Annotated in this window: 58 protein-coding genes and 2 pseudogenes (1 of these 60 only partly in view); 21 read left to right on the plus strand and 39 right to left on the minus strand. The window is 62.8% G+C overall.

Going from position 1 to position 55,578, the window contains the following annotated elements; translation table 11 throughout:
* The coding region (locus tag V6M87_RS23605) for a transposase (RefSeq protein ID WP_332879122.1) at positions 1-231 on the plus strand (231 nt) is incomplete at its 5' end.
* A gap of 290 nt (positions 232-521) precedes the next feature.
* Here V6M87_RS23605 and V6M87_RS23610 read toward each other — a convergent pair.
* On the minus strand, positions 522-1,001 hold the full coding sequence (locus V6M87_RS23610; RefSeq protein WP_332879123.1) for a hypothetical protein: 480 nt from the start codon (positions 999-1,001) through the stop codon (positions 522-524).
* 667 nt (positions 1,002-1,668) lie between these two features.
* Positions 1,669-1,902, minus strand: coding sequence for a DUF3563 family protein (locus tag V6M87_RS23615; RefSeq protein ID WP_332879124.1), 234 nt, complete (start codon positions 1,900-1,902; stop codon positions 1,669-1,671).
* 422 nt (positions 1,903-2,324) lie between these two features.
* Between V6M87_RS23615 and V6M87_RS23620 the strand changes: the two genes are divergently transcribed.
* Complete coding sequence (locus tag V6M87_RS23620) at positions 2,325-2,549, plus strand: hypothetical protein (RefSeq protein ID WP_332879125.1); 225 nt, start codon at positions 2,325-2,327, stop codon at positions 2,547-2,549.
* On the opposite strand, the gene V6M87_RS23625 is transcribed toward V6M87_RS23620, so the two are convergent.
* Complete coding sequence (locus V6M87_RS23625; protein ID WP_332879126.1) at positions 2,501-4,669, minus strand: prolyl oligopeptidase family serine peptidase; 2,169 nt, start codon at positions 4,667-4,669, stop codon at positions 2,501-2,503. The two genes, V6M87_RS23620 and V6M87_RS23625, sit on opposite strands and share 49 nt — an antisense overlap.
* A gap of 245 nt (positions 4,670-4,914) precedes the next feature.
* Between V6M87_RS23625 and V6M87_RS23630 the strand changes: the two genes are divergently transcribed.
* Both V6M87_RS23630 and V6M87_RS23635 read left to right on the plus strand, forming a co-directional pair.
* A complete protein-coding gene (locus V6M87_RS23630) occupies positions 4,915-5,721 on the plus strand; it encodes a DeoR/GlpR family DNA-binding transcription regulator (RefSeq protein ID WP_332879127.1) in 807 nt (268 codons plus the stop codon).
* Positions 5,722-5,725: 4 nt separating this feature from the next.
* Positions 5,726-6,862 (plus strand): MFS transporter, encoded by a 1,137-nt coding sequence (locus V6M87_RS23635; RefSeq protein WP_332879128.1) that lies wholly within the window; start codon positions 5,726-5,728, stop codon positions 6,860-6,862.
* A gap of 125 nt (positions 6,863-6,987) precedes the next feature.
* On the opposite strand, the gene V6M87_RS23640 is transcribed toward V6M87_RS23635, so the two are convergent.
* A complete protein-coding gene (locus V6M87_RS23640) occupies positions 6,988-7,407 on the minus strand; it encodes a DoxX family protein (protein ID WP_332879129.1) in 420 nt (139 codons plus the stop codon).
* A 314-nt stretch (positions 7,408-7,721) separates the two neighbouring features.
* Between V6M87_RS23640 and V6M87_RS23645 the strand changes: the two genes are divergently transcribed.
* The 8 genes from V6M87_RS23645 to V6M87_RS23680 all read left to right on the plus strand — a co-directional run bounded on the left by V6M87_RS23645 (position 7,722) and on the right by V6M87_RS23680 (position 13,420).
* A complete protein-coding gene (locus tag V6M87_RS23645) occupies positions 7,722-7,946 on the plus strand; it encodes an acyl carrier protein (protein ID WP_332879130.1) in 225 nt (74 codons plus the stop codon).
* 3 nt (positions 7,947-7,949) lie between these two features.
* On the plus strand, positions 7,950-8,987 hold the full coding sequence (locus V6M87_RS23650) for a ketoacyl-ACP synthase III (RefSeq protein WP_332879131.1): 1,038 nt from the start codon (positions 7,950-7,952) through the stop codon (positions 8,985-8,987).
* Positions 8,988-8,994: 7 nt separating this feature from the next.
* Positions 8,995-9,741: an SDR family NAD(P)-dependent oxidoreductase gene (locus V6M87_RS23655; RefSeq protein ID WP_332879132.1), complete on the plus strand. Its 747-nt coding sequence runs from the start codon at positions 8,995-8,997 to the stop codon at positions 9,739-9,741.
* Positions 9,738-10,514 (plus strand): SDR family NAD(P)-dependent oxidoreductase, encoded by a 777-nt coding sequence (locus tag V6M87_RS23660; RefSeq protein WP_332879133.1) that lies wholly within the window; start codon positions 9,738-9,740, stop codon positions 10,512-10,514. The genes V6M87_RS23655 and V6M87_RS23660 overlap by 4 nt, the downstream gene beginning before the upstream one ends.
* Positions 10,505-11,152, plus strand: a complete 648-nt coding sequence (locus V6M87_RS23665; RefSeq protein ID WP_332879134.1) for a PglD-related sugar-binding protein — start codon at positions 10,505-10,507, stop codon at positions 11,150-11,152. The genes V6M87_RS23660 and V6M87_RS23665 overlap by 10 nt, the downstream gene beginning before the upstream one ends.
* Entirely contained in the window at positions 11,152-12,300 is a 1,149-nt protein-coding gene (locus V6M87_RS23670) for an aromatic ring-hydroxylating oxygenase subunit alpha (protein ID WP_332879135.1), read from the plus strand. The genes V6M87_RS23665 and V6M87_RS23670 overlap by 1 nt, the downstream gene beginning before the upstream one ends.
* On the plus strand, positions 12,290-12,916 hold the full coding sequence (locus V6M87_RS23675; protein WP_332879136.1) for a hypothetical protein: 627 nt from the start codon (positions 12,290-12,292) through the stop codon (positions 12,914-12,916). The genes V6M87_RS23670 and V6M87_RS23675 overlap by 11 nt, the downstream gene beginning before the upstream one ends.
* A 132-nt stretch (positions 12,917-13,048) precedes the next feature.
* Positions 13,049-13,420 (plus strand): class I SAM-dependent methyltransferase, encoded by a 372-nt coding sequence (locus tag V6M87_RS23680; RefSeq protein WP_332879137.1) that lies wholly within the window; start codon positions 13,049-13,051, stop codon positions 13,418-13,420.
* Here the strand turns inward: V6M87_RS23680 and tnpC are convergent.
* On the minus strand, positions 13,404-14,816 hold the full coding sequence (tnpC, locus tag V6M87_RS23685) for an IS66 family transposase (protein WP_332879138.1): 1,413 nt from the start codon (positions 14,814-14,816) through the stop codon (positions 13,404-13,406). The two genes, V6M87_RS23680 and tnpC, sit on opposite strands and share 17 nt — an antisense overlap.
* A gap of 100 nt (positions 14,817-14,916) precedes the next feature.
* On the opposite strand from tnpC, the gene V6M87_RS23690 reads away from it, so the two are divergent.
* Positions 14,917-15,141, plus strand: coding sequence for a hypothetical protein (locus V6M87_RS23690; RefSeq protein WP_332879139.1), 225 nt, complete (start codon positions 14,917-14,919; stop codon positions 15,139-15,141).
* Positions 15,142-15,143: 2 nt separating this feature from the next.
* The gene (locus tag V6M87_RS23695) at positions 15,144-15,713 is read left to right on the plus strand and encodes a hypothetical protein (protein WP_332879140.1); all 570 of its coding nucleotides are present in this window, start codon (positions 15,144-15,146) and stop codon (positions 15,711-15,713) included.
* 13 nt (positions 15,714-15,726) lie between these two features.
* Here the strand turns inward: V6M87_RS23695 and V6M87_RS23700 are convergent, their stop codons facing one another.
* The 3 genes from V6M87_RS23700 to V6M87_RS23710 all read right to left on the minus strand — a co-directional run bounded on the left by V6M87_RS23700 (position 15,727) and on the right by V6M87_RS23710 (position 19,259).
* A complete protein-coding gene (locus tag V6M87_RS23700) occupies positions 15,727-17,061 on the minus strand; it encodes an IS4 family transposase (protein ID WP_332879141.1) in 1,335 nt (444 codons plus the stop codon).
* 436 nt (positions 17,062-17,497) lie between these two features.
* Positions 17,498-18,901 carry an FkbM family methyltransferase gene (locus V6M87_RS23705; RefSeq protein WP_332879142.1) on the minus strand — a complete coding sequence of 468 codons (1,404 nt, stop codon included), beginning with the start codon at positions 18,899-18,901 and terminating at the stop codon, positions 17,498-17,500.
* A 151-nt stretch (positions 18,902-19,052) separates the two neighbouring features.
* On the minus strand, positions 19,053-19,259 hold the full coding sequence (locus V6M87_RS23710; protein ID WP_332879143.1) for a hypothetical protein: 207 nt from the start codon (positions 19,257-19,259) through the stop codon (positions 19,053-19,055).
* On the opposite strand from V6M87_RS23710, the pseudogene V6M87_RS23715 reads away from it, so the two are divergent.
* Both V6M87_RS23715 and V6M87_RS23720 read left to right on the plus strand, forming a co-directional pair.
* Positions 19,251-19,633 (plus strand): annotated as a pseudogene (locus tag V6M87_RS23715) (IS4 family transposase); the annotation flags it as partial. The gene V6M87_RS23710 and the pseudogene V6M87_RS23715 overlap by 9 nt on opposite strands.
* A 44-nt stretch (positions 19,634-19,677) precedes the next feature.
* Positions 19,678-20,070 (plus strand): hypothetical protein, encoded by a 393-nt coding sequence (locus tag V6M87_RS23720; protein ID WP_332879144.1) that lies wholly within the window; start codon positions 19,678-19,680, stop codon positions 20,068-20,070.
* Between the two features lie 31 nt (positions 20,071-20,101).
* On the opposite strand, the gene V6M87_RS23725 is transcribed toward V6M87_RS23720, so the two are convergent.
* The 16 genes and pseudogenes from V6M87_RS23725 to fliF all read right to left on the minus strand — a co-directional run bounded on the left by V6M87_RS23725 (position 20,102) and on the right by fliF (position 35,011).
* Positions 20,102-21,232 (minus strand): DegT/DnrJ/EryC1/StrS family aminotransferase, encoded by a 1,131-nt coding sequence (locus tag V6M87_RS23725; RefSeq protein ID WP_332879194.1) that lies wholly within the window; start codon positions 21,230-21,232, stop codon positions 20,102-20,104.
* 138 nt (positions 21,233-21,370) lie between these two features.
* Positions 21,371-23,416, minus strand: a pseudogene (locus V6M87_RS23730) (O-linked N-acetylglucosamine transferase, SPINDLY family protein); the annotation flags it as partial.
* 176 nt (positions 23,417-23,592) lie between these two features.
* Complete coding sequence (locus tag V6M87_RS23735) at positions 23,593-24,018, minus strand: hypothetical protein (protein WP_332879145.1); 426 nt, start codon at positions 24,016-24,018, stop codon at positions 23,593-23,595.
* Between the two features lie 32 nt (positions 24,019-24,050).
* On the minus strand, positions 24,051-24,866 hold the full coding sequence (fliR, locus tag V6M87_RS23740; RefSeq protein ID WP_332879146.1) for a flagellar biosynthetic protein FliR: 816 nt from the start codon (positions 24,864-24,866) through the stop codon (positions 24,051-24,053).
* Positions 24,867-24,888: 22 nt separating this feature from the next.
* Entirely contained in the window at positions 24,889-25,158 is a 270-nt protein-coding gene (gene fliQ / locus V6M87_RS23745; protein ID WP_332879147.1) for a flagellar biosynthesis protein FliQ, read from the minus strand.
* A gap of 8 nt (positions 25,159-25,166) precedes the next feature.
* Positions 25,167-25,907, minus strand: coding sequence for a flagellar type III secretion system pore protein FliP (fliP, locus tag V6M87_RS23750; protein WP_332879148.1), 741 nt, complete (start codon positions 25,905-25,907; stop codon positions 25,167-25,169).
* Entirely contained in the window at positions 25,897-26,349 is a 453-nt protein-coding gene (fliO, locus tag V6M87_RS23755; protein ID WP_332879149.1) for a flagellar biosynthetic protein FliO, read from the minus strand. Before fliO ends, fliP begins: the two co-directional genes overlap by 11 nt.
* Positions 26,349-26,765: a flagellar motor switch protein FliN gene (gene fliN, locus V6M87_RS23760; protein ID WP_332879150.1), complete on the minus strand. Its 417-nt coding sequence runs from the start codon at positions 26,763-26,765 to the stop codon at positions 26,349-26,351. The genes fliO and fliN overlap by 1 nt, the downstream gene beginning before the upstream one ends.
* Before the next feature lie 46 nt (positions 26,766-26,811).
* The gene (fliM, locus tag V6M87_RS23765) at positions 26,812-27,792 is read right to left on the minus strand and encodes a flagellar motor switch protein FliM (protein ID WP_332879151.1); all 981 of its coding nucleotides are present in this window, start codon (positions 27,790-27,792) and stop codon (positions 26,812-26,814) included.
* A 17-nt stretch (positions 27,793-27,809) separates the two neighbouring features.
* Positions 27,810-28,313 (minus strand): flagellar basal body-associated protein FliL, encoded by a 504-nt coding sequence (fliL, locus tag V6M87_RS23770; protein WP_332879152.1) that lies wholly within the window; start codon positions 28,311-28,313, stop codon positions 27,810-27,812.
* Between the two features lie 95 nt (positions 28,314-28,408).
* A complete protein-coding gene (locus tag V6M87_RS23775) occupies positions 28,409-29,740 on the minus strand; it encodes a flagellar hook-length control protein FliK (protein ID WP_332879153.1) in 1,332 nt (443 codons plus the stop codon).
* Between the two features lie 10 nt (positions 29,741-29,750).
* Complete coding sequence (gene fliJ, locus V6M87_RS23780; protein ID WP_332879154.1) at positions 29,751-30,197, minus strand: flagellar export protein FliJ; 447 nt, start codon at positions 30,195-30,197, stop codon at positions 29,751-29,753.
* 34 nt (positions 30,198-30,231) lie between these two features.
* Positions 30,232-31,626: a flagellar protein export ATPase FliI gene (gene fliI / locus V6M87_RS23785; RefSeq protein WP_332879155.1), complete on the minus strand. Its 1,395-nt coding sequence runs from the start codon at positions 31,624-31,626 to the stop codon at positions 30,232-30,234.
* A 10-nt stretch (positions 31,627-31,636) separates the two neighbouring features.
* Positions 31,637-32,332: a flagellar assembly protein FliH gene (locus tag V6M87_RS23790; protein WP_332879156.1), complete on the minus strand. Its 696-nt coding sequence runs from the start codon at positions 32,330-32,332 to the stop codon at positions 31,637-31,639.
* Positions 32,325-33,323: a flagellar motor switch protein FliG gene (gene fliG / locus V6M87_RS23795; RefSeq protein WP_332879157.1), complete on the minus strand. Its 999-nt coding sequence runs from the start codon at positions 33,321-33,323 to the stop codon at positions 32,325-32,327. The genes V6M87_RS23790 and fliG overlap by 8 nt, the downstream gene beginning before the upstream one ends.
* On the minus strand, positions 33,320-35,011 hold the full coding sequence (gene fliF / locus V6M87_RS23800; protein WP_332879158.1) for a flagellar basal-body MS-ring/collar protein FliF: 1,692 nt from the start codon (positions 35,009-35,011) through the stop codon (positions 33,320-33,322). The genes fliG and fliF overlap by 4 nt, the downstream gene beginning before the upstream one ends.
* Positions 35,012-35,179: 168 nt before the next feature.
* Here fliF and fliE point away from each other — a divergent pair, with 168 nt between their 5' ends.
* A complete protein-coding gene (fliE, locus tag V6M87_RS23805) occupies positions 35,180-35,533 on the plus strand; it encodes a flagellar hook-basal body complex protein FliE (protein ID WP_332879159.1) in 354 nt (117 codons plus the stop codon).
* Between the two features lie 23 nt (positions 35,534-35,556).
* On the opposite strand, the gene V6M87_RS23810 is transcribed toward fliE, so the two are convergent.
* The 9 genes from V6M87_RS23810 to V6M87_RS23850 all read right to left on the minus strand — a co-directional run bounded on the left by V6M87_RS23810 (position 35,557) and on the right by V6M87_RS23850 (position 45,224).
* Entirely contained in the window at positions 35,557-36,315 is a 759-nt protein-coding gene (locus V6M87_RS23810) for a flagellar brake protein (RefSeq protein WP_332879160.1), read from the minus strand.
* A 5-nt stretch (positions 36,316-36,320) separates the two neighbouring features.
* A complete protein-coding gene (locus tag V6M87_RS23815) occupies positions 36,321-36,650 on the minus strand; it encodes an EscU/YscU/HrcU family type III secretion system export apparatus switch protein (RefSeq protein ID WP_332879161.1) in 330 nt (109 codons plus the stop codon).
* A complete protein-coding gene (fliK, locus tag V6M87_RS23820; RefSeq protein WP_332879162.1) occupies positions 36,643-37,848 on the minus strand; it encodes a flagellar hook-length control protein FliK in 1,206 nt (401 codons plus the stop codon). The genes V6M87_RS23815 and fliK overlap by 8 nt, the downstream gene beginning before the upstream one ends.
* 7 nt (positions 37,849-37,855) lie before the next feature.
* Entirely contained in the window at positions 37,856-38,188 is a 333-nt protein-coding gene (locus V6M87_RS23825) for a flagellar protein FliT (protein ID WP_332879163.1), read from the minus strand.
* 10 nt (positions 38,189-38,198) lie between these two features.
* Positions 38,199-38,645, minus strand: a complete 447-nt coding sequence (gene fliS / locus V6M87_RS23830) for a flagellar export chaperone FliS (protein ID WP_332879164.1) — start codon at positions 38,643-38,645, stop codon at positions 38,199-38,201.
* A gap of 41 nt (positions 38,646-38,686) precedes the next feature.
* Complete coding sequence (gene fliD / locus V6M87_RS23835) at positions 38,687-41,341, minus strand: flagellar filament capping protein FliD (protein ID WP_332879165.1); 2,655 nt, start codon at positions 41,339-41,341, stop codon at positions 38,687-38,689.
* Between the two features lie 225 nt (positions 41,342-41,566).
* Complete coding sequence (locus tag V6M87_RS23840) at positions 41,567-41,956, minus strand: flagellar protein FlaG (protein WP_332879166.1); 390 nt, start codon at positions 41,954-41,956, stop codon at positions 41,567-41,569.
* Between the two features lie 80 nt (positions 41,957-42,036).
* On the minus strand, positions 42,037-43,479 hold the full coding sequence (locus tag V6M87_RS23845) for a flagellin N-terminal helical domain-containing protein (protein WP_332879167.1): 1,443 nt from the start codon (positions 43,477-43,479) through the stop codon (positions 42,037-42,039).
* Positions 43,480-43,781: 302 nt separating this feature from the next.
* Entirely contained in the window at positions 43,782-45,224 is a 1,443-nt protein-coding gene (locus V6M87_RS23850) for a flagellin N-terminal helical domain-containing protein (protein ID WP_332879168.1), read from the minus strand.
* A 370-nt stretch (positions 45,225-45,594) separates the two neighbouring features.
* Between V6M87_RS23850 and V6M87_RS23855 the strand changes: the two genes are divergently transcribed.
* Together V6M87_RS23855 and V6M87_RS23860 are read left to right on the plus strand one after the other, a co-directional pair.
* Entirely contained in the window at positions 45,595-46,032 is a 438-nt protein-coding gene (locus tag V6M87_RS23855; protein ID WP_332879169.1) for a hypothetical protein, read from the plus strand.
* A gap of 106 nt (positions 46,033-46,138) precedes the next feature.
* On the plus strand, positions 46,139-47,731 hold the full coding sequence (locus tag V6M87_RS23860) for a methyl-accepting chemotaxis protein (RefSeq protein ID WP_332879170.1): 1,593 nt from the start codon (positions 46,139-46,141) through the stop codon (positions 47,729-47,731).
* 62 nt (positions 47,732-47,793) lie between these two features.
* On the opposite strand, the gene cydX is transcribed toward V6M87_RS23860, so the two are convergent.
* Genes cydX through cydD form a run of 5 tightly spaced genes read right to left on the minus strand, consistent with a single transcriptional unit; the run spans position 47,794 to position 54,094 of the window.
* On the minus strand, positions 47,794-47,916 hold the full coding sequence (gene cydX, locus V6M87_RS23865; RefSeq protein ID WP_332879171.1) for a cytochrome bd-I oxidase subunit CydX: 123 nt from the start codon (positions 47,914-47,916) through the stop codon (positions 47,794-47,796).
* A gap of 27 nt (positions 47,917-47,943) precedes the next feature.
* Positions 47,944-49,101, minus strand: coding sequence for a cytochrome d ubiquinol oxidase subunit II (gene cydB, locus V6M87_RS23870; protein ID WP_332879172.1), 1,158 nt, complete (start codon positions 49,099-49,101; stop codon positions 47,944-47,946).
* A gap of 4 nt (positions 49,102-49,105) precedes the next feature.
* Complete coding sequence (locus tag V6M87_RS23875) at positions 49,106-50,716, minus strand: cytochrome ubiquinol oxidase subunit I (protein ID WP_332879173.1); 1,611 nt, start codon at positions 50,714-50,716, stop codon at positions 49,106-49,108.
* Between the two features lie 37 nt (positions 50,717-50,753).
* The gene (locus V6M87_RS23880) at positions 50,754-52,442 is read right to left on the minus strand and encodes an amino acid ABC transporter ATP-binding/permease protein (RefSeq protein WP_332879174.1); all 1,689 of its coding nucleotides are present in this window, start codon (positions 52,440-52,442) and stop codon (positions 50,754-50,756) included.
* A complete protein-coding gene (gene cydD / locus V6M87_RS23885; protein ID WP_332879175.1) occupies positions 52,439-54,094 on the minus strand; it encodes a thiol reductant ABC exporter subunit CydD in 1,656 nt (551 codons plus the stop codon). Before cydD ends, V6M87_RS23880 begins: the two co-directional genes overlap by 4 nt.
* A gap of 248 nt (positions 54,095-54,342) precedes the next feature.
* Here cydD and V6M87_RS23890 point away from each other — a divergent pair, with 248 nt between their 5' ends.
* Positions 54,343-54,858 (plus strand): GbsR/MarR family transcriptional regulator, encoded by a 516-nt coding sequence (locus V6M87_RS23890; protein ID WP_332879195.1) that lies wholly within the window; start codon positions 54,343-54,345, stop codon positions 54,856-54,858.
* Positions 54,859-54,862: 4 nt separating this feature from the next.
* Entirely contained in the window at positions 54,863-55,306 is a 444-nt protein-coding gene (locus tag V6M87_RS23895; RefSeq protein WP_332879176.1) for a GNAT family N-acetyltransferase, read from the plus strand.
* An 89-nt stretch (positions 55,307-55,395) separates the two neighbouring features.
* Here V6M87_RS23895 and V6M87_RS23900 read toward each other — a convergent pair whose 3' ends face one another.
* Positions 55,396-55,578: the 3' portion of a hypothetical protein gene (locus tag V6M87_RS23900; protein ID WP_332879177.1), read on the minus strand. Its footprint extends 84 nt past the window's final position; only the last 183 of its 267 coding nucleotides appear in the window; its start codon lies off the right edge, out of view — the gene reads right to left on this strand; it ends in the stop codon at positions 55,396-55,398.

Genomic DNA, 55,578 nt, shown 5'->3' on the forward strand with positions numbered 1-55,578 from the left:
TTAGGGATCAGCAAGCGGGGCGACGCATATTTGCGCAGTCTACTGGTTCATGGCGCCCGTGCCGTTATCCGCACAGCGCAATCGAAAAGTGATCGATTAAGTACCTGGGTGATGCGTATCGCAACGACGCGCCATCCTAATATCGCTGCGGTGGCTTTGGCCAACAAAACAGCGCGTATCGCCTGGGCGATGATGAGCAGGGGGACTGATTATGAACCGTCGCTTGCCTAAGCCCAGTAGCAACAGCAACTTGTACGTGTAGGAACATCCGAACCACGATTGCATGACAAGCCGCATGATGGCCAACAGGTCGAACCGGCGCTGACAGAACCCGAGAATGTCTGAGGCCTTCAAGCCCGTCAAAGCGATAGGGAGTTAGCGCGCGAATAGCCCATCAGGGTCCAACACCTGGCACAGGTGTAGCAGCAAGAGACCGGATATACGTGAGCAGTACCTCACAGCCAGAATACGGATTGTTTGCAAACGAGGAGGAGTCCATATACAGACATTCATTCATTCATTCAATCTGGCTCACGCTTCCACTCTGTTTGGCTGGGACAAGAGATCCAACCCGCGCTTTCTTTTCCACCGTTGTCAAAAATCCCGCCACCGCCCACGCTACCGCTTCTGCGGCAAAACGTCCGGTTGCCTATCCGCTTGCGGTAAATGGTTGTCCCGTCAGAGGCGGTATAACTGTCCTGCTGAACGCCAGTTATAGGCTCGACATGGGCAGCATTCAATTCATGGCCGAAGCGAACCCACGGCGAACTTGAACCGGTTAGCACTCCGGATTCCCCTTTACTTACCTCTACTGAAATATGACGCGCTTGGCGTCTGGCGAGCTCAATATCGAAAGACGTGCTAGAAGGTGTACCGTTGCTGTTCGTGCCGGAGTCAGGCGTCTCGATCGACTTAACATTTGAAAATACTTCCAAGTCAGTTGCAGGCGCCTGCGTGTGCGAGGATTTAGTTGGTGTGTCTTTAGATAGATGGATACCCATCGAGTTCGGGGTAACAGGCAAAACTCGGGTAGGTTTTATAGCAGTTACATTCTTCCGCTGCTTTAGAATTAGAGGGTATGTGAACACTGGTAGAAGCAACAATTGCCCAGGTTGGCGCACTAGAGTCGATACGATCTCTGGCTGCGCACGCGGGTAGACATGCCGCTCGTGTATCCACAGCTGCACTGCAAGCAGGTGAAAACCTGCGGTAAGCCCTAAAGCAAGTTTGTTTCGCGGGAAGAATTGCCTTCGTCGAGGCTGCATACAATAAAACCTTTAATTGTTGCGCTATTCATAATTTCTTATCTAAACGTCTGCTTTTGGCCGAAAGCGGAAGTTCGTTGGGTCTACTGTAACTCAGCAAGAAGCGGTGGACGTCGCTACTTCACGCCCGGTAGTCGCAGTAATTTTCAAAACGTCGCGTCTATTTTGGAAAGTCACAACAGCGGTGCGGGTCGACGGACCGATTTGGAAGGATGAGCGCAATAAGCTCGCGCCAATAGAAAAGGCTGCACCAGCATCGATTGCTGGTGCAGCCTTTTTTCGCTTCACGCCGCGTCAAACCAAGCAGCGCCGCACGGACTGGCGGCCGCCGCGCTGGACCCGATTCGGGCAGGCGACTACTGATACCAGCTTCTACTACAGGACAACAACTCGGTAAAACCAATTAACGGGCGTGGCGGGTACGGTCCAGTTCGCGGATGCGGTATTCCAGATCATAACGGTCAGTAGCTTGGGCCAGGTAAGCTTCCTGGTGCTTGAGCTCACGCTCTTCGGTGCTTTGACCGATGTAGGTAGCCAGTTGAGCAGCTGCGGTGCGCAGGGCGGTGACCAGCTCTTGCGAAAAACGTGCAAAGTCAGCAACCGAAGAAACTTGATGGGCGGCGGAAGAATTAGACATGATCTTTCCTTTCAGTGAGTGGGCTAGCACCTAATGCGGTGCAACATGAGATCAAGTATATGCCTCGCCAGATATAATGATAATTTTATGTTTTGATAGCTGCCATTCACTAAACGTATGTTTCTGCCGTAATTTTATAATGCATTGATGAAACTATAATGATAAAAAGAAACATCTCGATGGTATTTTATTACGGAAATGTTTCTTAAGTGCTTGAAATCAAACAGATATTTCTATAGCGTATTGCGGTTAAACGCTGAGCAGCAATTCTGGGCGGTATAGAAAAATCTTGCCTACTTCCCGGAGTCGTCAATGAGTAAACTTTGCTCTTACCAGCTGCGTTCGTTGCAGTTGCACAACTGTATCGCAATTCCACCAATTTGTGAGTATTCCGCCAGGAAGGCAAGGCGGCTGAATGGCACATGATCCACCTTGGCTACCTGGCGCTTTCCGGCGACGGCCTGATGATCCTGGAAGCGAGCCTGGCTGCCCGCGAGCCCCCCTACGACCACACTTGCCCTGAATGGCGCATTGATGCCGACATCGATCGTGGAAGTGAGTCGTCGGCGATCGCAACCTCGTCGCGCGTGTGCGACCGCTACCTGGTGTATCCGGGCGCGCCGAACCGGTTGAGGAAAAACGTATAGATATCGGCACGCTCTTCCAGAGCCTGGTCGCGGGTGGAGCCGATGCCGTGGCCGGCGTTGCCGTCCGAGCGGATCAGGGCAAGGTGCTGATCGCCCCATTTCGCGCGCATCATCGCCACCAGTTTGGCCGACATCCAAGGATCGACCCGCTGGTCGTTCAGGCCGATGGTAAACAGGAAGTCCGGCCCGCCTCGGGCGCGATCCAGATACAGGGTGGCGTCCTGTGCTGCCAATGCCCGGAAACCGGCCTCGGTCGTCGGGTCGCCCATTTCGCCGAACTGGTTCGGGCCATTGTTCGCCTGGGCCAACCGGGTCGCATTGACGATGCCGACACGTGTGACCGCCGCGGCGAACAGCTCAGGCGCCTTCATCGCCGCCATTGGAACCAGCAGCCCGGACGCGCTGGCGCCGAACACACCAAGCTTCGCCGGCGATGCATAGCCCAGTTGCACCAGTCGCTTTCCGCAAGCGATGAGGTCTTCGTGGCTGTTCACCTTCTTTTCCTGCATGCCGGCCCGATGCCAGGCGTCGCCCAACTCGCCACCGCCGCGGATGTGGCAGTACGCATAGACGCCGCCACGCTCGTTCCATACCACCCAGCCCGTCGAATACTGCGGCGTGCCCGACACGCCATAGCTGCCGTAGGCATCGATGATGGTCGGCGCCGGGCCGCGCCGCGCGCCGCTGAACACGATCGTCAGCGGTACCCTGGTGCCGTCCGCGCTGCTTGCCCATTCCTCCACCACGGTGCGCGCCTTCGCGGCCGGCAGGGTTGCGCTCTGCAGGCCAAGGGCGCGCGCCTTGCCGCCTTCAACCCGGTACCAGGTCGAGTTTGCGGTATAGCCGTACATGGAAAAGGTAAGCGTCTTGCGGTCGGGATCGACGCTCACGTCGTCGATTGCCTGGCTGGCCGGCAGCGCAATGGCTTTCGGCGCACCTTTTCCGCCTGCTAAAAAGTACAGCTGGCTTGCCGCGCTGGGCAGGATCGTCTGGACATACAGTCCATCGACCGTGGCCCAGATGCCGGTGATGATCTTGCCTCCGGAAGCCATCACCAGGCGGCTGTTCGCAAGCGACAGTCCGCCCGACGGCCCTTTGCCCGTACTGAGCGCCAGCGCGCGGACTTCGCCGTTCTGGTCCGTCTTGCTGGTCTGGTAGTACAAGGTGTTCCCCATGATCTCGGCAGTGTTGACCCGCTCGTCGTAATCGGCCAGCTGGACATACGAGAGCTTCCCTGCCTGCAGATCGCTCAGCCGTGCCACGGCCATGGGGTACTCCGCGCGCGCATTGCCTGACACTGCCACCACCCATGGCGACCTGCGGTGCGAAATCAGGACCGGAAACGATGTCTCCGGCACGGCAAACCCCTGCGTCGGCACACCGCTTCCCAGCAATGGCAGATCGTCGCGCGCGCGCGTGCCGATTTTGTGCAACATCTCGCGCACGCCGCGCATGGTGTCGACGCCGGGTTTGGGTTCGCGCATCAGCCCGTAGAACATCGTGTCGTTGTCCAGCCAGGTCGGCGGCTCTTCGCTCCATACCGGTTGCAGTTCTTCACCGACCGGTTTACCGCTCGCAACGTCGAGCACGATGACCTTGCCGATTTCGCTGCCGCCTTCGGCCACCTGGATGGCAATGCGGGAGCCATCCGGCGATGGTGAATAGCTGCCAATCGCACGCGGCGCCTTGCCGTCGCTGCCGGCCATCGGGTCCAGCAGCACCCGCTCGCGCCCACCTTCGCGGACCATCAGGACCGGCATATTGCGGTCGCTGGTCAGCTTTTGGAAAAAGAGCTTTCCGCCGGCGATGCGGGTAGTGCGGAAGGCATCGTTGGCGCGGCTTGCGGCCTGCAGCGACTGCAACAGCTGCGTGCGGCCGGGCAAGGCTGCAAGTTCGCTCGTGGTATGCAGGCTGGAGTCCTTGATCCATGCTTCCAGGTCGGCGCGCCGGTCGGCCTTTTCCATCCAGCGATAGGGATCCTGGATGTCGATGCCAAAGACTTTTTCCGTCAGCGGCTCTGCCTTCGGGATAGCGGGAAAATTACTCAGGCCGGTATTGGCTGCCTGGCCGTGGACGGCGAGGGATAGGGTGGAAATGGCCGCCATGAACGCGATGCGCATGCTGACTCCCTGGATGGACTACGTGATTTTTGAACAACGAATAGTAGGACGCTCCTCGTATTGAAACAAGAAATTAAAATTTCGACTGTTGTTTCAGGTTTACGTTGGCCGCCGGATTCGTCTGGCGCGAGGGTCCATGCCGTTGAGTTTGGCGGTGGCAAACAGCGATCGCGTTTCAAGCATTAGTTCTTGTTTGTGCACGGTTTACCAGTATACTTTCTTGTTAGTGCACGTTATCATGCGGAATGAACAACGATCTCCCCTTGGCACGCCGCGACATCATTGCCCTCAGGCTCGAACAGGGGCAGGGCGCCGTGTCCACTGCGCTGGCGCTGGAATTTGGCGTCTCGGAAGACGCCATCCGGCGCGACCTGCGCGCGCTGGCTGCTGCGGGGCGTTGCCGGCGCGTGTATGGCGGCGCGTTGCCACTGTTGCCGGTGTCGCCTGCCTCGCAAGCTGTCACTGTGCGCATTGCGGAGGGCGCCGAACGCAAGCAGGCGCTGGGCAGTGCCGCCGCCGCGCTGGTGCAGAAAAATGCGCTGGTCTTCCTCGACAATGGCAGCAGCAACCTTGCCATCGTTGCCTGCCTGCCGCCCGACTTCGGCCTGACGGTCGCCACCAATTCGGTCCATATCGCTGCCGCCGTGCTGGCGCGCAGTGACGTGCGCTTGATCATGGTGGGTGGAACGGTCGATGCCGCTGTCGGCGGTTGCGTCGATGCCCAGGCGCTGGCGCAGGTGGCGCTGCTCAATATCGACCGCTGTTTTCTCGGCGCCTGTGCCGTGTCCGTCAGCGGCGGCATCGCTGCCTTCGATCCGTCCGACGCCACCTTCAAGCGCGCTTTGCTCGCTGCCAGCATCGACGTCGCCGTGCTGGTCACGAGTGACAAGCTGGAAACGCGCGCGCCGCACCGCGTGTGCGCCCTCGGCGACATCGGCCAGCTGGTGCTGGAGCACGATGCGCCCGCCGCCATCCGCGCCACACTGGAACAGGCCGGCGCCACGCTGCTGGTCGCGCCACAACTTTCTCATCCCGCCCCAACTCTGGAGTAGTCCATTGCATTCTGCAAATAGCCCCGCGACGCGTTTCGCCACGCGTTTATTGTTCCTCGTCGCCGGTTTCGGCTACGCTTGCTGGGCCCCGCTGGTGCCCCTCACCAAAATCAAATTCGGCATCGACGAGAACATCCTCGGCCTCTTGATCCTGTGCATCGGCGTCGGCTCGATCACGGCCATGGTTGCCACCGGCATGCTGGCGACGCGCTTCGGCAGCAAACCGATATTGCTCGGTAGTGGCATCGGTTTCGCCGTGATGCTGGCGCTGGTGCCCGTGGCCGGTTCCGTCCCCGTCCTCGGCATCATCCTGTTCGGCTTCGGCGCGACGCTCGGTGCGCTCGACGTGGCCATGAATCTGCAGGCGGTGCAGGTAGAAAAGGCTGCGCAGCGGCCCATGATGTCGGGCTTTCACGCGCTGTTCAGCATTGGCGGTTTCAGTGGCGCCGCGTTCATGACATTTTTGTTGTCGATGCAGGTGGCCGTGTTTACCGGCACGCTGATCTGCGCGGCGCTGATGGCGCTCGCCTTGTTCATCGCCGCGCCGCGCTTGATTGATGGCGGCGCCACGCCGGGCGGCCCGATGTTCGCGTTGCCGCGCGGCCTGGTGCTGTTGCTGGCAATCCTGGCCGCCGTCACCTTCCTGGTCGAAGGTGCCTTGCTCGACTGGAGCGCCTTGTTGATCACCCAGGCGCAGCTGGTGCCGGTCGCGCAGGGCGGCATTGGTTACATCATTTTTTCGGTGGCGATGACGGCGGGGCGCCTGAGCGGCGACTGGCTGTCCGGGTGGCTAGGCGACTTCCGCACGCTGCTGTGGGGCGGCCTGGTGGCGCTGCTCGGTTTCGTGATTCTGCTCACCGGTGCGCAAGCGGCGCTGGTGCTGTCCGGCTTCGCTTTCATCGGTTTGGGCTGCGCCAACATCGTGCCGGTGCTGTTCCGCCGCGCCGCCGCACAAGGCGCCATGCCGCCCGCGCTGGCGGTGGCGGCCGTCACGACCACCGGTTACGCGGGCATCCTGGCCGGGCCCGCCGTGATCGGCTTCGTCGCCAATGCCACCGGGCTGCATGCGGCGTTCTGGATGCTGGCCGGCTTGCTGGTGCTGGTACCATTGTGTGCCAGGTCAGTCACTGCCAAGGTTTGATACGTTTCGCAAATCGGTCAATCTGTCCAAACTTGCAAACAATGTGACGCACTTCTGGCAACGATCCTGCAGCTTGGGGCGCAGCGCCTGACCATCGTGGATATGGCGGGTTGTTCGGGCATGGCTTACCCTGCGCGTGGATGAAGGCGCCACGTGCTCCAGATGATCAGCCACAGCAGCGCCACCTGGATCGGCAACCTGAGCCACAGCGCCCAGATCGGCACCGGGAACAATTCCGGCTGCTGCAGCATGTAGACGTGGGCCGGCGTGACGGCCAGCGTCAGCAGGAACAGCCCGATTCCGGCCGCCTTGCGCGTGGCCGGCAGCACGATGCCGACTGCGCCGAGCAGCTCGAACACACCGCTGACCAGCACCGCCGCCACTGGCCAGGGAATGTAAGGCGGCACGATGAGCGCCTCGGTCGCGGTGGCGGTGAAATGCGCGATGCCGCCGATGAAAAACCAGAGGAACACGAAGGCCAGGCCGGCGCATTGGGCGGTGCTGACCTGGCGGGCGCGAAAAACGTGCGGCAAACTGCGCTTCATGTGCGTCCATCAGGAGACTGAGATTGGCCAAGCCTACACTGGAACGTTGCATGAGCACGCAACGGTAGCCGATTGCCGCATTGCCCCTGCAGCGATGGGCAGGTTTTTCGCCGCTTTCCGCGCTTCGAGGTCGCCAGCAATGCAGTTATTGCTTGGTAATCGCATCACTTGGGCGTAAAAGGATTTTTGCCCCCCCCGGAAGCATCCAATTTCCTTTATAGTTCTGCGAAAGTAAGAACATCAATCAGCTATCGTGTGGCGTGAGTAGCAGTCATCTATTCAGTTATCGAGCAATCATTTAGTTAGGCCTTTGCATGGACACCCTGCAGCAATTTATCGAGAAATTCAGTAATGCCGTCGACTTCCAGACCGAAGTCGCACTGAGCGGCGAGACCGACCTGAAAGCACTGGCGGAGTGGGATTCGCTGGCCGCACTGGGCGTGATCATCATGTTCGACATGGAGTACGACAAGGCCATCACCGGCAAGGATCTGGTGGCGTGCCAGACCGTAGCCGACGTCTACAAGCTGGTTGGCTGAGCCATGGCCCAGGCGACCCTGCGCAACGTACGCTACGCGGGCATGGCGACCTGCGTGCCCAAGCGGATCCTGTCTAACCTCGACGACTGCCCGCCGCAGTTGAAGTCGGCGCGCGAACGCGTGGTGCGCAATATCGGCATCGAGACGCGCCGCATCTGCTTTGAGTGGCAGTGCTTTTCCGACCTCGCCTTCGATGCCACCGAGCGCCTGCTCGAAGAGCTCAAGTGGGAGCGCGACGAGATCGACGCGCTGATCGTGATCACCCAGTCGCCCGACTACCCGATCCCGGCCACCGCGATCATCATGCAAGATAGGCTCAAGCTCAAGCAGACCACGATCGCCTTCGACATCAACCTCGGTTGCTCCGCGTATGCCTTTGGCCTGCACGTGCTCGGGTCGATGATTTCCGCCGGCGGCATCAAGAAGGGTTTGCTGCTGGTGGGCGACAAATCGGCGACCGTGCTGGAACCCTTGTTTTCCGACGCCGGCACCTGCACCGCGCTCGAATACGATCCGGCCGCGCCGCCGATGCACTTCGATCTGAACTCGGACGGCAGCGGCTACCGCGCCATCATGTTGCCGGTCGGTGGCGGACGCGAACCGGTCGGTCTGCAGCACATGGTGCCGGTCAAGGACGAAGACGGCATCTGGCGCAGCAAAGGCGCGCTGATCCTGGACGGGCCGGCCGTGCTGAGCTTCTCGACGCAGCGGGTGCCGCCCGCCGTACGCAATCTGCTCGACTACGCCGAATGCCCGATCGAGGCGATCGATTACTTCATCTTTCACCAGGCTAACCGGATGATCAACGAGACCATCCGCAAGAAGCTCGGTCTGGCGCCAGAGAAGGTGCCTACCACGCTGCACGACTTTGGCAACACCAGCGGCGCCTCGCTGCCCGTAACGATGACCGTGCGCATCCGCGACGCGCTCATGGCCGGGAAGAAGAAACTCCTGCTGTCGGGTTTTGGCATCGGCCTGTCGTGGGGCAGCTGCATCGTCGATATCGAAGGCGCGGTGTTTCCGGAGCTGATCGAATCGTGAACGCATCATGAGCAATTCGCCGTTCAGCCTGGAGGGACGGACGATCCTGGTCACCGGCGCCTCGTCCGGCATCGGCGCGGCCACGGCCCGCCTGTGTGCGAACATGGGCGCGCGCATCCTCGCCTGCGGGCGCGACAGCGAACGCCTGGCGCGGGTGGTCGACGACCTGGCCGGTGCGGGGCATGTGAGCGTCATCGGCGACCTGACCGACCCGGCCGCGCGTCAGGCGCTGGTCGACGCCGCACCAAGCCTTGACGGCTGCGTGTTCAGCGCCGGCGCCGCGCAGTTGGCGCCGATCCGCATGGTCAGCCAGCGCCACCTGGACCAGCTGTTCGCCGTGAACTACGACGCTCCCGTGCTGCTCACGCAAGCCTTGCTCGCCAAGCGCAAGATCGCCCCCAACGCCTCGCTGGTGTATGTGACGGCGGTGGCCGAACACGTCGCGCCGCACGCCACCGGCATCTATTCGGGCGCCAAGGCGGCGCTGACGGCGACCGTGCGTACCATCGCGGTGGAACACGCGAAGCAGGGCGTGCGCGCCAACTGCGTCTCGCCCGGCTACGTCGCCACGCCGATGCTCGAGGGCCTGCAAAACGTGATGAACACCGGCGACAAGGCGGCACTCGCGCCGCTGGGCATGATCGAGCCTGACGACGTGGCCGGAGCCATCGCCTGGCTGCTGGTCCCGGCCAGCCGCTGGGTCTCGCGCACCTCCCTGGTCATCGATGCAGGCCTGACCCTGCACGTGCGATGAACGGCCAAGACATGTTCCAGCATCCGTTCCACCTGCGCGGCAAGAGCGTCCTGGTCACCGGCGCGTCCAGCGGCATCGGCCGCGCGGTCGCTCTCGAGTGTGCCCGCGCAGGCGCGCGCGTGGTCATCACCGGCCGCGACCAGGCGCGTCTGGCGCAGACGCTGGCGCTGTTGGGCACAGCACCAGGGGCCGAACCGGGCCAGGCGTCAGGTCACGTCTGCTGCGCGGCCGACCTGACCGACCCGGCGCAGATGGCCGACCTGGTGGCAGCGTGTGGCGCGCTCGATGGCGTGGTGCACGCCGCCGGCGTGCATGGCGTGGCGCCGCTGCGCATGCTGCGCCAGAGCTTCATGCAAATGGTGCTGGACGCGAACTTCCTGGCGCCGCTGATGCTCACCCAGCTGCTGCTGGCCAAAAAGTCGCTGCGCAACGGCGCCTCGCTGGTGTTCATGTCGTCGATTGCCGCGCATACCGGCACCGTGGGCGTGGGCCCGTATTCGGCGTCCAAGGCCGCGCTCGAAGGCATGATCGGCCCGCTGGCGCTGGAAATCGCGCCGCGCGCCATGCGCGCCAATGCGATCGCGCCGGGTCTGGTCGACACGCCGCTGGTCAACGAAGACCGCGCCTGGCTCGACGAAAAAGCCAAAATGTATCCACTCGGACTGGGCACGCCCGAAGACGTTGCGTACACCGCCATCTACCTGCTGGCCGACATCAGCCGCAAGGTGACCGGCACGCGTCTGCACCTGGACGGAGGCATTCCATGGACATGAAGCCCGGCTTGAAGGAAGCCTTGATCATCAGCGCCGGCGGCTTTGGCCGCAGCGTCTACAACATGATGCTCAGCGACGTCGCCAACGGCGTCGACTGGCAGGTCGTCGGGTTTCTCGACAACCGCGTCGAGCTGGCGGCCGGCACGCCGCTGCCGGTGCTGGGCAACCCGCTGACCTGGCGCGCCAAGGGGCATGAAGAGTTTTTGTGCGCGCTGGGCGAGCCGGCCCAGCGCCGCCGCTTCGCCGCGCCGCTGCTGGCGCAGGGCGCCACCTTTATGACCCTGCGTACCGGCCTGCACAAGGCGATCGGGGTCCAGATGGGCGTCGGCTGCCTGTTCGAGCCCGAAGTGCGCATGGGCGTGGACACCCGCCTGGGCGACTTCGTGCTGGTCCAGTCGACCAGCGTGATCGGCTACGAGGTGAACATCGGTGACTACACCACGATCGGCACGTTTGTGTTCGTCGGTGGTGGCGCGCAGATCGGCAGCGACGTGATGATCCACCCGCATGCGACCATCCTGCCGCGCGTGAAGGTGGGCGATGGCGCCATCATTGGCGCCGGCGCAGTGGTTATGGCCGATGTGCCGCCGGGGGTGACCATGATCGGCAATCCGGCCAAGATCTTCAGGTTCAAATAATGCGCTCACGCATGCCGCCACAGGCGTACATCGATGAAGCGTGGTTCGAACGCGAACGCGCGTTGCTGTTCAAGCCGTTGTGGCAGTTCATCGGCCTGAAGGTCATGCTGGAGAAGCACAACGCCTTCATCACGCGCACGCTGTTCGGTATCCCGGTCGTGGTCCAGAATTTTCAGGGTGAATTGCGCGCCTTCGAGAACCTGTGCCCGCACCGCCAAAACCCGATCCAGGTCCAGCCGCATGGCGTGCGGCCGCTGTTTTGCGGCTACCACGGCTGGAGTTTTGATCGCGAGGGCGCCACCCGCATCCCGCACGAGGATGCGCTGTACCGCTTTGCGGCCGAAGAACGCGCCTGCATCCACCTGCGCCGCTTCGCGCTGGAGGTGGTCGGCAACCTGGTGTTCGTGTGCCTGGCCGAGACGCCGCTGCCGATCAAGCAGCAATTTGGCGCGGCCATGCTGGCCTCGCTGACGGCGTCGTCGCTGGCCTACGACAGCGAAGTGATCATGACCACCTACGAGGGCAAGTTCAACTGGAAGCTGGCCTACGAAAACCTGCGCGACGGCCATCATCCGCGCTACCTGCACGCGCGCTCGCTGTACCAGGCTGTCAAGTTCGAGGCCAGCATCAGCGAAGATGGCGTGGCCGGCCTGCACCGCCTGCAGCAGGACGGTATCCCGGACCGCAACCGCGCCCTCGGGCTGATGCGCAGCTTCAGCGGCGGCGGGCGCGATGCGCCGATGGAGTCGCCCCCGAACGAACCGTATCACGCCCACGTGAACCGCTACCGCGATCAGGACTGGTACTACAACTGGCTGGCGTTCCCGAACCTGCACATCGCCTCGGCCAATGGCGGCCATGCCTTCATCGTCGAGCACCATATCCCGGTATCGGCCGGCCGCACCGACCTGGTGGTGTACTACCTGACGGCGAAGAAGAAACAGCCATACGCGGCCTCCGCCGCCGTGCTGCATGCGCACATGATGGGCACCGATGTGGTGATGCGCGAAGATGTCGACGTGATGGAGCAGATCCAGCGCACGCTGCACGGCGGCGCGCGCTCGCCGCACCTGGGCGACTACGAATACATCAACGCCAGCCTGGAACTGTGGTACCTGGACCTGATGGAGGGGAAATTTGCCTTGTAAGTATGTGATCGGTTGCGGGGACGAGCTGGCGCGCGCGATGCTCGCCTGGCGCGAAGTAGCGCCCGCGCTCGCGCTGCAGATGCGCGAGATTGATCCGGACGCCGGTCAGGCCGCGATTGCCGCCGCCATCGATGGCATCGAGGCCATCGATGGCGCCAGCGCGTTCGTCGCCGTCGACGCGCGTTACCTGAATGGCTTGCGGCTGGACCTGATGGCCAGTCTGCGCCTGCGCGGCCTCGCCATGCCGGCCCTGGTCGAACCGGGCGCGCTGGTCGCCGCCGGTGCGCGCATCGAAGACAACTGCTGGATAGGGCTTGGCGCCATCATCCAGCAGGGCAGCCGGATCGGTTTCAATACCGTCGTTGGCGCCGGCGCCATCGTCGCCAGCGGCGTCACGGTGGGGCACTCGAGCTGGATTGACGAGGGCGTGGTGATTGGCCGCGGCGCGCGCATCGGCGCCCAGGTCACGCTCGGCCTGGGCGTGATCGTCGGTCATGGGCGCCAGATCGGCAAGCTGTGCATCATCGACAAGGCGGGCCGGATCGAGCTTGACGTTGCCGCCAAGACCTTCATTCATGCGACCCACGCCCATCCCATCGTCATCATCGGCGCATAATGGGCCGATGCGTTGACACCTCACGCAACCGAATTCAACCGGAGGGAACTCCGAGGAAATGAAAGACTATTCATTGAAAAGCGGCGAACGATATACGTCGCTCGATCTTAATCTCATAGGTGGCGATCATTTATGGCGATACCAGTACGTCGCAACCCGCATGGCAGGCCAGGAGCGCAGCTGTTCGGCGCAGACATCTTCTGCGGAGCAGGCCACGGTGCCATGCTGATGGCGCAACAGTTGAACGCGACTATTCTTGCCATCGACGGCTCGGCAGAGGCAATCGACACGGCGAATCAAAAGCTGAGTGCGCCCAACGTCATCTTTGTGGCCAAGCTTTTTCCGTTCGAATTGCCCGAGGCGACGTTTGATTTCATCGCGAGTCTCGAGTCGATGGAACATGTCAAAGATTTTGAAACGTTCTTCTGGACCTTGTCGAAGGCACTGAAAAAGGGCGGACGGTTGTTTATTTGTAACTATTCAGCCGCTACGCAGCTGGCCTGATCGGATCGCCAGCAAATGCGCGGCGCAGCACTTCCAGCATGCTGTGCCCTTGTTTGCGTAGGGTGTCGAGGCAGGAGCGGATGGTGCAGAAGTTGTCGGCGCCGGCGATGGTGCGGAAGCATCCCGATATTTTCTGTTTGACCTTGGGCATGCGCACGGCCCGTTCGGCGATGTTGTTCGTGAACGGGACGGTAGGGTCTGCAATGAAGCGCAAGATGGCGTCGGCGTGCAGTCGGAAGCGGCGCAGCAAGTTATGGGCGTCAGACTGCTTGCAGCGTCCCGGCTTTGCGCCGGGCTTGCTCTGGGGAGGGTTCAGTTCTTCGCCTTGGCGCACGATGCCGTGATAGACGGTGGCGAAGGCGGCGATGGCATCGGCATCGAATGGCTTGCCTTGCTGGCGCGCAGCCGCGCTCAGTCGTTGGGCATTGAGCAGCAGTTTCGTCATGTCGGTTGGCCAATCCTGGCCCGTCACCTCCTGCGCATAGACCAGTTCGCGAAGAAGATGGGCGTTGCACAAGGCATGCAGTCCATCGTTCAGTTTCCAGTACGGGGCCCAGCAATCATGCACCAGAACGCCGAGTCGGTTGGGAAGAATGCCATGTGCGGCGATCGCCTCGAGGCCTCGCTTGGCATGCATGCCATACCAAGTCAGTTCCGCCGTGGCTGCCACGTGCATCCAGTGAAGCTTGCCGTCCACGCGCAGGCCCGATTCGTCGGCACACAGCACCGGTGCGTGATGCAATTGCCGCGCGATCAGGTCGGCGGTGCCTTGCAGGGCCAGGCTCGCTTCGCCGACCCAGGCCAGCAGCGTTGCCGGCGACACCGACAAGCCCGTCATCTCGCGAATTAATTCGGCGGCGCGGGCATACGGCAGCATCTGGCCCTGGGTCAGGTGCACGCCAAGTGCGCGCACATTCGGGCCGTATTGCGCAAGCTCACTCACAGCAGCCGGGAAGACACTGTCGTGCCGTTGGCCACAGGTGCACAGCACGGTGTAGACGCGGAGTTCGACCGCTTCAAAATACATCGTCGGAACATCAAATTCCTGGCGGCGCTCGAGTACGTGCGCCTCTTCAAACGCCAACGCACTGTGGCAGCGGTTGCAATGCGATGGGGTTGGGTGATCCTGCGTGCTGGTAGGCTCGGCGACCCGCTTGAGGGTGCTGCCTTTATGGCCCGGTTGGCCGCCAACTGCCTTGTCAGGTTTGCCGCGCAACGAAGTAGTCTTTTGCTTTTTGCCCAGTCCATCCGACGACGGCGGCTTGCTCGAGTTCTCGCTGTTCATGCCCAACTTCGCCTCGACCGCGTCCAGGCGCGCGAACAAGGCGTCAATGAGACGACCCTTGTCGTCATGGGACAGGCCGGTGAGATTGAGACGGGGCGGTTTTGGTGGCATGCCCAAATCATGCGCGATAGCAGCACAGTTTACAACTGTTTATTGCGGCCTTCACTCAGGCTGAACAGTTACGTTTATTTCAGCACCGAACGAAAACGTCATGCCGTACCAGGGTTATATCTGGCACTACAAGCATTTCCGCCCTGATGAGGTGAGAGCACTCGCCGAACAATATGGCCTCAGTGAGATTGGCGCGTATTCGACCTCGTGTCAGGTGTATGAAGACGGGGCGGCACGACTGTATTATCCGTATCAGCTGGACAATAACCGCGCGCTCAGCCTTGACGCTGGTGATACGCTATTTTTCGAATTCGAGAAGAAATGACAATGAAAACCTTCACATCCGGATGGGCGTTCCAGAAACCAGATCAGAACTACTTCAAGAAATTTATCCGCCTTAATAATATAGCGATCGATGGCATCGTTTATCCGAAAAAGATTCTGGCGGATATTGAGGGCATTCCTGTGCTTGGTTTCGACGACGCGCACGATATCATTCAGCCAGACGACCTGGTGCTCGATGTTTCGACCAATCCTGACCTGCGCAAAGAGCTCGAGCCATTCTTCGCGGCCAAAGATATCGACTGCGTCAGCGTCCCGGACTACCTCGATCGTCTGCTCAGCGCCGATCAGCATGACGCGCTGTTGTTGCCGGTCGCAGGTATCAAGGCGAGCGACATTCGCAAGCTCAAGTCTGCACCGATTCCCGATCGATTTGACGCGCATTTCCTCGATGCAGAATCGTATGAAGTCGCAAGCAAACTCGATGGAATCTTCCGTCATTCGCAGTGGCAGCGGCTGGTTGAGTTCGATCGTGACGATCCGACCGGCAATGTGCTTTTCAATGTATTGCTTGATCTACACGCGCGCGGTTTGCTGAAGCACCTGAGTGCATAGGTTTATACACAAGTCACCCAGCTTCGTCGCGTAGCGCCTTGATGGTGAGCGCGGCGACGCGCACATCCTGAATGCCCTGCCAAATCGTTTTGACGCCCGGATCACCATCGCCTTTTCGTCCGAGGAAGCCGCCAACGCGGGCGATCAGGCGCACTACCTCGTTGAGTGTCGGAGGCCGCTCCGGGCGTTGCTCCTTCGTGAGCAGATAAGCGCCGCGGATTTCGTCGGGGTCGAAGAACAGGCTGGCATCGAGGTCCGGACAGATGCGCCCGAGGCGCATCAAATACGCGACCCGCCACGCCACGACCATGAACAACGCCAGCGCGCGTTCGAGATTGTCGATGTGGGACAGTTGCATCGCCTCGACCTTGCACGCGTTTTTCAACACATGGAAGAACATCTCGATTTCCCAACGCGCGCGGTACCAGTCGATCAACTCGATCACCTCGTCGGCGGTGGTGGCGGTCCGATTGGCGAGCAAGCGCCATTCGATCGGTTCGACGCCGGCGGGCGCGTCGATTTCACGCGCGATCAGGCAAGTGGCCGCGATCTTGACGCCGCGCCGCGCAGGCAGTTCCACGCGCTTGGCCCACAGTTGCTGGCGTACCTTTCGCCCCTTCTGCTTGTCGCGCGCGCCGATGGCGAAGCCGATTTCCCCCACGGGCGCTCCATCGAGCGTGTGCGCCCACAATTTCTCGCCGTCCGGCAGCGCGCAATTGGTCTTCGCGCGCACCAGCCAGTCGGCCGGCGTGCCGCAGTCCTGCGCGTAGGCCATCAACTCGATCATATCGGCCTCGCGGTCGGCCACGTACACCAGTCGCGTCGCGGGCATCTCGGCGGCCATCTCGGCGATTCGGCCGTATCCTTCGATCCAGCGCCCGCTTTCCTTGATCCCCGGCCGAATGCCGGCGGCGTTGACTTTCTCGCGCGCCCACATCCACGCGTCGATCACGCCCAACGGCAACCGTTCCGGTGTGACGGCGTAGGTTGGATGCACATACATGCCGCGCTGGACTTCATAGCTGAGCTGCCCGAGGCCGCCGATTTGCTGTCCGTTGAAATTGAGTTCGGTCGTGTCCTGCAGGCACAGGATGACCGGGTGTTCGCCCATGCGTTGCTGGGTTTGGGCCCAGTGCGGCGCCATGATGTCACGCCACTCGACGGCGTCGTTCTCGAGAAACCGGTACGTGGCGATCGTCTCGCCCCATCCATTGCAGGACTTCGGGATGCTGGCCGACGGCGTGTCGGAAAAACGCGCCATGATCTTCCTGGCGCGACCGTCGAGGCGGGCGTCCCCAAGGTCTATGTCAGCAAATTCCACGTCAGTCCAGTGCGTCGAGTCTGTCATTTTGCGCGAGCCAAAAGACGAGAGTAAACCTGAAAACTCAACAGTTTACAACCGCTCTCGCGAGTGCTTGAATGTAAACGGATTTATTGACCAAGATGTTATCAATAATGCAAGATCGGTTGCGGCGAGATGTGTATAAACTTTTGGGTCAGGCGGGGAACAGCTAGGGGCCAGCGCAAGCGCAGGCGAATCGCGCGGACCATTAGCGTTGGCCTTGATCTGGCGCGACTTTCGGTGCATGCAAGCGCATTACGGCGGGATTATCTGCTTGCGAAAGATGGCGGACGGTAGCATCGCCACGGACGAGTGTGCGCCATCCGACATTGGCGGATCGCTTGCCATACCCCATGTTGCTCGTACCCCAAACGAGCAACAAAAAAAGCCAGCGTCAAGCGCTGGCTATGTCACCACATGGAGCGCCCGCTGTGCTCCGCGTTCAATAACAATAAATATACGTGGCGTCAGGCATGAAGCGGTCATGCTGGCGGAAGCCTATTTTGTAATCCATGCCCATGTCGCGCACGTACTGCGGCAACACCAGGAAGTCTTCCGGCTTATGGTAGACCGCGACCGCCATGCGCGGGCGATTTTTTTCGATAGTCCGGCGCGCGCCCATCAGTCCTTGCAATTCACTGCCTTCGACCTCGTACTTGATGAAGGTGGCGTCTTGGTTGGTGGCTTCATCGATGGTCGTCACCGGGACGACCACGAGCTGGCTGTCATCGATCCGCGTCGGATCGACCGCTTTACGCAAGCCTGAATCAAGAATATGGCCGCCGAGGGGGGAGCTGCGGGCGGTCGCGTCCTCGTACGTGAAATTCGGACTGAATCTCAGCTCGGTGGTCGAACTCCACACGCCTTTTTCGATCAGGGTGATCGATTGGCCCAGCGGCTTGCCATATTCCTTTTCCAGTCCCGCCAGGCGCGCCCTGATTTGCCGATTGTTTTCCTGGGCCGGCTCGAAGGTGTAGATGTGGCGGAATTCGCCACGCACCGCGATTAGAAATTCCTTGAGCGAGTCGCCGTCGAAGGCGCCCGCGTCGACGAACACTTCCTGCTGGTTCAGCGGAAGGAAGGTCTTTTCGAACAAGTAGGTGTTGTAATCGAAGTGAGCGCCGCGTCCGACCGCATACTGTTCAAGGTACATCGGATTGAGGGTCAGCCGGTACAGCAGCATATTGAGATAGCCGATCTTCGAGTACTGGTCGGAGAACAGCTCTGTCACCGCCAGATGCGCGTCGATATTCTTGACGGTGATGTCGAAATAATCCCAGCCGTATCGGAAAAAGCATCCACCGACATCCTTGGCCTGATAGCCGGCGAGCTGCAACAGCAACAGGAACTGGATCGGCGTGATGAGTTTCATGTCGTGCTGGACGCACTGCATGATGAAGTGCCGGCTGCTGCGCATGGTGGCGGCCAGCAGTACTGAAACAATGTCGCGGTTGGCCTTGACCTGGTCGATCCACGCGCCGGTGCTGATGACGGGAATGCCGAATTGCGTCGCGCCCGGCTCCGCCAGATTGTCGTCGACGATGGCGATCACCTCGCCCAGGCTGGCGAGCGTGCGGATTTCGGCCCAGCACAAGGAGCCGCAGACAATGAAGCGACGGCGTCGGAAAAACTCGGCCGGGGCTTCACTGAGCCAAGATGGTAGCATCGAAAGAAGGTCGTTTTGAAGGGGCGCGACGAGATTGACGATCTTCTCCTTCAAATCATACGGGGAAGGGAAGAAGTCGGAAATCAGAAGGTCGCTCATTTCATTTTCCATTTTTTGGCCATTAGCCCGATAAACCGCAGGATGGACCACGACGCAATCGACGCCGGGTTGATGCGTCAACTACAATTTCCGGCTAATTTAAGATTTTGAGTTTTCCCGATAGTAAGGAGCGCGCACACGAATTAAGCGACACGCGCAATCTTATTCGCGTCAGCTATGGATAAAACTTTAAATTTAGATTTTAAAGCAAAAACGCATTGACTTTTAATGACTAGGTTTGCTTGGTTTTTGATGCACTTGCATTTTCGATGATACGCGAAGAAAACTGATCATGCAACGCCATCAAGCGTCCCGGGTGAAAATTTTTCAAGCGGGTAAAAGGATTCCTATGCACGTTTTGCAGCAGTGTGCCTATCGTAGTCGAAAACCGCTCATTGGATTTTAGCAGGGCGTTGAAAAAGGAGCGCAGTTCTTCCATGTGTTGAAAACGCACGCAAGGTCGAGGCGATGCAACTGTCCCACATCGACAATCTCGAACGCGCGCTGGCGTTGTTCATGGTCGTGGCGTGGCGGGTCGCGTATTTGATGCGCCTCGGGCGCATCTGTCCCGACCTCGATGCCAGCCTGTTCTTCGACCCCGACGAAATCCGCGGCGCTTATCTGCTCACGAAGGAGTAACGCCCGGAGCGGCCTCCGACACTCAACGAGGTAGTGCGCCTGATCGCCCGCGTTGGCGGCTTCCTCGGACGAAAAGGCGATGGTGATCCGGGCGTCAAACCGATCTGGCAGGGCATTCAGGATGTGCGCGTCGCCGCGCTCACCATCAAGGCGCTACGCGACGAAGCTGGGTGACTTGTGTATAAACCTATGACCTGAGTGTCATCGACACCCCACGCGTGTTTCTCGACGCAATCCTGAAGCTGAAGCTTTACGGTTCGAAAGTATCGTTCACTGTCAGTCTGAGCGATCAGGCTATCGCGCAATTGGGTGGGCGCGCTGAGTTTTATCGTCGCAGTCTTGCCGATTGCACCGTGCCCTTTGAAAGCGGCGACACAACAGGCGACGATCAATCGATCTTGTTGGCGGGATCGACGGCCGCCATCGTGGCGGCCAGTTCGCGCCGTCCGCTGCTGTCCGCAATTTGCTTCATGCCCGGCTCGATTATCGACTACGTCGCGTTCAAGAATACGCTTGGTGAACAGCAGTACAAAATCCTGCTGCGTCAGCCTGATACCGGGGCACATAATCTGCTCGCGGCGATCCTGACACCTGCGCTTTTTGGCGTTTAACAGCGCCGCGGCCTGTCGTTCCTGACCCCGGTCAGGTTCGATGGCGCGTGGCGCCGACTGCAATGAGGCTGACGATGCGTTCAACGTCGTACTGCGCCAGCGCGGGATAGATCGGCAGGCACAACACCTGGCGCGCAACCAGAGCGGCGTTCGGCAGCTTGTCAGGTGTGGCCGAGGGCAGGTCCCGGTACATCGGAAACTCGCTGATCAAGGGATAAAAATAGCGGCGCGCGTGGATGCCAGCCTCGCGCAATGTCTGATGCAGGCCATCGCGCCCCAGAGGATAATCGTCGCCGACCAGGATCGGGAAGTAACTGTCGTTGGCTTCATGTTCGCCTGCGGTCATCGGGGCGATGCCGGTCACGCCGTCCAACAGACGGCGATACAGCGCCGCGACTGCGCGCCGCTGTGCTAACGCCGCGTCGACGCTTTCAAGCTGCAGCAGGCCGAAGGCTGCGCTCACTTCGTTCATCTTGCCGTTCAGGCCGGCAGCGACCACCGTCACCTCATCGGCGATGCCGAAGTTTTTCAGGCGGTCGATGTGCTGCTTGGTGGCGGCGTCGCGGCAGACGATGGCGCCGCCCTCGATGGTGGAAAAGACCTTGGTCGCGTGAAAGCTCAGCACCGCCAGGTCGCCGTGGCGCAGGATGCTCTGGCCATCCTGGCGCACTCCGAAGGCATGGGCCGCATCGTAGATCACCTTCAGGCCGTGCTTGCGCGCGATCGCCTCGATGCGCTCCATCTGGCACGGGTTGCCGTAGCAATGGACCGGCATGATGGCCTGCGTGCGCGGCGTGATGGCTGCCTCGATCAGGTCCGGATCGAGGTTGAAGGAGACCGGGTCGATGTCGACGAATACAGGCGTTGCGCCATTCCAGGTAATTGCTTCGGCGCTGGCGACAAACGAATAGGGCGTGGTGATCACTTCGCCTTTGATGCCCTGTGCCTGCAGCGCCACCATCAGCGCCACGGTGCCGTTGGCGAACAGCGAGATGTGCTCGACGCCGAGGTGCGCGCACAGCGCCGCTTCCAGTTTCTGGTGGAACGCGCCGACATTGGTGAGGAACTTGCTGTCCCAGATTTTCCGGAGCGATTCCATGAAGTCGTCCAGTGCTGGCATGATCGGCTGAGTGACGTAGATGGGTGGAGGGACGGGAAGCATCAGCGGCACCGTCAAGCTGGCTGCAGAGCGGCCGTCGCACCAGCGCTGCCACATCATGCGCAAAGCGTTTTCGACGCCGTCGGCGACCAGGCTCATGATGTCCGAGTCGGGCAGGGCGATCCGCGCGCGCATGGCCGCGCGCAGTGCGGCCAGGTACGCGAGGTCGGATGCCAGGGCCACGCCCTTGTGTACGAAATCTGCGCTATCGACGGCGATGAACTGCTGCAGTTGCGTGTGCTCGAGGATGCAAACGGTCTGGCGTCCGGCCGCGCTCTCGCCGGCCACCGTCAATGTCGGCACGCCCATCCACACGGCGTGCAGCGTGGTGGTGCCGCCCGAATAGGGAAAGGTGTCGAGCGCGATGTCGATCTGCCCGTGCAGGGCCAGGTAGTCATGCATGCCGGTGCGCGGGTGCAGCGTGACGCGCGTGGCGGCAATGCCTTCTTCAAGCAGCCACGCCAGCAGCTGGTCGGCGCTGCCGTTGGCGGGGACGCCGGCCACCAGCAGACGCGCGCTTGGCAGCGCCCGCAGCAGGGCGCCCCAGGCCGCGACCACGGGCCGGCCGATCTTGCTGATCCGGTTGAAGCTGCCGAAGGTGATGTAGCCGTTCGCCAGCGCCGGCAGCGGGGCGACCGCCGGCGCGTCAAGCATCGGCTGGAACGGCGCCGACACCGGCAGGTACACCAGCTTCTCGGTGAACTGGTGGTCGAACTGCCCGGGTGGCAGGATGTAATGGTCGGTCAGGTAATAATCGACCCCCTGCAGGCCGGTGGTGCCCGGATAGCCGATCCAGGTGGCCTGGATCGGCGCCGGTTTCCGCGCCAGCAGCGGCAGCCGGTTGTGCGCCGTGTGGCCGGACAGGTCGATCAGGATATCGATGCCGTCGGCCCGGATGCAGGCCTCGAGTGCGTCGTCGCTCAGCGCCGCCACGTTGCGCCATTCGGCCATATAGCCGCGCAGACGCGCGCTGACATGGTCGAAGCGGACGTGGTTGTGGTACGCGTACAGCGACACCGCCGGGCGCCCGGCCAGCCGTGCGAGCACCGGCTCGATGAAGGACACCACCGCGTGCTCGCGCAAGTCGGCCGACAGGAAACCGATGCGCAGCGTCCGTTGCCAGTCACGGCTGTTGGTGTAGGGCGCGGGGGGCGACGTCAGCTTGCCCTCGAGCCGTTCGCCGTAGGCGCGGTGCGCCGCGAACAAGGCGGCGGCAGTGATGCCTTCCATCTGGCTCATGGCAAACAGCAGGTTGCTGTGGACGCTGTGGTTGTCCGGCTCGAGCGCCAGGACGCGGCGGTAGGCGTCGACTGCTTCGCTCATCCGGCCCTGGTTTTGCAGCACGGCGCCGAGCGTGTTCCAGGCCAGCGTCTTGTTCGGGTCGAGCGCGAGGGCGGCGCGGGCGCTGGCCTCGGCTTCGGCCAGGCGCGTGAGTGCGAACAGGGTCGCGGCCAGGTTGGTCAGCGCGGTCGCGTTGTCGGGGCGCAACGCAAGCGAACGGCGCAGCCAGGTTTCCGCCTCGTCCAGGCGCCATGCGTCTTTCAGCACGCTACCGAGGTTGTTCATGGTTTCGGCATTGTCCGGATCGCGCTCGGCCGCGCCCTGCATCGCCTCCAGCGCCTGGGGGAGCTGGCCGCGCCGGTGGTAGACCACGCCCAGCACTTTCCAGGGGTAGGCGTGGCCCGGGAAATCCTTGATCAGCGCGCGCGCCGCCAGCTCGGCCTGGTCATACCGGTCCTGGCGGATCAGCGCGGCGAGCTGCCCCAGCTCCTGCTCGGACGGGGCGCCGCGCGCCAGGCGCTCGAGGCGCTGCGCCAGCGCCTCGAGTCCGGCGCCGCGCACGCCGTGATTGCGGCCCAGCGCCAGCGTCGCGCGCGCGGCCTCGTGCTCACCGGCGTCGAGCAGGACCTCGATGTAGGCCAACCAGTACGCCTCTTCGGCGGGGGCGCCCTGCAGCGCAGCGACCAGGTGGGCCGCGGCGGCAGGCAGGTTGGGCACGCGCCACTCCAGCAGGCCAAGCTGGTAATGCGCCGCCGGATGGGCGCTGTGCATGTCGAGCACGGCGCGGCACAGCTCGGCCGCCTGGTCCAGCTCGCCGGCCGCGATATGCTGCACGACCAGCTGCATGGCCTCGGTGGCGACGCGGTCGATTTCTTCGTTCAGGGGCACAGCCGTGGTGGATTGCATGGTTCGATGTCAGTGGCGGGAATCGGGAACAGGTTGCGCGCCATCGGCGTCTGCACGGTGCGCTCCGGACGATGGAACTGCCGGCCTGACTGTTTCTCTGTGTTATCTGGCTACCTTAGTTCAAGGTGCGGTCATGGTCAAGGAAATGCGCTGTGCCCGCCGCGGCATGAGGTGGCTCATGGGAAGTCCAGGCCGCTGCCGTCATTGGCGAGTTGGCCCAGCGCTTCGACGCAGGCGCCCGATCCTTCTTGCTTTGCACGCACCTGGAAAGCGGCTCTGATATCGAAGCGCATGCCGTCCAGCTGCGCGCGCGACAACGTTGCGTCATCGAGCGCTGGCGTGCTCTCGGGCGCCTCGATGCGCGCCTCGCACGCGTCATGCGCGAGGCTGGCCTTGGCCGCATTGCGACTGCGCCACCTGGCGATGGCGTCGTTGGCGTCCTGCGTCAGTTCGGGGAAATGACGGGCACAGGTGTCGACCAGGTCCTGATTGATCGCGTTCGCATCGCATGTGTAAGCGGACGCATAGACCAGCGCATCGGCGGCGCTGGCGCTGGCCGGTACGAGAAGCAGAGCAGCAAACAGTTTGGCAGTGAGGGGCATGCGCAGCCTTCCAAAATAACAGTCGTGGCGGATCATGGTAGCGGGGCTGCGGTCGGCGGCGTGCGCGCCGCCCCCGCGCGCGGAATCGAGCGGCCCGCTTCGATGCCCTGGTTGAACAGGTTCACGATCGGCGTGCCAAGGTAGGGCATGATCAGGCTGATCGTCAGGAAGCCGACGCCCAGCGTGATCGGGAAGCCGATCCCGAACAGGTTCAGTTGCGGCGCCGCGCGCGTCAGAATGCCCAGCGCGACGTTGGTGATCAGCAGCGCCGCGATGATCGGCAGAGAAAGTTGCAAGCCCGCAGAAAAAATCCGCCCGCCCCATTTCACCATTTCCAGCGGCGCGCCCAGCGACATCGGCGTGGCCGAAATCGGCAAGGTCACGAAGCTTTCTGCCAGCGCCGAGATCAGTACCAGGTGCGCATTCACGGCCAGGAAGGCCATCGTGGCCACCAGCGCCAGCAGTTGGCCGACGGCGGACGAGCGGCCAGCCGAGTTCGGGTCAAAGAAGGTCGCGAAACCCAGGCCCATCGTCATGCTGGCCACCTCCCCGGCGAACTCGATGGCGGCAAACACGATGCGCATGGCAAAGCCCATGGCCACGCCGATCAGCAATTCCTGCACCAGGATCAGCAGGCCGCCGAGCGACATCGGGTCAATCGCGGGCAGGGCGGGGATGCCGGGGGCCATGATGGTGGCCAGCAGGAGGCCGAGCGCAACCTTGAACGAAATCGGCACGGCGTTGTTGCCGAACAGCGGGGAGGCCGTGATCAGGCCGAGGATGCGCGTGAGCGGCCACAGCAAGGCGGCCATCCAGGCATTCAGTTCGCCGCTGGTGAGGGTGATCATCTAAGGAAAAAACGCCGCGGCATCAGCCGATTATGCCCGGTATGCCATTGAAGACATTGCGCATGTAGTCGAGCATTACCGACAGCATCCACGGACCGGCCACGATCAGGGCGACAAAAATGCCAATCAGTTTTGGTATGAACGACAGGGTCGCTTCGTTGATCTGGGTGGCGGCCTGAAAAATGCTGACGATCAGGCCGATAATCAAGGCCACCAGCAGCATTGGCGCAGCCACCATCAGGGTGACTTCCATGGCTGTGCGGCCCATGGTCATGACGGATTCCGGTGTCATTCGCGCCCCTAGTTAAAACTCTGGGACAGCGAACCCAGCAGCAGTTGCCAGCCATCGACCAGCACGAACAGCATCAGTTTAAAAGGCAGCGCGATGGTGGCCGGCGACATCATCATCATCCCCATTGCCATCAGCACCGACGCCACCACCATGTCGATGATGAGGAAGGGGATGAAAATCGCGAAACCGATCTGGAACGCGGTTTTCAGTTCACTGGTGACAAACGCCGGAATCAGGATCCGCAGCGGGATGTCGTCCGGGCCTTGCAGCGCGGGCGAACGGGAAATTTTGACGAACAGCGCCAGGTCCGACTGGCGCGTCTGGCGCGTCATGAATGCTTTCAGCGGCGCGATGCCCTTGTCCATGGCTTCATCCATTTGAATCTTGTTTTCCTGCATGGGCAGATAGGCTTCGGTGTAGATCTTGTCGAAGGTCGGGCCCATGACGAACAGCGTCAGGAATAGCGCCAGGCCCACCATCACCTGGTTCGGCGGCGCGGTCTGGGTGCCGAGCGCCTGGCGCAGCAGGGAGAGCACGATGATGATGCGCGTAAAACTGGTCATCATCAGCAGCGCGGCCGGCAGGAAGGTGAGCGAGGTGAGCAGCAGCAGCGTCTGCACCGGCAGAGAATAGGCGGTGCCGCCGCCGGCTGCCGGGGCGCTATTGAAGGCGGGAATGCCAGGTGCGGCGGCAGCCAACAAAGGCAAGGCCAGCATGGCGGCCGCCAGGTAAACACGTTTATTTCGCATTGCGTTTTTCAATCGTCTGTTTCAGCCAGTCGCCAAAGCTGGTCGCCGGGCTCTGGTGTTCGGCAAGTGTGGCGTCATCAAGGCCGGCTGGTTGCGCCGGCATCGTCGCCAGCGCATTCACGCGACCGGGCGCAGCGCCGACCACGATCCATTGATTGCCCACTTCCACCACCATGATGCGCTCGCGTCCGCCCAGCGACAGCGCGCCGACCAGCTTGATCGGCACCGTGCCCATGTGCGAACGCGGGCCGAAGCGTTTCATGAACCACGCCAGCACCGCCAGCAAGGCCAGTACGGCGGTCAGCGCGAAGATGGTTTGCAGCAGGCCACCAACGGCAGGGGAGGCGGTGTTGACCACCACCGGCTGCACCGGCGCAGCCGATGCCACCGTTGCAAACAACAGCAGCAAAATACCGGACAAGCGCGTCACGCTGCCGGCCATTACTTGTTCAATTTCCGGATGCGTTCGGACGGCGTGATGATGTCCGTCAGGCGAATACCGAACTTGTCGTTCACCACCACCACTTCACCCTGGGCGATCAGGCAACCGTTGACCAGTACGTCCATCGGCTCGCCGGCCAGTCCGTCAAGCTCCACCACCGAACCCTGGGCCAGTTGCAGCAGGTTCTTGATGGCGATTTTGGTGCGGCCCAGTTCCACCGTCAGCTGAACCGGAATATCGAGGATGAAGTCGATATCGTTGGGCGTATCGTTGCGCGCACCCTTGGTCGAAAAATCCTTGAACACGGCGGCGCTGGCGGTCTGGGCGGCGAGGGCGTCGGCTTCGGCCTTGGCCTGCTCGGCAATGGCCGCGCCCCAGTCGTCGTCCATGCTCTGGTCATCCTGGTTATCGGACATCTTGCTCTCCTGGTTTACTGCTGTTCGGTACGAGGGTCATGGTCATTTAGTTTTTGGTATCGGAGTTGGCCAGCAGCTTTTCGACCTTCAGCGCGTACTGGCCGTTGAGCACGCCGTAAGTGCAATCCATCACGGGCACGCCATCGACCGTCGCCTGGATTACTTCCGGCACGCTGAGTGGAATCACGTCGCCCACTTTCATGTTCAAAATTTCGTCGAAGGAGGCGCGGCCGGTGCCCAGCACCGCGACCATCTCCACTTCGGCCACCTGGATCTGCTGCGTCATCAGGCGGATCCAGCGTTTGTCGACTTCCAGCGCTTCGCCCTGCAGGCTCGAGGTCAGGGTATCGCGGATCGGCTCGATCATCGAATACGGCATGCAGAAGTGAATCTGGCCGGACACGGAACCGAGTTCGATCGTAAACGTCGAGGCCACCACCACCTCGTTCGGGGTGGCGATGTTGGCGAACTGCGTGTTCATCTCGGAGCGGATGTATTCGAATTCGACCGGATACACCGGCTCCCACGACTTGGTGTAAGCCTCGAACACGATATCGAGAATGCGCAAAATGATGCGCTGCTCGGTCTGCGTGAAGTCGCGCCCCTCGACGCGGGTGTGGAAGCGCCCGTCGCCGCCGAACAGGTTATCGACCAGCAGGAACACCAGGCCCGGGTCGAACACCATCAGCGCGGTGCCGCGCAGCGGCTTCATGTGAATCAGGTTCAGGTTGGTCGGCACCACCAGGTTGCGGATGAATTCGCTGTATTTCGAGACGCGCACCGAGCCCACCGACACCTCGGCGCTGCGGCGAATAAAATTGAACAGTCCCACCCGCAGGTAGCGTGCGAAGCGCTCGTTGATGATCTCCAGCGTCGGCATACGCCCGCGCACGATCCGTTCCTGGGTCGCCAGGTTATAGGTGCGGACACCCGAAGACTCTTCCGGCGCGGCCGCGTCGTCCTGGTCGCCGTTGACCCCCTTGAGGAGGGCATCGACTTCTTCCTGGGAGAGAAAATTATCGGCCATGGTTTTTTATTGCGCGCTTACTGAATAATGAATGAGGTGAACAATACTTCGGTCACTTCTTGTTCGTCGCCCTTGTCGACGAACGGCTGCTTGGTCACTTCCACGATTTCCTTGGCCAGCTGCTGCTTGCCTTCGCTGGTGCTGATTTCCGATGCTTTTTTGCTCGACAGCAGCATCAACACGCGGCTGCGCGCCTTGGCCATGTTCACCTTGAACAATTCAGCCTGCTCGGCGCCGGCAACCTGCAAGGTCATCTCCACTTGCAGGTATTGGCCGGACTCGCCTTCCGGCTGCAAATTGACGGTGAACGACGCCAGTGGCACATATTCCGGCGGTGCCGACTTGGCTGCCTTGGATTTCTTTGGTGCGCTGGCCGCCGCGTGGTCGTCGCCCTTGCCTTTCAGCATGAACCAGGCACCGCCGCCGCCGGCGGCGGCGAGCACGACAACCGCGATGATGATGATCATCATCTTGCTCTTGGCTTTCGGTGGCGCTTCGTCTGTTTTTGGTGCTGCCTTCATGTGGAATCCGCTTTCTGCTTGCTCTGTGCTGCTAGTTAATTGGTCTCCGTCATTATGTCACCACCGGGAAAGTGTGACGGACGGATCGTGGTTTTTTATGCGAATGTGTCGACTGCGCCATCGGCCCGCACAGCGCCGGTGACGCTGCGCGGCAGTGGGATCTCGCTCTCGCCGCGGCGCACGCCGTTGCCATTGTCACCATTGCGGTTCTGACGGTTGCCGTTCGAGTCGCTGGTATCGGCCTGGCGCTGGTCCGGCAGATTGGCGCTGACGCTCGCTTCACCGAGCGTGACGCCGGCCTCGCTCAACATCTCGCGCAGGCGCGGCATGGCGTTTTCCAGCGCTTCCCGGACTTCCGGCGTGGCCGAACTGAAGGACACGGTGGCCTGGTCGTTGTTCACGTTCAGCACCACTTGCACCGGGCCCAGGTCGGGCGGATTGAGCGTCAGTGAGGCGGTCTGGTCCTGGCCGCCGACCATCCACACCACTTTCTGGCTTACCTGGCTGTCCCAGGCCGTGGTGCCCAGACGCGCCGGGATGCGGTCGCTGGCGGGCGTGACGGCGGTTTGCACCATTTCCGCCGACGTCAACTGGGCCTGGAAGGCGCTGCCGGTGAGCGGGGCCGTATCCTTGAGCGTGGCCGTGGTAGTCGCCTCGCGCAGGGTCGACAGGGCCGTATCGGACTGCGGTGCGGCGCGGGTCCGGGCGGCAGCCAGGTCCGGCGCCGCCTGCGCTTTGGTGGCAGGCTGGTGCTCGTCCGCAGCCTGTTGCGTGGCGAGCACGGCCGGCTTGGCGGGGGCGCCATCCTTGCCGACATTGGTGCTGTTGCTGAGCGCGGTTTGCAGCGCCGCCAGCGTTTGCGTGTCGGCAGCCAGGCTGGCGCCGGGCGCGGCGGTGGCTGTCTCGTCGACGCTGATCTTGACGCCAGGCGTCGGCGCGGGAGCGCCGCCTTGCAGCAGTTTCTGGTAGCTGGCGACCATGGCCAGCATGTCGGCCATCGGCGCGACCGCAGCAGCGCCCTCGGTCGATGCTGTGGCTGTGGCTGCTGATGCGGTATCCGGATCGATCGTGAGGTTGGGCAGGCCCGCGTCATCGACGGGCGCGGCGGCCGTCGCTGCGGCGTCTGCCGGGACCGCCTCGGCGACCTCGGCGTTGTCGACCTTGGCCGGTGCTTGCGCGGCGCGCACCGGGCCGGTGGCAGGCGCCGCCGCCGGTGGCTTGGGTGGCGCTGCGGCCAGCGTCGGTTTGGCCGGCGCAGTTGCAGTTGCCCGCTTGTCCGCAGCAGCGGCAGCCTGGCGCTGCGCCATCTCGCGATTCAGGCTCTGACTGAAGGCGGCGCCGTCGCCGGACGCTTGCGGGCTGGCCTTGGCCGGCGCAGGCGCAACGGCGGTCGGGGAAATCTGGATCGGCAGGGTCTGGTTTTGCATGGCTTACTCGTCAATATCCGTGTTTGTCATTGGATCGGCGGGCCGCGTGGTCATCCATCATCTTCTGGTCGCGCTTGTTCTCGATTTTGAGGGCCTCCACGGAGGCGCGCTCGGTCAGGGTGCGGTACGACAGGCGCTTGCGTTCAGCTGCCTGCCAGGCCGTCTTTTCCATCACGCTCTTTTGGTGCGCGTGCTTCGTCACGTCGCGCTGGCCATTCACCGCCTGGTCCAGCTTGCCCATGAACGCGACAAAGTTGGCATACGCTTGCGGCGTCATGCCGGCTTGCTGCTGCTCGATCAGGCGTTTTGCGTAATCGTCGCGGTAGCCCAGCAGCATCTGCAGTTTTGCCTCGCAATCCTCCTCCGCCTTCAAGGCCGCGCCGAGCCGCTTGGCAGCGGCATCCGTGGCTTTTTGTGCCAGTTCGATCAGGGTGGTGAGTGCGGAGAGATTGGCCATGTTTCAAAGTATAGCCGTGTGGCAAGGTCGGCGATCAGCCGAACAGAGAGGTCAATTGCCCCAAACTCTGGAGCATGTCTTCCTTGTCGCTGATTTCCTGGCACAGGAACTTTTCAATCTGATCATGTTTGGTGATCGCCTGGTCGAGAATCGGGTCGCTGCCGGCGGCATACGCACCCACGCTGATCAGGTCGCGCGAGCGCTCGAAGCGCGAATACAGTTGTTTCAGTTTGCGCGCCGCGAGCTGGTGGTCGTGCGAGGTGATCATGTGCATGGCGCGGCTGATCGATTGCTCGATGTCGATGGCGGGGTAGTGGCCCGCTTCGGCCAGGCGCCGGTTGAGCACGATGTGGCCGTCGAGAATACCGCGCGCGGCGTCGGCAATCGGATCCTGCTGGTCGTCGCCTTCTGACAACACGGTGTAGAAAGCCGTGATCGAACCGCCGCCTTCGAGGCCGTTGCCGGCCCGTTCCACCAGCACCGGCAGCTTGGCGAACACCGAGGGCGGATAGCCTTTGGTGGCCGGCGGCTCACCGATGGCCAGGGCAATTTCACGCTGCGCCATGGCGTAGCGCGTCAGCGAATCCATGATCAGCAGGACGCTCTTGCCCTGGTCGCGGAAGTGCTCGGCAATGGCAGTGGCGTAGGCGGCGCCCTGCAAGCGCAGCAGGGGCGGGCTGTCGGCCGGCGCGGCCACCACGGCTGAGCGCGCGCGGCCGTCGGGACCGAGGATCTGGTCGATGAACTCCTTGACCTCGCGGCCCCGTTCGCCGATCAGGCCGACCACGATCACGTCGGCCGTGGTGTAGCGCGCAATCATGCCGAGCAACACCGATTTGCCGACGCCGGTGCCTGCGAACAGCCCCAGGCGCTGGCCCTTGCCAACGGTGAGCATGGCATTAATCGCCCGCACGCCCACGTCGAGGGTGTCGACGATGGGTGCGCGGTCGAGCGGGTTGATCGGGCGCGCATTGATCGGCGCACTCTCGGTCGTGTTCAGCGGACCCTTGCCGTCGAGCGGCCGGCCGGCGCCGTCGACCACGCGGTTGAGCAGTTGCATGCCGACCGGCAGGTGGCGCGCGCGGTCGCTCGGACGGCGGCGCGCGTGCGTGACGCTGCCCGGCGGCGGAATCATCGGTTCGATGGGGAACACGCGCTGGCCCGGCACCAGGCCTTCGATTTCGCTTTGCGGCATCAGGAACAGGCGCTCGCCGTCGAAACCGACGACCTCCGCTTCCACCCGCGAGCCATTCGGCATCGGCACGGTGCAGCCGCTGCCGACGGCCAGGCGCAGCCCGACGCACTCCATCACCAGGCCGGCCACGCGCGTGATGCGGCCCGACACGGCCATCGGCTCGACGAATCCCAGCAGCGCTTCGCAATCTTTCAGATACGCGCGCCAGCGGGTGGTGTGGCGGTCGACCGTCATCGCAGTGCCTTCACTTGTCCAGCCAGGCGAGGTCTTTTGACAGCGCCTGGGTCAGGCGTTCCCAGCGCGCCTCTAGCTGGGCGTCGATCTGGTTGCTGGCGGTATCGACCTTGCAGCCGCCCCGTTCGATGGAGGCGTCTTCGATGACGCGCCAGCCGCCCTTGTCGATGTCGTCGTTCAGCGCGCCGCGCACCAGGTCCACATCGAGGGGATTGAGCATCAACACGGCCGGTTGCTGCACGATGGGTAAATAAGCGATGGCGTCGCGCACGATCGGCAGCACCAGTTCGGGTTTCACCGGCAACGCCGCGCGCAGCATGCCGCGCGCCAGTTGCAGGGCCAGGTCGAGCACGTCATTGGCGATGACTTCGTCGGCGTCCGACAAGGCCTTGGCAAACGTGGTCGAGATGGTGCGCAGGTGCGCCAGTTCTTCGGCGGCCTCGAGGCGGCCCTTTTCCAGGCCGTCGATATAGCCGGCATTGCTGCCCGCTTCAAAACCCATCTCTTCGCCGTCGGCATGCGCGGCGGCGCGGATGGCGGCGATTTCTTCTTCGGTCGGCGGAATCAGCTCGGGCGGCAGCGGCAGCGCGTCGGCAGGCGGGGGCGGCGGCGCATTGCGCGCGAGGACGCTGGGCCGGTTGTCGCCAAACGACGCCATTTCCCAGCGCTGGTAGGCGCTTTGCAGTTCTTTCGGTGTATCAGACAAACGAGTCCTCGCCTTTGCCGCCTAGTACGATCTGGCCTTCGTCCGCCAGGCGCCGCACAATCTGCAAAATCTGCTTTTGCTGCGATTCGACTTCGGACAGGCGCACCGGTCCTTTCGATTCGAGGTCTTCGCGCATCATTTCGCCGGCGCGCTGGCTCATGTTGCGGAAGATTTTTTCGCGCAGGTCCTGCGACGCGCCCTTCAAGGCAATGATCAGCATCTCCGACTGCACTTCGCGCAGCAGCAGCTGGATGCCGCGGTCGTCGATGTCGATCACGTTGTCGAACACGAACATCTCGTCCATGATCTTCTGGGCCATGTCGTTGTCGTAGTTCTTGATGTTGTCCATCACCGAGCTTTCCTGCTCGCCGCTCATGAAGTTGAGGATTTCGGCGGCCGCACGCACGCCACCGAGCGACGACTTTTTGATATTTTCGTTACCCGACAACAGTTTCGTCAGCACGTCGTTCAGTTCGCGCAGCGCGGCCGGCTGCACGCCGTCGAGCGTGGCGATGCGCAGCACCACGTCGTTGCGCAGGCGGTCGGTAAAATTGGCCAGGATTTCACAGGCCTGGTCGCGCTCGAGGTGGACCAGGATGGTGGCAATGATCTGCGGGTGTTCGTTACGGATCAGTTCGGACACCGAGCTGGAGTCCATCCACTTCAGCGATTCAATGCCGGAGGCGTCCTTGCCGCCCAGGATGCGGTTGAGCAGCACCGAGGCCTTGTCGTCGCCCAGCGCCTTGGTCAGCACTTGCCGGATGTACTCGTCCGAGTCGAGGCCGACCGTCGAGTTCAGTTCGGTCTGGCTGCGGAACGCTTCCAGCACGTCCACCACCTGTTCGTGCTGGACGGCCTTCATGGTGGCCATTGCGGCGCCCAGTTTCAGCACTTCGCGCGGGCCCAGGAATTTCATCACTTCGGCCGCTTCGCTTTCGCCCAAGGCCAGCATCAGGATCGCTGCCTTGTTGATTCCGCCATCATTACTCATTCTGCACCTACCCAGGCTTTGACTACATTGGCGACCACACGTGGGTCATTTTGCGCCAGCGCCTTGGCCATCGCGAGGTTTTCGCGGTAGCCCTGTGCGCCCGGCGGTTCGGGTACCGGCTCGGTGGCCTGCGCTTCTTCGACTGCCGCGCGTTCTTTTGCTTCCTCTTCTGCTGCTGCTTCTTCCTCGGCGTCGGCGGTTTCGGCGTCGTCGTTGATATGGTCGATCTTGCGAAACACCGGACGCAGCATCGGGCGCAGCACGCGGAACCACAGGAACGCCAGCACGATGGCCGCCACCAGGTATTTCAGCAGACGCACCGCAAGCGGGAGATTCGCCGGATCTTTCCAGAACGGGATGTCGGCCGCCGGCTCGACCGGCTTGTCGACGCCGTCAAACGGCGCGTTGGTGACGTTCAGTGTATCGCCACGGTCTTTTGAATAGCCCATCGCCTGGCGCACCAGTTCATTGATCTGGGCCACTTCGGCTGGGGCGAGAGGACGCACCGTTACTTTACCCGTTTTTGCGTCGACAATGCGGCGGTAATTGACCACCACACCCACCGACAGGCGCTTGATGCCGCCCATCGGGCGCTGCTCGTAACGCACAGTCTTGTCGACTTCGTAATTAGTGTTGGCGTCCTTGCGCGTCGGCCCCGCTGCCGGCGCTGCGGTGCCAGGCGGCGCGCCGGCGGTGGCTGTCAGCGGCGCGGTGGCCGTGCCCGGGGGCTGGTTCGACAGGGCGCCCGGTACACCGGAGGCAGCGCCGCCGCCGGGGCCATTCGCTTCCGAGGTCTGCTGGCTGCGGATCGCCTGCGGCTCCGGCGGCGAATTCGGTTTGAAGCTTTCTGCGGCGGTGTCGACCTGCGCGAAGTCGATCTCTGCCATCGCTTCCGCACGCACATTGTTTTCACCAACGAGCGGCTTGATCAAGGACTCGACCTGTTTGACGATGCCAGCCTGCACCGCTTCGATGTATTTCAGCTGGTTCGGATCGAGCTGCTTGCCGCCCGCCGCTTTGCTGGTGTCGGACAGCAGGTTGCCGTTCTGGTCGACCACGGTGACGTTCGAGGTCAGCAGTTCCGGGACGCTGGACGCGACCAGGTGGACGATCGCGCTGACCTGGGCCGCATCGATGGCGCGGCCAGATTGCAGGTTCAGCAGCACGGAGGCGGTCGGCTTTTGCACGTCGCGCACGAACACGGACGGTTTTGGCAGCGCCAGGTGAACCCGGGCAGCGGACACGGCGCCGAGCGACTGGATCGATTTGGCCAGTTCGCCTTCCAGCGAGCGTTGGTAGTTAACCTGCTCGAGGAATTGCGAAACGCCCAGCTTCTGGTTTTCCATCAGCTCGAAGCCGACATTGCCGCCTTTCGGCAAGCCCTGCGCGGCCAGTTTCAGACGCACGTCGTGGACTTGTTCCGAATTGACCAGTATGGCCGAGCCGCCTTCGGAGAACTTGTACTTCACGCCCATCTGGTCGAGCGAGGCGGTGATGGCGCCGCCATCGCGGTCGTTGTAATTGGCGAACAGGATCTTGTATTCGGGCTGCTGGCTCCACATCCATACCGCCACCATCAGCGCAATGACCACCGCCGCTCCCACGCCGAGCGCAATATTGCGCCCGAACGGGGTCTGCAGGAACGGTTCCCGTGCGGGTGGATCGAGGAGGTCGTCGGCTGTTGCCATGGTCAAGGGGTCCGGGAGGAGGGATCAGTGCATATTATGAAGCCATGGGGCAACTTTCAAACGAGAGAATAGCGCCTTGTTTGCAGCCCTGCTCACAAGCAACGATTCAGATTGCGCGCGGTATTCTGGCAGCCTGAATTCATTTGTGTGCACATACGGGAGATTGACATGAGCATTGGCGGCATCGGCGGTATCGACACCAGCCGCATCCAGGCGATGATGGAACAGCTCAAGGCTGCTGCCACCAAGCCGGCCGCCGCCACTGCCGCGCCCGTCGGCGTGGCCGAGTCGTCGACCAAGGTCAATTTTTCGGATGCCTTGAAGGCATCGCTGACGTCGGTCAGCAACTCCCAGAACGCCGCCGAGGACATGGGCAAGCGCTTTGCCATGGGCGACGAGAGCGTGAATCTGTCGGATACGATGATTGCGATGCAGAAGTCGAATATCGAGTTTCAGGCCACGGTGCAGGTCAGGAACAAGCTGGTGGCGGCCTACCACGAAATCATGAATATGCAGGTGTAAGGTGTCTCCCGCCTTCGCGGGGCTTAGCCCAGCCCCGCCATCCTGGCATTGCGTTCCCGCTCCAGCTTCGTGATATACCGCTGCACACTCGCCAGATTCCCGCGCGACAGGTCCACGAACTCGCACCCCAGCCGCCGGCAGCGCTTGCCGTTCAATAGCGTCAACTCGATCGCATTGCGTACCACCAGGGTGGCGCCGACCGCGCCGTCCGGCAGCGCCAGGCTGCAGCCGATCATGCGCTGGCCGAGCGTCGTGTTCAGGAGCAGCTTGTGGTCGAGCAGGGCCAGGCCGCCAACGCTGATGTCGGACACGGTGAACGCTTCGACCGCGCCGCCTGACTCCAGCACCACCGGAATGGCAACGCGCACCGGGCTGGCCATGGGCGTCTCCATGCGGTAGTACTCGCGTCGCTGCAGGCGCACCAGCGTGGCGGGGATCGCACAGCGCAAGGCGGGGCGGTCTTCATAGGTGGTCGGCTCGATGTCTTCGGCGATGAAGACGATGCGGATCTTGTCGAGTGAGGTCTCGAAGCGCAGCTTCTCGGTGGCGAGGATGCGCAGGGTTTGTTCGCGATTGATCGGGCAGTCGAGCAGCATGGTGCCGGCGGCCTCGTCCATGTCGAGGATGGAGGTGACGCAAACATCGTCCTCGCCCCGCACCAGCATGCGCACCAGCTGGTTTTTTTCGCCGATCTGGCGCAGCAGCGAGGTGATTTCGCGGCGTGAGCCGATTTCGTATTTATGCCAGTCTTGCAGTTCGGTGTCCAGAATCGTTTCCATCATGTGGTTCAGTTGTCGAAATGTTGTACTGCATCCGGCGCGGCTGGCAGCGGGGCCCCGGATTTCTGTGCAGATTCAACATGATATAACCATGCCAATAGTTCCGCAATGACACGATAAAGTGCTGGAGGAATCTCCCGGTCCAGATCGACGTCCATCAGCAGGCTGACCAGTTCCTTCGATTCGTGCACGAACACGCCCGCTTCCTGCGCGCGCGCGATGATCTGCTCGGCGATCAGGCCTTGCCCGCGTGCCACCACGCGCGGGGCGCGGTCGCCGTCGGCATAGGCCAGCGCCACCGCGTTCTGGCGCCGGCGCGCGAGCGGGGCGTCAGTCATGTTGCTGGGCATACGCTGCGGCGCCTGGATTGACGGGGGCAGTTTCAGCCGGCGCAGCGGCGGCTTGCGGATCGAGAATGGCGAGCGTCGCCGCCGGAGTGCCGGCCGCGGCCAGCGCGTCCTGCAGGCGGCTGGCGTAGGCGCGCAGCACCTCGCCCGAGGCGTCGCTGCCGGCTTGCAGGCGGATATGCACCTGGTCGCCGGCCATGACGATCTGCGCACCGAGTTCGCCCAGGGCGGCAAAGCGCAGCGTCAGCTTGCTGCGCCACGGCGTTTGCGCGCCATCGTCGCCTTGGCCCTCATTACCCTCCGGCGCGTCACGCGCAATGTCCCATTGCATCGCCTGGCCAGGCCAAAGCTGCCCCTGCCAGGCAACGCGGCTCTGTTCCTGGGTGCTCAACTGCTGGCTGATCAGTTGCGCGGTGGCCGGATCGGTGGCCACGCCTGGTTTCACCGCTTCCATCGCGTTCCTGCCGGTGGCCATCTGCGGCTCGCCCTTCAGTTCGGCCAGGGGGCGCTCGCCGCCGGCCCATTCGGCCAGGTGCGATTCATAAAACATGCCGGATTTGTCGATCGCGTGCTGCAGACCATCGGCAATCTGGCGCGTGTCGGCGGTGGGCGCCGTGGCAATCGGGGCGGTGGCGATGCGCGCCTCGGTCGGCATTGGCAGCTTCAAGGCTGCACCCATCACGTCGCCCAGCGCGCGGCCGGTGGGACTGAGTTGCGGCGCCGTCTTCGGGTCGCCCGCCGCGACCGGCGCGGCCGGGGGGCCCGCCAGCGCGCCGGTTTTTAGCGCCACGCGCGACAAATCCGCGGTCGGCAGCGCGGCCAGGTCGGCGCTGCCCGGCACCGGCGCGGCCGCGCCGGTGGCGGAATAGGTCAACGGTGTCGAGGGCAGGGCGCCGGCCAGCTGGAATGCAGGGCGCGGCGACGCGGGGACGACTTTGAGCGGAATTTCCGTGCCGACCTGGGCGCCTTCGGGCAGCGCCATGCGCGCCGGGTTGCCGGCCACGCGCACCAGGAAGGTGCCGTCGCTCATTTTGGCCAGCACGGCGACCGGGACGGTGCGGCCCAACAAGCTCGCCAGCGAGCGGTCGAACACCTCCTGGCGCGCATCGCCAACGGGCAGGGCGGCGTGCGCCGGGTCGACAGGCGCGACCGGGCGCGGGCCCGGCGCATCGATCCGAGGAAGGGCCATTTAGAAGTTAATACACGCCGTAGGCATTGGCCAGCCGGCGCTGGGTGCCATTGCTGCTGATCAGCCTGGACAGCTGCGCCATCCAGGGCGAGGTCAGGTCGCGGATGCGGCGGTCGTCGGCCAGCACCTGCTTGATCAGTTCAACCTTGCGCTGGCGCGCCGGGCCGCTCAAGGGCCGGGCCGCTTCAGTGGCGCGCAGGTGGCTCACGTGCGAGCTGCATTGCGCCTCCAACTGGACCAGGCGGTCCCAGTCGTTGCTGCCGGCCGCGTCCAGCATCTGGCCGGTCAGGTCGGCCACGGATTCGTACACGGTCAGGATGTCTTCGCTGGTCATCGTCATCGTCGTCTTCTCAGGCACTGGCCATCAGCGGGGCGCGCGCGCCTTCTTGTTGCTGGACAGCGGCGGGTGCATTGCCGATCTGGTTCCAGGCGCCGCGCAGGTCGGCCAGCAAGCGGTGCACTTCTTCCAGGATTTCCGGCTTGTTCTGCAGGTTGGCCGTCAATAGCTGGCGGCTCATGTAATCGTACAGCGAATCGAGGCTGAGGGCGATCTGGCCGCCCGCATCGCGGTCCAGGCTGGCACGCAGGCCATTGTCGATGATGGCGATGGCGTGCGAAACCGCCTTGCCCTTTTCTGCGATATTCCCGGCCTTCATGTGGGCCAGCGCCTTCAGGACGGCGACCAGCGCGCCGTCGTACAGCATGACGATCAGCGCGTGCGGCGAGGCCGAGCTGACATTGGTCTCGAGGCCGACCTTGGCATAGGCGTTGACGCCGCGTTGCATGGTACCGAACATAGGATGCTCCTGGTGAAACTGTAAAAGTTGGCGGTCGTGGCTTAATTGTTGGCCGCAATGGATGCCAGCTGCTGGGTCAGGTAAGTCTGGGTGCTCTGCATCGACGCCAGCGACACGTCGAGCGCGGTGTACTGGGCGCGGTAGCGCTTTTCGATATCGGTGAGGCGGTCGCTGAAGGTCTGGCGCTGCGTCGCCACCGCCTTGATGCTGCTGCTGATGCCGGCGGCGCGCCCGGTGATCACGCCGTCGGTGCCGATGAAACTTTTCGCCAGCGTGGTCAGCTGGTAGGCGTAACCCTGCGAAAACGTCACGGTGCCGCGATCGCCCGTGGCGCCGCCGTCGACCACCAGTTTCAGGCCATCCATGCTCGACCCGGCAGCGCCCGTGACGGTTTGTCCGGAGCCGGTGAAGGCCTGGCCGCCCAGCGTGCCGGCGATATCCGCACCCACCTCCGGGGTCGAGGCGCCGAACAAGGCGGCCGGCGCGGTGCCGGTCTTGGCGGTGACGGCGATGTTCGACGCCGCGCCATATTTGCTCGACGAGAACACCAGCTTGCCACTGGCGTCAATCGACGTTTCCACCGTGTCGCCGTTGCCGGAAAACGAAGTATTGCCGTTGACCGCCGCGCGAAGCAGGGCGGTCAACTGGGTCGGCGTGTAACTGCCGGCGGTCAGGGCCACGTCCGAGACGCGGGTTGCGCCAACAGGATCGGTCTGGTTGAGCGTGACGCTCCATACCGTGCCTGGGTCGATGACGGTCTGGTCCTCCAGTTTCGCCGCGCCCGTCAGCGTGCCGCGGCTGGCCAGCGTGGTGACGTTCAGCGCATACGTGCCCGGTACGGTTTTCGTGCCCGTCGTCGACACCGTCACCAGGCTGTCGGTGGCCGAGCCGATGGCGGAAAACAGGCCGGCAATATCGGCAAAATTGTTGTTCACGGCGTTTTGCAGCTTGGTCGAATCGAGCGACAGGCTGCCGTCTTTCTGGAAGCTGATGCCGACCTGGCTGAGCGTGGTCAGTTTGCCGTCGAGTCCTTCGACCGCTGCGCCGAGCTGCTGGCGCAAGCGCGTCTGGATCGACAGCGTGCCCGAGTCGCCCAGCAGCGCGCCACCGGACTTGGTTTCGGCATTGTAGGCGGTCAGGTTCTTGATGGTCGTGTTCAGGTCGTTGTAGGCCTTGACGAACGATTGCACGCCGGTGGTCACCGAGGCGGTGTTTTTCGAAATCACCACGCTCGATGAGCCCACAGTGCCGACCGCCATCGTCACGCCCTGGATGGCGCCGGTCACGCTGTTGCTGGCGCTGGTGACGGCAATGCCGTTGACCGTCAGCTTGGCGCTTTGGGCCGCGCTGGTCTGGGTCAGCGCCTGGGTGCCGGCCGGGTCGTAGTTCAGCAGGGCCGACAGCGCCGGGTCGGCGGTGCCGGCGCCCGCATCGCTGACGGTAATTTTCATGCTCGACGTTTCGCCGGTCTTGGTCGAGGTCAGCACCAGGTGATACGGCGTGGCGCTGCCGTCCGAGACAATACTGGCGGAGACGCCTATATTGGCCTTGTTGATGGCATCGCGTATGCCTGACAGCGACTGGCTGGTCGAGTCAAGCGTGATGACGCCACTGGCCTGGGTGCCGTCCTGGACGAAGCCGGCGCCGGTGTAGCTGCCGCTGCTGCCGGCGCTCAGTCCGGCCAGTGCCGGGTTGCTGCCGGCAACGGTGATCGGGCTGCCGCCGGTCGAGGTCAGGGCGACGGCGCTGGTGGCGACGGTGCTCGAGCCCAGGTTGCCCGTCTTGTTGCCAATGCCACCATCGGCCTCGCCGAGGATGACTTCATTGATGGCCAGGTTGCTGCCGTCCGCCGCAAAAAATTTCAGGTCACCCACGGCGGCGCTGCCGGTGTAGGTAATTTTCGCCGCCGCCAGCGCATTCGTGGTGGCGTTGGCCGTGGACAGCGTGGTGTCGAGCGACGTGGCGGTCAGGCCGGCACCGGCGGCGATGCCGGCGTCTTGCGAACCGAGTTCGATGCCGTTGATCCGCAGCGAATAGCTGCCGCCGGCCGACGTGTCGACCGAGCCGAACCCCAGAAACAGTGTACCGGCGCTGACCGTGGCCGGCGCGCTCGCCGTGACGCCCGTGGTCTCGCTCAAGGCATTGATGGCGGTGGCCAGATCTTTGGCGCTGGTGGTGGCGCCGCTGGTGGCGATGGTCTTGCCGTTGATCGTCAGGGAGCCATTGGGAATGCCGCTGGCCGCGGTGGTGCCGCCGAGCGCGCTGCCGGTGACGCCAAAGGTGCCGGACGAGACGGTGCCGAACTGGAACGACAGTGTGGTCGCGGTGCCAGCGCCAATTGCCGTCGAGGTACTGATAACGCCCTTCGAGTTCAGGCTCTGCGCCTGCGCAATCTGGCTCACGGCGACGCTGTAGCTGCCAGCGACGGCGGTCGATGTTGCCGTCGCGGTGATGACGCCGGTGTTCGACGCGTTGGCTGTCAATGAGTTGAAGGCCGTGGGTGAGGTGAGCAGCGACAGCGAGTTCTGGAACGAACTGACGCTGCCGCTCAAGCTCGACAGGGCGCCCAGCTTGGTGTTGTAGGCGGCCGTCTTGGTGTCATACGTATTCAATGGACGCGCTTCGACGGCCATCAGTTGCGTGATGATGCCTTCGATGTTGAGTCCTGAACCAATACCGGCTGATGTGATACCCACGGCGTTCTCCTGCGAAAGGGATAATGTAAGTCATTATCGGCAGAATCAAACGGTACTTGAGAGCAGCTTTTAGGCGCTATTTAACTATTTAAAAATTATTTTGTGGATTAAATAACGAAATGACACGGTTAACGCCAAAAGCGCAATGCCGCTCTCGATGGCGTCATTACGTTACTGGCGAAAACCGGGTACATCGCTGCCTCACCGCGCGCCAGGGCGCGCGGTTCAGGCGCGCTGGTCGATCAGTTTGCCCATTGCCTTGTCGAGCGACTTGGCGATTTCCAGCGCTTCCTTGGTCGGCATCTGGCGCAGCACCTCGTGGGTGTTGCGGTCGATGAGCTTGACCACGGTTTGCTTGCTGTCCTCGTCCACCGAAAACTGCAAGTCCTGCGACGATTCCGTCATCGAGTGATTCAGCTTCTCAAGCGCCGTCTTGATGTCGGCGCTGGTCGGCTCCACACCGTCGGCGGCCTTGGTTTGCTTTGCGCCGGCAGCTGGCGCCGGTGCGTTGTTTGCCTTGGCCGTGGCGGCAGTCCCGGTGCCCGGTGCTTCGCTGGCATTGCTGCGTTCCTCGAGCCGGGGGGCGCCGCTCGATGCAGTCGGTTGAATGTTCATGCTTCGGTCCCTTCGTGAAAAATCCCCGGCTGAAAAAATCAGCCGGGGAGTCGGTCCGTGACGCTAGTTGCGCGAAACGATTAGCCGCGCAGCAGGGACAGCACGCCGTTCGGCAGCGAGTTGGCCTGGGCCAGCATGGCGGTACCAGCCTGTTGCAGGATCTGGCCGCGCGTCAGGTTGGCCGTTTCCGACGCGAAGTCGGTATCGGTGATGCGCGATTTCGATGCCGACAGATTCTCGGTGCTGGTGGCCAGGTTCGAAATGGCCGACGAGAAGCGCGATTGCAACGCACCGTACTGGGCGCGCTGGCTGTTCACCGACGACAGGGCGGCATCGGCGATCTTGATGGCCAGCTGGGCGCCGTCGAAGGTCGTGATGTCGATAGCCGAGACCGATTTCAGGGTCGATGCGCCAGTGGCCTTTCCGGTAGCGCCATCGACGACCGAAAAGCTCTTCTCGGAGTCGAGTGTCAGGGCGCCCACGGCGATACCGGTCGCGGCCGGGCCGGTCGCGGTGGCGCCATTGGCCACGCCGTCTTTGCCGAACGACACCATGCCGACCGAGCCGCCACCGGTGGCGTTCTTGTTCTCGAGCTTAATGTCATTGCCGTTGACGTTGGTCAGCTTGATACCTTTATTGGTGCTGTCGTACGACGCGGTAATGCCGGTTTTGGCGGTCTGGGCATTGATGGCGCTGACGCCTGCGGAGAAGTCGTCGGCCGTGGTACCGGCGCCGACCGAGAACGAAACCGTTGCTGCTGTCGAATTATCCGAGGTCAGATCGAGTTTGTAGGACTTGCTGGCGTCAAATTGCAGCGTGACGTCGGTTTTCGCCGAGGCGGTCACGCCGGTGGAGGACGTCAGCGAATTGATGCTGGCAGCAAGGGTTTTGGCGCTGGCACCGGCAGCGGGGGTGAACTTTCCCGTGCCCAAAGAGCCGGCGATCGAGACTTCGGTGGCGGCGTTGGTGTTCGTGGTAGCAACCGCTGCCGATCCACCCGCCGTTTCGTTCAGCCCGTAGGTGCTGGTGGTGAAGTTCGAGCCGCTGGCTGAAATGAGCTGGTTGGCATCGGCGCCGACCTGGAAGTTGGCTGTGCCCATGGTGCCATCGAGCAGTGCCTGGCCGTTGAAGGTGGTGGTTTGGGCAACCCGATTGAGTTCCGAACCGAGCTGACCGACTTCAGTCTGCAGGGCTTGACGGTCGGAGGACGAGTTCGTTGCATTCGACGACTGGACGGCCAGTTCGCGAATACGTTGCAGCATGTCGCCGGAAGAGGCCAGCGCGCCCTCGGCCGTTTGCGCCATCGACACGCCGTCGTTGGCGTTGCGGGTGGCCTGGGACATACCGCGGATTTGCGACGACATACGATCCGAGATGGCCAGACCGGCAGCATCGTCCTTGGCGCTGTTGATGCGCAGGCCGGACGACAGGCGTTGCAGCGACGTCGCCAGCGACGATTGCGAGGTCGACAGGTTGCGCTGCGAGTTCAGGGACGAGGTATTGGTATTGATGACTGAAGTCATGGTAATTCTCCAAACGGGTATTTCGGGGTGGGCAACGTGCCGCTGTTCACTTTGGTGTGCTTCCGACTTCTGAAGCATTCACACCGCTGTTAATCTGGTAACGGTGCTGTACGGCAAAAGTTGAGGTCTAAAATCAAATAAATCATGGACTTGCGCGTTCCTGTTTTCCCTAAACGGCGCGCTTTGAACGAACTTGAGGGTGAAAATTTATTTATTTTTTTATTTGTCGAGATGAACCATAAAAAAATCCCCGACTGAAAAAATCAGTCGGGGATCTCGGTGGGAAGAATCGCCTGGCGTATTTAACCGCGCAGCAGGGACAGCACGCCGTTCGGCAGCGAGTTGGCCTGGGCCAGCATGGCGGTACCAGCCTGTTGCAGGATCTGGCCGCGGGTCAGGCTGGCCGTTTCCGACGCGAAGTCGGTGTCGGTGATGCGTGATTTCGATGCCGACAGGTTTTCGGCGTTGGTGGCCAGGTTCGAAATGGCCGACGAGAAACGCGATTGCAGGGCGCCGTACTGGGCGCGCTGGGTATTGATCGACGACAGGGCGGCATCGGCGATCTTGATGGCCAGCTGGGCGCCGTCGAAGGTCGTGATGTCGATAGCCGAGACCGATTTCAGGCTCGATGCGCCAGTGGCCTTTCCGGTAGCGCCATCGACGACCGAAAAGCTCTTCTCGGAGTCGAGCGTCAGGGCGCCCACGGCGATACCGGTAGCGGCGGGGCCGGTCGCGGTGGCGCCATTGGGCACGCCGTCTTTGCCGAACGACACCATGCCGACCGAGCCGCCACCGGTGGCGTTCTTGTTGTCGAGCTTGATGTCATTGCCGTTGACGTTGGTCAGCTTGATACCTTTATTGGTGCTGTCGTACGACGCGGTAATGCCGGTTTTGGCGGTCTGGGCATTGATGGCGCTGACGCCTGCGGAGAAGTCGTCGGCCGTGGTACCGGCGCCGACCGAGAACGAAACCGTTGCTGCGGTCGAATTATCCGACGTCAGATCGAGTTTGTAGGACTGGCTGGGGTCAAATTTCAGCGTGACGTCGGTTTTCGCCGAGGCGGTCACGCCGGTGGAGGACGTCAGCGAATTGATGCTGGCAGCAAGGGTTTTGGCGCTGGCACCGGCAGCGGGGGTGAACTTTCCCGTGCCCAAAGAGCCGGCGATCGAGACTTCGGTGGCGGCGTTGGTGTTCGTGGTAGCAACCGCTGCCGATCCACCCGCCGTTTCGTTCAGCCCGTAGGTGCTGGTGGTGAAGTTCGAGCCGCTGGCTGAAATGAGCTGGTTGGCATCGGCGCCGACCTGGAAGTTGGCTGTGCCCATGGTGCCATCGAGCAGTGCCTGGCCGTTGAAGGTGGTGGTTTGGGCAACCCGATTGAGTTCCGAACCGAGCTGGCCGGCTTCAGTCTGCAGGGCCTGGCGGTCACTCGACGAGTTCGTTGCATTCGACGACTGGACGGCCAGTTCACGAATACGTTGCAGCATGTCGCCGGACGAAGCCAGTGCGCCCTCGGCAGTTTGGGCCAGCGACACGCCGTCGTTGGCGTTGCGGGTGGCCTGGTTCATGCCGCGGATTTGCGACGACATACGATCAGAAATAGCCAGTCCAGCAGCATCGTCCTTGGCACTGTTGATGCGCAGACCGGATGACAAACGCTGCAGCGAAGTCGCCAGCGAAGTTTGTGACATCGAGAGGTTGCGCTGCGAGTTCAGGGACGAGATATTGGTATTGATGACTGACGACATGGTAATTCTCCAAACGGGTATTTCGGGGTGGGCGACGTGCCGCTGTTCACTTTGGTGTGCTTCTTTTCGCTGAAGCATTCACACCGCTGTTGTTGCTGGTAACGGAGGCAGGGGTAAAAAGTTGATGGTGGGAATGCACAATAAATCCGTGATTTCCCTATGGAGAAGGGGGAAGTGCGCTCGTTTCTACGACACGGTTTCGCACTTCTGAAGGGCTAAAATAATTTTATTTTGGCACTGAAAAACACGCAGATTCACACACGCGCACGCTCAGAAACGGTGAATATTGCATTCGAGAACTGAATTTTCCCGCTGGCCGGCAACGTGGGCACGGCATAATTGTGGCGCTTCTGGGAAGAATTGACGCGACATGCACGTGCTGCTTGTAACCTCGCGCCGCATGCAAGCCATGGCCGAGGCGCTGGCGGTCGCCTGCCGTGAACACGGCAATTGGGATTTCATCCGCAACAAGCGCGCAGCTTGGGAGCGCTACACCGGCCATCGGCCGCGAGCGCGCCGCCTCAGCCTGTTCGACGTACATGGTGATCACTTGGCCGGCAACCTGCAGCGTCCGCCACAACGGCCGGTGAGGTTGCCAAAGTGCGTAAGCTGGTCAAGCAAGAGACCGACCATGCCACCGAGGTGGCATCAAACCCGACGTTACAGCAGCACGAAGCCCGAAGTCGGGTCTTGCATGAAACGCAACATCGTACGCTGCAGCAGCGCGATTTTGCGCTTTTTGCGTGCCAAATCCGGGTCAAAAGTTGCGTCAAAACAACTAAGCAATACCAAAGGTAATTTCCAATAGGAAACATGGTGATAAACTGGCGACTTGCCGTAGGAAAATATACGCAACTTATCACATAAGCAAGTCCTTCGCTCCGGCCCTCGCGCCGTCTCTATCGGGAAAAATAATGTTCAATATGTTTACAATCCGCACGCGCCTGATCGCGTGCATGATGTTGTTGGGCGCGCTGATCGTCATCATTGGCGGGGTTGGCGTGTACGGCATGCGTTCCAGCAACGCTTCGCTGCAAGATGTGTACACCAACCAGATGGCGTCGAGCATGAAGCTGGCTGATACCAAGAATTCCCTGAACCGCTCGCGCTTCAACATCGACAAGGGTGTGTTTCACCCAGAGGCGCCGGATTTGAAGGCCACTCTCGACCGTGCCGAGGAGTTCATCCAGGAAGGGGACAAGACCTGGCAGGAGTACCTGGCGCTGCCGGCCGAAGCCGAAGAGAAAGCGCTGACCGACGATTTGAAGCCGAAGCGTGCCGCCTACATCGACGGCGGCCTGCGCGCCCTGATCACGGGGCTGCACGAACAGAATGCCGGGAAGGTCGACGATCTGGCCATGAAACGCCTGTCGCCGCTGTATCGCACCTTCAACGACGCCTCGGTCAAGCTCGAGCAATTCCAGCTGAAAGCGGCGGCCGACACGTATGCTGCCAGCCAGAAGTTTTACGATCGCGCGCTGAACGGCTTCTCCATCGCCATCCTGCTGGGCCTGGCCTTCATCGTCGCCGCCACCGTGTTGCTGTTGCGTGCCATCATGCAGCCGCTGGACCAAGCCTTGCACCACTTCGATGAAATCGCCGCCGGCAACCTCGCCGAGCCGATCGACACCAGCCGCACCGACGAAATGGGTGCCTTGCTGGCCGGCTTGTCCAGGATGCAGCAGGGCCTGTCGACAACCGTGCAGAGCGTGCGCACAGGCAGTGTTGCGATTGCCCACGCCAGCGCAGAAATTTCGTCGGGCAACAGCGACCTGTCGCACCGCACCGAGCAGCAGGCCGCCAGCCTGGAAGAGACCGCGTCTTCGCTGGAAGAATTGACCGCCACGGTGCGCCAGAATGCCCAGAACGCCCGTGAAGCCAACGAGCTGGTGTTGTCGGCGTCGAGCGTGGCCGGCAAGGGCGGCGATCTGGTCACGCAAGTGGTGGTCACGATGGACAGCATCAGCGCCAGTTCGAAGCGCATCGTCGACATCATCGGCGTGATCGATGGCATTGCGTTCCAGACCAATATCCTGGCCCTGAACGCTGCCGTGGAAGCGGCGCGGGCCGGTGAACAGGGCCGTGGCTTTGCGGTCGTCGCTTCCGAAGTGCGCAACCTGGCGCACCGTTCGGCTGCAGCCGCCAAGGAAATCAAGGAATTGATCGCCGCCTCGGTGAGCCAGGTAGAAGAGGGCGCGCAGCTGGTGAACAAGGCTGGCATGACGATGGGCGATATTGTCGACAGCGTTGGCAAGGTCACCGCCATCATGTCGGAAATCATGCTCGCCGGTGAAGAGCAGAGTGCCGGTATCGACCAGATCAACCAGGCGATCACCACGATGGATGCGAGCACGCAGCAAAATGCCGCACTGGTTGAAGAGGCTGCAGCTGCCGCCGAATCGATGCGCGAACAGGCCGGTCAGCTTGAGCAGCTGGTCAGTACCTTCCGCCTGGCAGGCACGCCGGCCATTGCAGCGAACAGCCGCGCGCTGATGCTGCGGGCCTGAAAGAAAAAAGCCAGGCAGACCGCATGACACGACCTGCCTGGCTTCAAACAGCGTCAGGCTCCTTAGGGCTTGGCCGCAGCGGCGCGTTCTTTCGCCGCATCATCCATCAACTCGTACCACATCGCATTCAACACCGCGAAGGCGGCGGCCAGGGGTAGACCCAGTATCCAGGCAAAGTACCACATCGTTATTCTCCTAATGATTTATATCGTTTAGTAAGCGTGGCTTTTACCGTCGCTGATTTCAGCCGGATTGACCTTGCCCCACAACACGTTGTAGACCCAGCTGGTGTAAGCGAGGATCAGCGGCAGGAACACGCAGGTGCAGACCAGCATGATGAACAGGGTCAGGTGGCTCGAAGATGCGTCCCACACGGTCAGGCTGGCTTGCGGCTGGATCGACGACGGCAGGATGAACGGGAACATCGAGGCGCCCACGCTGAGCACGATGCCGGCAATCGACAGGCTGCTGAAAATCATGGTCCAGCCTTCCCAGCGACGTTTCAGGCCCAGGAATGCCAGCAGCGCGCCGGCGAAACCGGCCAGCGGCGCGGCCAGTGTCCATGGATGGGCCGCGTAGTTGGCGAACCAGGCGCCGCCGGCGTGCGCCTGCACGGTCTTGTACAGCGGATTCGACGGACCGTCTGTGACGATGGTGCTGGTGATGCGATAGCCATCGATGAAGCGCCACAGCAGCAGGCCGGCCAGCGCGTACAGCACGATGGTGACGATGGCCGCTACCATGCCGGTCAGACGCGAACGCGATGCCAGTGCGCCATCGGTCTTCAGGGCCAGCCAGCTGGCGCCATGCATGACCAGCATCGCCACCGAGACCAGGCCGGTCAACAGCGCGAACGGGTTGAGCAGGCCGAAGAAACCGCCTTCATAAAAAATCTGCATGTCCGGCGCCAGGCGGAACGGCACGCCCTGCAGCACATTGCCCATCGCCACGCCGAACACCAGGGCCGGCACGAAGCCGCCGATGAACAGGGCCCAGTCCCAGACCGCGCGCCATTGCACGTTTTCGCGCTTGCTGCGGTACTTGAACGCGACCGGACGCAGGATCAGGGCCAGCAAAATTGCCGCCATGGCCAGGTAAAAGCCGGAGAACGACACGGCGTACAGTTGCGGCCAGGCCGCAAAGATGGCGCCGCCGCCGAGGATCAACCAGACCTGGTTGCCTTCCCAGACCGGGCCGACGCTGTTGATGACCACGCGCCGTTCCAGGTCGGTTTTGCCCACGAACGGCAGCATGATGACGGTGCCGAGGTCGAAGCCGTCGGTGACGGCAAAGCCCACCAGCAGTACGCCGAGCAGGATCCACCAGATGAAACGCAGGACTTCATAGTCGAGCAGGGTGTGAAGAATCATGGCTTTACTCCGTAGAAATCATGGGGGCGGTGCGCAAGGCCGGGGTGGCGCCGATCAGGGGACTGGCCAGGCCGGGCGCCTTGCCGGCTTCCGGCTCGGGACCCTTGCGGATTGCTTTTAACATCAGCTTCATTTCGACGACGATCAGGATCGAATACAGCACGATGAAACCGATCAGCGTGGTCAGCACCGCCTGGATGCCGAGGTTCGACACAGCCACTGCCGTAGGCAGCACGCCCTCGACGGCCCAGGGCTGGCGACCCAGTTCGGCCACGATCCAGCCGGCTTCGGCAGCAATCCACGGCAGTGGCATCGACCACACGGCCACCTTCAGCAGCCATGGGTAGGCATCGAGGCGGTGCTTGGCCGACAGGTAGAAGAAGACTGCCATGAAGACGATGAAATACATCCCCAGCGCGACCATGATGCGGAACGACCAGAACAGCGGCGCGACCTGCGGCACGGTGTCGCCGGCGGCCAGCGCGATCTGCGCGTCGGTGGCTGTGCGCGGATCGTCGACGTAGCGTTTGAGCAGCAGCGCGTAACCCAGTTGCGCGCTGTGTTCTTCAAAGCGCGCCGTCAATTCAGGCGGCACCGGGCCATGTGGCTTGAGGGCGCGGATCTGTTCGAGCGCGTCGTAGGACGTCAGGCCCTGGCGAATGCGCACGTCGGCCAGCTTCACCAGCGCGTCGATACCGGGCACTTCGCCGTTCAGCGAACGGGTGCCGATCAGGCCCATGACCCACGGGATCTGAATCGCATAGTGGGTCTTGCGCGCTTCCTGGTCGGGAATGCCCAGCACGGTGAAGCTGGCCGGTGCCGGCTCGGTGTGCCACATGCCTTCAATCGCGGCCAGTTTCATCTTCTGGTGTTCCGACGACAGGTAGCCGCTTTCATCGCCCAGCACCACGACCGACAGCGACGCGGCCAGACCGAAGGCCGCAGCCACCGTCAGGGAGCGCTTGGCGACTTCGACGTGGCGTCCGCGCAGGATGTAAAACGCCGAGACACCGAGTACGAAAAACGCCGCCACCACATAACCGGAGGACGCGGTGTGCACGAATTTCGCCTGCGCCACAGGGTTGGTGATGACGGCGTAAAAATCCGTCACCTCCATGCGCATGGTCTGCGGGTTGAGCGTTGCACCGACCGGATTTTGCATCCAGCCGTTGGCGATCAGGATCCACAGTGCCGACAGGTTGCTGCCCAGCGCCACCAGCCAGGTGACGACCAGGTGGGCCACTTTCGACAGGCGATCCCAACCGAAGAAGAACAGGCCGACAAAGGTCGCTTCCAAAAAGAAGGCCATCAAGCCTTCGATGGCCAGCGGGGCGCCGAACACGTCGCCGACATAGTGGCTGTAATAGCTCCAGTTCATACCGAACTGGAATTCCATCACCAGGCCGGTGGAGACGCCGATGGCAAAGTTAATGCCGAACAGCGTGCCCCAGAACTTGGTCATCTGGCGCCAGATGGGCCGCCCGCTCATCACGTACACGGTCTCCATGATGGCGACCAGGATCGACAGACCCAGGGTGAGCGGGATGAACAAAAAGTGGTACAGCGCCGTGAGGGCAAACTGTAGTCGGGAGAGCCCGACAACGTCGAGTTCCATGAGGTCGTCCTTTCTAGTGGTGGTTCAATTAAAGCAGTTAGTCGTGACGCAGCGCCAGCAGCGCCGCGTTGAATGCGAATGTGCCGCGCTGCAGGTCGGCAGCGATGCGACCGTCCTTCAACATCAGCAGGCGGTCGGCCAGCGCGGCTTCGCGGCGCAGGTGCGTGGCCAGCAGTACTGTGCGGCCGTGCGCGTGCTGCGCCAGGCGCGCCAGCACGTCGGCCGCGGTGGCGCTGTCGAGCGCTTCGGTCGGTTCATCGAGCAGCCAGAACGGCGACTGTTTCAGCAGCAGGCGCGCCAGCGCCAGGCGGCGTGCCTGGCCGCCGGACAAACCGAGGCCGCCTTCGCCCAGCATCGTGTCGAGGCCGCGCCCGAACTGGAGAATGTCGTGTTCCAGGCCGGCGGCGTGCAGGGCGTCCCACAGTTGCGCATCGCTGGCAGCGGGCGCGGCCAGGCGCAGGTTGTCGCGCACACTGTCCTGGAACAGTTCGGTGTGCTGGGTCAGCCAGGTGCAAGCCTGGGCCTGCACCTGGCCGGATGCGGGTGCCAGCTCGCCGGCGGCGAGCGCCAGCAGCGTCGATTTGCCGGCGCCGCTGGCGCCAATGATGGCCACGCGCTCGCCGCTGCCGATGCGCAGCATGACGGCGTGCAGTGCGGCGCCGTCGCGGCCGGCGTGGACGACGCTGGCGTCAAGCAGGCGTAGCGCGGTGTCGGCATCTGGCAGACTTGGGCCTGGCGTAGCCGGGCTGTTCTGGCGCAGTCGGGGCGCCACGCGCCGCGCCGCCAGCGCGCTGCGGCCCGCTTCGATGGCGCCGCGCCGCAAGGCCGCGAACGGCTCGAGCGCGGTCAGCGCCGTCAGCAGCGCCAGTGCGGCCAGCGGCGCGCCGATCAGTTTGCGTTCGGCGAGCATACCGACTGCCAGCAGGACGCAGGCCACCGTTGCATGGCTGCCGGCGGCCCAGCCCCAGCCGGCCCGTACTTCCAGCTGGTGCAGGGCGTCGTCGACCTGGGCCAGCCTGCCATCGAGCGCGCCGAGCTGCGCGCACTGGGCCGTCAGGCGTCCCGCCATCAGCAGGTCGGTCTGGCCGGCCACCAGGTCGATGCTGGCGGCGCGCAGGCGTTCCAGTGCGCGCACCCGGTGCAGTGCCAGCACGCGCGCGCGCCTCGCCACGATGACAGCGATGCCGCCGCCGCACAGCACCAGCCAGGCGAACATCGCCACGCCCAGGCGCAGGTCGATCGCGCCCAGCAGGACGCCGGCCAGCAAGGCGGCGCCAAGGGCTGCGCAGGCCGGGGCCAGCAGGCGCAGGTAAATCGATTCGAGGGCGTCGATGTCGTGGGTCAGGCGAAACAGCAGACGCGCCGGGCGACGCAGCAGCGTGCGCGCCGCATCGGGTGCGGCCCAGCCGCGAAACAGCTGCTCGCGCAGCGTCGCCAGCACGGCAAAGGTGGCGTCGTGCGTGACCATGCGCTCGGCGTAGCGCCCGAAGGTACGGCCCAGTGCCAGCAGGCGGATGGCGGCGCTGGGCACGAACACGTTGAACATGAAGGTGGCGCCGGCCAGCCCGGCCAGCGCAGTCGCGCTGATGAACCAGCCGGAGGTGCCAAGCAGCGCCATGCCGGCCCATACCACCAGGGTCGAGAGCAGCGCGCCGAGCGCCAGGCGGGCGCCGGCCACGCGGGCGAACAGGGCCAGAATGGTGAATGTATCGTTGGGGCGTTTCATGCGGCTTGCCTCGCGCTGGTGGTCGGGCCGACGTGGATCACGCGGCCGATGCGTGCTGCCAGCGCCAGGTCGTGGGTGGCCACGATCATGGTGCGGCCCTGGGCCAGCAGGAGCAGGGCGTCGATGACTTGGGTGCCGGTGTCGCGGTCGAGCCGGGCGGTGGGTTCATCGGCCAGCAGCAGCGTGGTGCCGGATGCGACCGCGGCGCGCGCCAGCGCCAGGCGCACCAGTTCTCCGCCGGACAGGCCGGTGCCGCCTTCGCCCAGGCTGGCGTGCGGGGTGGCGTGTTGCACTTGTCCGAGTCCGGCAAAATCGATCGCGCGGCTCACCGCCAGGCTGGACACGCCGGGACGCGCCAGGGCGACATTGCTGCGCACGGTGGCGGGGAAGACGTGCGGCGCCTGGCCGATCCAGGCCATGCCGGCGCGCAGCAGGGGGGCGCTGGCGTCATCGAGCACGGCGCCGCCGATGCGGATGGTGCCGCCGCTGGCCGGGGCCAGGCCGGCGATCAGCGCCAACAAGGTCGTCTTGCCGCTGCCGCTGGCGCCCACCAGGGCGACGTGTTCGCCGGCGCCGATGTGCAGGTCGAGGCCATTGAACAGGGGCGTTTCAGTGCCGTGCCCGAACTGCAGCGCCGCGATGTCGATGGCGGGCGCTGTGGTGAGGGCGGCGGCATGCGCCGCCTGCAGTGCGCCGGGTACGGCCAGCATGTCGGCGTCGAGTGCTGCGAGCGCGTCGAGCGCGGCCTGGCCGGACGCCTTGTCATGCCAGACCGCTGCCAGTTCGCGCAGCGGCTCGAAAAAGGCGGGCGCCAGCAAGAGCACGAACATGCCCTGGCCGATGGTGAGGCGCCGGCCCCAGCTGCCCGGAACGATTTCGCCGAGCAGGTGAAAGCCGATGTACACCGCGACCAGCGCGACGCCCAGAGCGGAAAACAGTTCCAGTGCGGTCGACGATAAAAAGGCGATGCGCAGAACCGCCATGGTACTGGCGCGCACCGCTTCGGCCGTGGCGCGCAGGCGCAGCGCGGTGGCGTCGATGGCGCCGAGTGCGCGCAGGGTCGACAGGCCGCGCAGGCGGTCGAGCAAAAAGCCGTTCATGCCGCCGCTGACATGTAGCTGGGCCGCGCTGGCGGCCTGCGCGCGCCAGCCGATGATGACCATGAACAGGGGAATCAGGGGCGCGGCGCAGACCAGGACCAGGGCGGCGAGCCAGGACTGGGTCAGGACGGCCAGCGCGATCACGGGCGGCACCAGCATCACACGCCAACGCGCCGGCTGGTAGCGCAGCAGCCATGGCAGCACGGCTTCGGCCTGTTCGGCCATCACGCTGGCGGCCTGGCCGGAGGGCAGGCGGGCCGGATCGAGCGGGGAACGGCGCGCCAGCGCGGCGGCCGCGTTGGTGCGCAACTGGCTCACACGTTCGCGCGCGGCTGCAAACAGGCGCCGTGCCGCCCAGGCTTCGAAGCTGGCGCGTGCCAGGCCCAGCAGCAGAAAAACGAGCGCGGGGACCAGCATGCCATCCACGCCGGCGCCGTTGGCCAGGCGCTCGATGGCGCAGGCCAGCAGCGCGGCTTGGGCAATCCACAGCAGCGGCGCGGCACTCAGGCCGAGCGTGCTGTTGCGTGCGGTGTCGGGTTGTTGCGTTGCCATATTGTTATTTCAGCGGCCACGCTGAATCTTTCCATTATTTTGAATTTTCAGAAGTTAGTGAAATTATGCACCTAAAAATTACAAAAGCGATCATAGTGGAGTAGCTTGGTCGGGAATTGTCAAAACGACAATTTCCTGGCGGGCGTGTGTGCCTAAAATGAACGTGAGATAATCCAGCTTTCTAAAACTTCGAAAAGTTCACCATCGTGACGCCACTGGTCCACACGTTTGTCAGCCACTTCGGCGAGATGGGCAGCCGCTGGGGGATCAACCGCACGGTTGGTCAGATCTACGCGTTGCTGTTCGTCACCGAGCAGCAACTGCACGCCGACGACATCGGCGAAAAACTGGGTATTTCGCGCTCGAACGTGAGTATCGGTTTGAAGGAACTGCAGTCGTGGGGCTTGGTGCGCCTGTCGCGCATTCCGGGCGACCGGCGCGAATATTTCACTTCGCTGGGCGATGTCCAGGAAATTTTCCGCGTGGTGGCCGCCGAGCGGCGCCGGCGTGAAGTCGCCCCGACCTTGTCGGTGCTGCGCGAGTCGCTGCTGGTCACCGTAAAAACGCCAGATGACGCTTTTGCGCAGGAGCGCATGCGCGAAATGCATGACCTGGTGGACATGGCCAACAACTGGTTCGACGATTTGCAGCGCATGTCGCCTGAGGCGATGGCGCAGTTGATGAAGATGGGCTCGAAGGTACAAAAGCTGTTGCGCACCAAGGAGCGCCTGTTTGGTAGCGCAAAAGATCCGGTCGACGAGTGAGCGCATGAACGTCACCCTGGAACCCGTCACGGTCGACAATTTCGAAGCGCTGATGGACATGGAATTACCTCCAGATCAGGCTGTCAACCTGGCCAGCAACGCGTATTCGATCGCGCAGGCCCACTACTATCCCGACTGGCGCCCGCGCGCCATTTATTGCGATGGCGCGCCGGCGGGTTTCGCGCTGTACGATGTCGAAGGGGACGATGAGCCGGGGCATTACGCCATTTACCGACTGATGATCGATTATCCGCGCCAGCACCAGGGCATCGGCCGCGCCGCCATGCTGTTGCTGCTGGCCGAAATCCGCGCCTGCCATAATGCGTGCCGCATTTCAATCTGCTACAAGCCGGGCAATGTCACAGCGCAGCGGTTTTACGGATCGCTGGGATTTACCGAAACCGGTGTTGACGCGCGCGCCGAGATGGTGGCTGAGATACGGTTGTAAGCCGCCGGAAAGACTGCGGATGCGCCAAGCGGCGCTTGCACGGCGCGCATGCAGCACTGTGCAAGGCCGGGGACATCGCCGCGCTGGTTTTAAATCCTGTGAATGCCGGTAATATACGCCGGACCATTCAGCGGCTGGTAAATTTCAACGACCGCTTCCCACATGACATCTGCTGGCGGTATCGACGCCGTGCATTTATAGCGGAAATTTTCGCCGGCCACTACCTGCGTTGAAACGGCAGTTGGCGAGTAATGCACGCCAACAAAGCCGTT

Origin of the sequence: Massilia sp. S19_KUP03_FR1 (genome assembly GCF_036688685.1) — a bacterium.
GTDB lineage: Bacteria > Pseudomonadota > Gammaproteobacteria > Burkholderiales > Burkholderiaceae_D > JALYUM01.

Coding starts and splice junctions, on each gene's coding strand:
- V6M87_RS23610 (WP_332879123.1), bottom strand. CDS start 1,001: ATGGGTATCCATCTATCTAAAGACACACCAACTAAATCCTCGCACACG.
- V6M87_RS23615 (WP_332879124.1), bottom strand. CDS start 1,902: ATGTCTAATTCTTCCGCCGCCCATCAAGTTTCTTCGGTTGCTGACTTT.
- V6M87_RS23620 (WP_332879125.1), top strand. CDS start 2,325: ATGATCCACCTTGGCTACCTGGCGCTTTCCGGCGACGGCCTGATGATC.
- V6M87_RS23625 (WP_332879126.1), bottom strand. CDS start 4,669: ATGCGCATCGCGTTCATGGCGGCCATTTCCACCCTATCCCTCGCCGTC.
- V6M87_RS23630 (WP_332879127.1), top strand. CDS start 4,915: ATGAACAACGATCTCCCCTTGGCACGCCGCGACATCATTGCCCTCAGG.
- V6M87_RS23640 (WP_332879129.1), bottom strand. CDS start 7,407: ATGAAGCGCAGTTTGCCGCACGTTTTTCGCGCCCGCCAGGTCAGCACC.
- V6M87_RS23645 (WP_332879130.1), top strand. CDS start 7,722: ATGGACACCCTGCAGCAATTTATCGAGAAATTCAGTAATGCCGTCGAC.
- V6M87_RS23650 (WP_332879131.1), top strand. CDS start 7,950: ATGGCCCAGGCGACCCTGCGCAACGTACGCTACGCGGGCATGGCGACC.
- V6M87_RS23655 (WP_332879132.1), top strand. CDS start 8,995: ATGAGCAATTCGCCGTTCAGCCTGGAGGGACGGACGATCCTGGTCACC.
- V6M87_RS23660 (WP_332879133.1), top strand. CDS start 9,738: ATGAACGGCCAAGACATGTTCCAGCATCCGTTCCACCTGCGCGGCAAG.
- V6M87_RS23665 (WP_332879134.1), top strand. CDS start 10,505: ATGGACATGAAGCCCGGCTTGAAGGAAGCCTTGATCATCAGCGCCGGC.
- V6M87_RS23670 (WP_332879135.1), top strand. CDS start 11,152: ATGCGCTCACGCATGCCGCCACAGGCGTACATCGATGAAGCGTGGTTC.
- V6M87_RS23680 (WP_332879137.1), top strand. CDS start 13,049: ATGGCGATACCAGTACGTCGCAACCCGCATGGCAGGCCAGGAGCGCAG.
- tnpC (WP_332879138.1), bottom strand. CDS start 14,816: ATGCCACCAAAACCGCCCCGTCTCAATCTCACCGGCCTGTCCCATGAC.
- V6M87_RS23690 (WP_332879139.1), top strand. CDS start 14,917: ATGCCGTACCAGGGTTATATCTGGCACTACAAGCATTTCCGCCCTGAT.
- V6M87_RS23695 (WP_332879140.1), top strand. CDS start 15,144: ATGAAAACCTTCACATCCGGATGGGCGTTCCAGAAACCAGATCAGAAC.
- V6M87_RS23700 (WP_332879141.1), bottom strand. CDS start 17,061: ATGACAGACTCGACGCACTGGACTGACGTGGAATTTGCTGACATAGAC.
- V6M87_RS23710 (WP_332879143.1), bottom strand. CDS start 19,259: ATGGAAGAACTGCGCTCCTTTTTCAACGCCCTGCTAAAATCCAATGAG.
- V6M87_RS23725 (WP_332879194.1), bottom strand. CDS start 21,232: ATGCTTCCCGTCCCTCCACCCATCTACGTCACTCAGCCGATCATGCCA.
- V6M87_RS23735 (WP_332879145.1), bottom strand. CDS start 24,018: ATGCCCCTCACTGCCAAACTGTTTGCTGCTCTGCTTCTCGTACCGGCC.
- fliR (WP_332879146.1), bottom strand. CDS start 24,866: ATGATCACCCTCACCAGCGGCGAACTGAATGCCTGGATGGCCGCCTTG.
- fliQ (WP_332879147.1), bottom strand. CDS start 25,158: ATGACACCGGAATCCGTCATGACCATGGGCCGCACAGCCATGGAAGTC.
- fliP (WP_332879148.1), bottom strand. CDS start 25,907: ATGCGAAATAAACGTGTTTACCTGGCGGCCGCCATGCTGGCCTTGCCT.
- fliO (WP_332879149.1), bottom strand. CDS start 26,349: ATGGCCGGCAGCGTGACGCGCTTGTCCGGTATTTTGCTGCTGTTGTTT.
- fliN (WP_332879150.1), bottom strand. CDS start 26,765: ATGTCCGATAACCAGGATGACCAGAGCATGGACGACGACTGGGGCGCG.
- fliM (WP_332879151.1), bottom strand. CDS start 27,792: ATGGCCGATAATTTTCTCTCCCAGGAAGAAGTCGATGCCCTCCTCAAG.
- fliL (WP_332879152.1), bottom strand. CDS start 28,313: ATGAAGGCAGCACCAAAAACAGACGAAGCGCCACCGAAAGCCAAGAGC.
- V6M87_RS23775 (WP_332879153.1), bottom strand. CDS start 29,740: ATGCAAAACCAGACCCTGCCGATCCAGATTTCCCCGACCGCCGTTGCG.
- fliJ (WP_332879154.1), bottom strand. CDS start 30,197: ATGGCCAATCTCTCCGCACTCACCACCCTGATCGAACTGGCACAAAAA.
- fliI (WP_332879155.1), bottom strand. CDS start 31,626: ATGACGGTCGACCGCCACACCACCCGCTGGCGCGCGTATCTGAAAGAT.
- fliG (WP_332879157.1), bottom strand. CDS start 33,323: ATGAGTAATGATGGCGGAATCAACAAGGCAGCGATCCTGATGCTGGCC.
- fliF (WP_332879158.1), bottom strand. CDS start 35,011: ATGGCAACAGCCGACGACCTCCTCGATCCACCCGCACGGGAACCGTTC.
- fliE (WP_332879159.1), top strand. CDS start 35,180: ATGAGCATTGGCGGCATCGGCGGTATCGACACCAGCCGCATCCAGGCG.
- V6M87_RS23810 (WP_332879160.1), bottom strand. CDS start 36,315: ATGATGGAAACGATTCTGGACACCGAACTGCAAGACTGGCATAAATAC.
- V6M87_RS23815 (WP_332879161.1), bottom strand. CDS start 36,650: ATGACTGACGCCCCGCTCGCGCGCCGGCGCCAGAACGCGGTGGCGCTG.
- fliK (WP_332879162.1), bottom strand. CDS start 37,848: ATGGCCCTTCCTCGGATCGATGCGCCGGGCCCGCGCCCGGTCGCGCCT.
- V6M87_RS23825 (WP_332879163.1), bottom strand. CDS start 38,188: ATGACGATGACCAGCGAAGACATCCTGACCGTGTACGAATCCGTGGCC.
- fliS (WP_332879164.1), bottom strand. CDS start 38,645: ATGTTCGGTACCATGCAACGCGGCGTCAACGCCTATGCCAAGGTCGGC.
- V6M87_RS23840 (WP_332879166.1), bottom strand. CDS start 41,956: ATGAACATTCAACCGACTGCATCGAGCGGCGCCCCCCGGCTCGAGGAA.
- V6M87_RS23845 (WP_332879167.1), bottom strand. CDS start 43,479: ATGACTTCAGTCATCAATACCAATACCTCGTCCCTGAACTCGCAGCGC.
- V6M87_RS23850 (WP_332879168.1), bottom strand. CDS start 45,224: ATGTCGTCAGTCATCAATACCAATATCTCGTCCCTGAACTCGCAGCGC.
- V6M87_RS23855 (WP_332879169.1), top strand. CDS start 45,595: ATGCACGTGCTGCTTGTAACCTCGCGCCGCATGCAAGCCATGGCCGAG.
- V6M87_RS23860 (WP_332879170.1), top strand. CDS start 46,139: ATGTTCAATATGTTTACAATCCGCACGCGCCTGATCGCGTGCATGATG.
- cydX (WP_332879171.1), bottom strand. CDS start 47,916: ATGTGGTACTTTGCCTGGATACTGGGTCTACCCCTGGCCGCCGCCTTC.
- cydB (WP_332879172.1), bottom strand. CDS start 49,101: ATGATTCTTCACACCCTGCTCGACTATGAAGTCCTGCGTTTCATCTGG.
- V6M87_RS23875 (WP_332879173.1), bottom strand. CDS start 50,716: ATGGAACTCGACGTTGTCGGGCTCTCCCGACTACAGTTTGCCCTCACG.
- V6M87_RS23880 (WP_332879174.1), bottom strand. CDS start 52,442: ATGAAACGCCCCAACGATACATTCACCATTCTGGCCCTGTTCGCCCGC.
- cydD (WP_332879175.1), bottom strand. CDS start 54,094: ATGGCAACGCAACAACCCGACACCGCACGCAACAGCACGCTCGGCCTG.
- V6M87_RS23890 (WP_332879195.1), top strand. CDS start 54,343: ATGGGCAGCCGCTGGGGGATCAACCGCACGGTTGGTCAGATCTACGCG.
- V6M87_RS23895 (WP_332879176.1), top strand. CDS start 54,863: ATGAACGTCACCCTGGAACCCGTCACGGTCGACAATTTCGAAGCGCTG.